Annotated in this window: 33 protein-coding genes, 1 tRNA gene and 1 pseudogene; 21 read left to right on the top strand and 14 right to left on the bottom strand. The window is 36.0% G+C overall.

Features of this window, described 5'->3' with window-relative positions; all coding sequences use genetic code 11:
- Positions 1-285: 285 nt before the first annotated feature.
- The 3 genes from F3G70_RS09040 to F3G70_RS09045 all read right to left on the bottom strand — a co-directional run bounded on the left by F3G70_RS09040 (position 286) and on the right by F3G70_RS09045 (position 1,876).
- Complete coding sequence (locus tag F3G70_RS09040) at positions 286-1,209, bottom strand: hypothetical protein (protein ID WP_149732381.1); 924 nt, start codon at positions 1,207-1,209, stop codon at positions 286-288.
- Positions 1,210-1,289: 80 nt separating this feature from the next.
- A complete protein-coding gene (locus F3G70_RS12110; protein ID WP_188118133.1) occupies positions 1,290-1,457 on the bottom strand; it encodes a hypothetical protein in 168 nt (55 codons plus the stop codon).
- Between the two features lie 239 nt (positions 1,458-1,696).
- Complete coding sequence (locus F3G70_RS09045; RefSeq protein ID WP_149732382.1) at positions 1,697-1,876, bottom strand: 4Fe-4S binding protein; 180 nt, start codon at positions 1,874-1,876, stop codon at positions 1,697-1,699.
- Between the two features lie 176 nt (positions 1,877-2,052).
- Between F3G70_RS09045 and F3G70_RS09050 the strand changes: the two genes are divergently transcribed.
- The 3 genes from F3G70_RS09050 (at position 2,053) to F3G70_RS09060 (ending at position 5,959) form a co-directional block, all read left to right on the top strand.
- Positions 2,053-3,507, top strand: a complete 1,455-nt coding sequence (locus tag F3G70_RS09050) for a DUF2779 domain-containing protein (RefSeq protein WP_188118134.1) — start codon at positions 2,053-2,055, stop codon at positions 3,505-3,507.
- A 336-nt stretch (positions 3,508-3,843) separates the two neighbouring features.
- Complete coding sequence (locus tag F3G70_RS09055; protein WP_149732384.1) at positions 3,844-4,347, top strand: DUF308 domain-containing protein; 504 nt, start codon at positions 3,844-3,846, stop codon at positions 4,345-4,347.
- A gap of 16 nt (positions 4,348-4,363) precedes the next feature.
- A complete protein-coding gene (locus F3G70_RS09060) occupies positions 4,364-5,959 on the top strand; it encodes an ABC1 kinase family protein (protein ID WP_149732385.1) in 1,596 nt (531 codons plus the stop codon).
- 36 nt (positions 5,960-5,995) lie between these two features.
- On the opposite strand, the gene F3G70_RS09065 is transcribed toward F3G70_RS09060, so the two are convergent.
- On the bottom strand, positions 5,996-7,150 hold the full coding sequence (locus tag F3G70_RS09065; RefSeq protein WP_149732386.1) for a TMEM175 family protein: 1,155 nt from the start codon (positions 7,148-7,150) through the stop codon (positions 5,996-5,998).
- Between the two features lie 255 nt (positions 7,151-7,405).
- On the opposite strand from F3G70_RS09065, the gene pyk reads away from it, so the two are divergent.
- The gene (pyk, locus tag F3G70_RS09070) at positions 7,406-8,809 is read left to right on the top strand and encodes a pyruvate kinase (RefSeq protein WP_188118135.1); all 1,404 of its coding nucleotides are present in this window, start codon (positions 7,406-7,408) and stop codon (positions 8,807-8,809) included.
- Between the two features lie 3 nt (positions 8,810-8,812).
- Here pyk and F3G70_RS09075 read toward each other — a convergent pair whose 3' ends face one another.
- Entirely contained in the window at positions 8,813-10,264 is a 1,452-nt protein-coding gene (locus F3G70_RS09075) for a sodium-dependent transporter (protein WP_149732388.1), read from the bottom strand.
- Between the two features lie 475 nt (positions 10,265-10,739).
- Between F3G70_RS09075 and F3G70_RS09080 the strand changes: the two genes are divergently transcribed.
- The gene (locus F3G70_RS09080) at positions 10,740-12,935 is read left to right on the top strand and encodes a CDC48 family AAA ATPase (RefSeq protein WP_149732389.1); all 2,196 of its coding nucleotides are present in this window, start codon (positions 10,740-10,742) and stop codon (positions 12,933-12,935) included.
- A 70-nt stretch (positions 12,936-13,005) separates the two neighbouring features.
- On the opposite strand, the gene F3G70_RS09085 is transcribed toward F3G70_RS09080, so the two are convergent.
- Entirely contained in the window at positions 13,006-13,269 is a 264-nt protein-coding gene (locus tag F3G70_RS09085) for a zinc ribbon domain-containing protein (RefSeq protein WP_149732390.1), read from the bottom strand.
- A 66-nt stretch (positions 13,270-13,335) separates the two neighbouring features.
- Positions 13,336-14,010: a 3'-5' exonuclease gene (locus tag F3G70_RS09090; RefSeq protein WP_149732391.1), complete on the bottom strand. Its 675-nt coding sequence runs from the start codon at positions 14,008-14,010 to the stop codon at positions 13,336-13,338.
- 153 nt (positions 14,011-14,163) lie between these two features.
- Here F3G70_RS09090 and F3G70_RS09095 point away from each other — a divergent pair, with 153 nt between their 5' ends.
- The 5 genes from F3G70_RS09095 (at position 14,164) to F3G70_RS09115 (ending at position 19,420) form a co-directional block, all read left to right on the top strand.
- Positions 14,164-15,045 carry a DMT family transporter gene (locus F3G70_RS09095; RefSeq protein WP_149732392.1) on the top strand — a complete coding sequence of 294 codons (882 nt, stop codon included), beginning with the start codon at positions 14,164-14,166 and terminating at the stop codon, positions 15,043-15,045.
- A 38-nt stretch (positions 15,046-15,083) separates the two neighbouring features.
- On the top strand, positions 15,084-15,932 hold the full coding sequence (locus F3G70_RS09100; protein WP_149732393.1) for a methanogenesis marker 8 protein: 849 nt from the start codon (positions 15,084-15,086) through the stop codon (positions 15,930-15,932).
- A 75-nt stretch (positions 15,933-16,007) separates the two neighbouring features.
- Positions 16,008-17,282: a phosphomethylpyrimidine synthase gene (thiC, locus tag F3G70_RS09105; protein ID WP_149732394.1), complete on the top strand. Its 1,275-nt coding sequence runs from the start codon at positions 16,008-16,010 to the stop codon at positions 17,280-17,282.
- Positions 17,282-18,937 carry an ATP-dependent DNA ligase gene (locus tag F3G70_RS09110; RefSeq protein ID WP_149732395.1) on the top strand — a complete coding sequence of 552 codons (1,656 nt, stop codon included), beginning with the start codon at positions 17,282-17,284 and terminating at the stop codon, positions 18,935-18,937. The genes thiC and F3G70_RS09110 overlap by 1 nt, the downstream gene beginning before the upstream one ends.
- A gap of 9 nt (positions 18,938-18,946) precedes the next feature.
- Positions 18,947-19,420, top strand: coding sequence for a hypothetical protein (locus F3G70_RS09115; protein ID WP_149732396.1), 474 nt, complete (start codon positions 18,947-18,949; stop codon positions 19,418-19,420).
- Positions 19,421-19,504: 84 nt separating this feature from the next.
- On the opposite strand, the gene F3G70_RS09120 is transcribed toward F3G70_RS09115, so the two are convergent.
- Together F3G70_RS09120 and F3G70_RS09125 are read right to left on the bottom strand one after the other, a co-directional pair.
- On the bottom strand, positions 19,505-20,194 hold the full coding sequence (locus F3G70_RS09120) for a metal-dependent hydrolase (RefSeq protein WP_149732397.1): 690 nt from the start codon (positions 20,192-20,194) through the stop codon (positions 19,505-19,507).
- Entirely contained in the window at positions 20,191-20,880 is a 690-nt protein-coding gene (locus F3G70_RS09125) for a DsbA family oxidoreductase (RefSeq protein ID WP_149732398.1), read from the bottom strand. The genes F3G70_RS09120 and F3G70_RS09125 overlap by 4 nt, the downstream gene beginning before the upstream one ends.
- Positions 20,881-20,956: 76 nt before the next feature.
- Between F3G70_RS09125 and F3G70_RS09130 the strand changes: the two genes are divergently transcribed.
- The 8 genes from F3G70_RS09130 to F3G70_RS09160 all read left to right on the top strand — a co-directional run bounded on the left by F3G70_RS09130 (position 20,957) and on the right by F3G70_RS09160 (position 26,673).
- A complete protein-coding gene (locus F3G70_RS09130; RefSeq protein ID WP_149732399.1) occupies positions 20,957-21,334 on the top strand; it encodes a winged helix-turn-helix transcriptional regulator in 378 nt (125 codons plus the stop codon).
- Between the two features lie 50 nt (positions 21,335-21,384).
- A complete protein-coding gene (locus F3G70_RS09135) occupies positions 21,385-22,377 on the top strand; it encodes an oxidoreductase (RefSeq protein ID WP_149732400.1) in 993 nt (330 codons plus the stop codon).
- Positions 22,378-22,484: 107 nt separating this feature from the next.
- A complete protein-coding gene (locus F3G70_RS09140) occupies positions 22,485-23,042 on the top strand; it encodes an oxidoreductase (protein WP_149732401.1) in 558 nt (185 codons plus the stop codon).
- A 1-nt stretch (position 23,043) separates the two neighbouring features.
- The gene (locus F3G70_RS09145; protein WP_262492223.1) at positions 23,044-23,478 is read left to right on the top strand and encodes a HisA/HisF-related TIM barrel protein; all 435 of its coding nucleotides are present in this window, start codon (positions 23,044-23,046) and stop codon (positions 23,476-23,478) included.
- A gap of 414 nt (positions 23,479-23,892) precedes the next feature.
- Positions 23,893-24,612 carry a hypothetical protein gene (locus F3G70_RS09150; RefSeq protein ID WP_149732403.1) on the top strand — a complete coding sequence of 240 codons (720 nt, stop codon included), beginning with the start codon at positions 23,893-23,895 and terminating at the stop codon, positions 24,610-24,612.
- A gap of 227 nt (positions 24,613-24,839) precedes the next feature.
- A complete protein-coding gene (locus F3G70_RS12315; protein WP_223166056.1) occupies positions 24,840-24,980 on the top strand; it encodes a hypothetical protein in 141 nt (46 codons plus the stop codon).
- A 148-nt stretch (positions 24,981-25,128) separates the two neighbouring features.
- Complete coding sequence (locus F3G70_RS09155; protein WP_149732404.1) at positions 25,129-26,316, top strand: AAA family ATPase; 1,188 nt, start codon at positions 25,129-25,131, stop codon at positions 26,314-26,316.
- 273 nt (positions 26,317-26,589) lie between these two features.
- Positions 26,590-26,673, top strand: a tRNA-Leu gene (locus F3G70_RS09160).
- A 455-nt stretch (positions 26,674-27,128) separates the two neighbouring features.
- On the opposite strand, the pseudogene rhuM reads toward F3G70_RS09160, so the two are convergent.
- From rhuM to F3G70_RS09170, 3 genes and pseudogenes are all read right to left on the bottom strand, one after another.
- Positions 27,129-27,592 (bottom strand): annotated as a pseudogene (gene rhuM / locus F3G70_RS12510) (RhuM family protein).
- Positions 27,481-28,080, bottom strand: coding sequence for a virulence RhuM family protein (locus tag F3G70_RS12445; protein ID WP_394349327.1), 600 nt, complete (start codon positions 28,078-28,080; stop codon positions 27,481-27,483). The pseudogene rhuM and the gene F3G70_RS12445 overlap by 112 nt, the downstream one beginning before the upstream one ends.
- Positions 28,081-28,968: 888 nt before the next feature.
- On the bottom strand, positions 28,969-29,649 hold the full coding sequence (locus F3G70_RS09170) for a TIGR00266 family protein (protein WP_149732405.1): 681 nt from the start codon (positions 29,647-29,649) through the stop codon (positions 28,969-28,971).
- 679 nt (positions 29,650-30,328) lie between these two features.
- On the opposite strand from F3G70_RS09170, the gene F3G70_RS09175 reads away from it, so the two are divergent.
- The 3 genes from F3G70_RS09175 to F3G70_RS09185 all read left to right on the top strand — a co-directional run bounded on the left by F3G70_RS09175 (position 30,329) and on the right by F3G70_RS09185 (position 32,739).
- Positions 30,329-31,045: a DUF4013 domain-containing protein gene (locus F3G70_RS09175; protein WP_149732406.1), complete on the top strand. Its 717-nt coding sequence runs from the start codon at positions 30,329-30,331 to the stop codon at positions 31,043-31,045.
- 237 nt (positions 31,046-31,282) lie between these two features.
- Positions 31,283-31,939, top strand: a complete 657-nt coding sequence (locus tag F3G70_RS09180) for a hypothetical protein (RefSeq protein ID WP_149732407.1) — start codon at positions 31,283-31,285, stop codon at positions 31,937-31,939.
- Entirely contained in the window at positions 31,939-32,739 is an 801-nt protein-coding gene (locus F3G70_RS09185) for a hypothetical protein (RefSeq protein WP_149732408.1), read from the top strand. Before F3G70_RS09180 ends, F3G70_RS09185 begins: the two co-directional genes overlap by 1 nt.
- Here F3G70_RS09185 and F3G70_RS09190 read toward each other — a convergent pair whose 3' ends face one another.
- Both F3G70_RS09190 and F3G70_RS09195 read right to left on the bottom strand, forming a co-directional pair.
- Entirely contained in the window at positions 32,740-36,060 is a 3,321-nt protein-coding gene (locus F3G70_RS09190; protein WP_149732409.1) for a C1 family peptidase, read from the bottom strand.
- Positions 36,061-36,175: 115 nt separating this feature from the next.
- Positions 36,176-41,890: C1 family peptidase (locus F3G70_RS09195; RefSeq protein ID WP_188118138.1), on the bottom strand; the 5,715-nt coding region annotated here is incomplete at its 5' end.

The following is a 41,890-nucleotide window of genomic DNA, read 5'->3' on the forward strand; positions in this document are numbered from 1 at the left end:
CCTTAACAATAAAAATCCTTATAAATCTGACCAATTTTATTAATAAAAAAAATATTCCATCAAAAAATAATCAAAAAAAAAATATCGTGATTAATCACTTTCCTACGATTATTTTATATAAACCAACACCAAAAATGAAAAGTTAATTTGTATACTGAATGTTGATTCCTACTCAAATAATTAATCAAAATAATTCATATAATCAAAAACGTATTTAAACCGTTTATTACAAACGTATACCAATACTAACACATTATAAAAAAAACACCCCCCCCATTGTGCAATTCATCCCCAACCTAGAAGAAGTTGGGGTATTCTTGCAATATTATGATAAATACCATGTTTATCATTATTTTTAAATTCACAACGATAAACTGTTAAAAAAGCCAAATCCACATAGATTGCTCCGCCATGTTTTAAATTCTCTTCTTTATTTGTTAATTTATTGTCTTTGAAAAGTGTGTTTGTAATGGTTGCTGCTGTTCCGGACATATAAATTGCCGCACCATCGTAACCAGCACGGTTATCACTAAAAGTAGTTTGCCTTATGGTGCTTATACTGTCTAAAATAACTAAAGCCCCGCCAAAGCCTGAAGAACAGTCTTCAAAGAGTGTTTCATAAATCAGTACATTACCATTATCCTCATATAAGAAACCTCCGGCATCTATGAATACCGCACCACCATTATTTGTGGAAGTTGCATTTATAAATGTTGAGTTCATGATAACAACCTCATCCAATTCTTTTATGGCTACGGCACCAGCGCTTTTTATTGCATGCAAATTCATGAATGTTGAATTGTATATGTATGTTTTTCTATCGTTATATATTGCAGTAGCATATTGTGCAGTCGTATTGGCAAAGGTACAGTAATCTACGAAAATTGTTGATTCAACACCATATATCATACCCTTAAATGGTGTGTTATCTGTCATGAAAGTTGAATCATAAGTTTTCAGCACTGAGTTTTCACAGCAAATTGAACTGCCTGTTCCCGCATAATTATTAATAAAATTAGAATTTTTAACTATAGTGGGGTTTCCAGTGATTAAAGCTCCTCCTGATTGCTTTGCATTATTGCTTATAAAAGTAACGTTATTAAGAGTCAGATTCCAGGCAATATTAAAAATTCCTCCACCATTTACATTAAATCCATTGATTATTTTAAGATTGCTGATAGTTATATTTGAACCATATACCTCAAGCAATCTGGATTGATTTTTTCCATCGAGCGTGTGTCCCTTTCCGTCAATTACAAAATTTGTTTTATTTACAACAACCCCCTCTTCTAAACCATTATCAGTTTGTGAATCAATGCATAATCCTGAGTGAGTATAAGACTGTCAGATTCTTCATTAACTTCCTTCTGGAGTGAAGTGAGATTTCCATCAGCATAAACACAGCCGATTGAAATAAACAGTATTAATAGAATAAGAAATAGTCCAATTTTTTTCAAAATTTATACCTCCAATATTAAGTGATAGTATTAATTTATTGAAAATAATATATAAAATTAGTTAAAAAACAAATTATAATTCAACAGCTGTCCGTAAAATCTAATTTTTTGATTTTTTGCCAAAAAAAGCTTTTGAATTATTTTTTCTCACTTTTAACAAATCATCCTAAAAAAAATCAATAAGTCTGCCAAAAACTAATTTTGGCGGACATCCAAATAAGTAAAAAAGAAATTTAGTTTTAATCGATTGTGATGCATTCATTCGGACAGACGTCAACGCAGGTTTCACAGTAGCTGCATTCGTCCGGATCGTTGATGGTCAGCTTGCCATCTTCAAGAATCAAAACTTCCATAGGGCATACGTCAGTACAGTCCCCGCAATTATCACATTTATCTCTATTTATTGTTATATCAGCCATTTTTTAATCTCCAAATTCATTATTGATTTTAGGACACATTAAATATTAATGCAATCCAATTGAAACCACTATTAATATTTTGAACTTCAAAACATTTAAATTTTTAAATAATTGGAAATCAATAATAATCTAATATGAACAGGGCATTTATATCGAAGTCAAAGTATTGCCAATGCGTGCAGTGCGAAAAGATTTTCTGGCTGAACAAATATAAGGCGGAAAGTGCTGCATCAGAAAACAACGAATCCGTTTTTGAAACCGGAAAAAAGGTAGGCGAGCTTGCAAAAGGATTGTTCGGAGATTATGAGGACATACCCTCAGACGGGACCCTTTTTGAAAGGATTGCAAAAACAAAGATGCTGATGGTTGCTAAAACAAAAATCATCACGGAAGCATCATTTGCCTATAACAACAATTTCTGCAGCGTTGACATCCTTAAAAACGATTCCGACGGAGTGGAAATCTATGAAGTGAAAAGTTCCACAAAAATCGATGACATATATTTGGATGACGCCGCATTCCAGTACATGGTATTGTCCGATTTGGGTTTAAACGTCAAAAAAGTAGCAATTGTCTATTTGAACAACGAATACGTGAGAGGTAGTGAGCTTGACATCACCCAGCTATTCAACATTGAAGACATTACCGATGCCTGTTTGGAAAAGCAGGACGAGATAAGGGCAAACATCGAAATGATTAATGATTACATGGACGTTTACGGCGAATATAACGAGCCAGTTAAAGAGATAGGATTGCACTGCTTCAAGCCATACAAATGCCCTTTCTGGCAGTACTGTACACGGAACCTGCCTAAACCGAATGTATTTGATATTGCAGGCATGCAGAACCGCACAAAATTCAAGAAATATGATGAGGGCAAAATATCATTCGAAGATTTGAAAAACGAGGACATTAACGAGAAATGCCTGGAACAGATTGATTTTGAGCTTAATGACCGCCCGGCAAAGATAGAAAAGGAAGCTGTAATGGAAGTGCTTGATTCGCTTAATTATCCACTTTATTTCATCGATTATGAATCCTGCCAGCATGCAATACCCGAGCTTGAAGGGACAAAGGCCTATCAGCAGATTCCTTTCCAGTATTCACTGCACATCATCAGAGAGGAAGGGGCACCCCTGGAACATAAGGAGTTCCTGGCCGAAGCCGACGATGAAAACGTAATCAGGAACTTTGCCGAAAGCATGATTGAGGACATGAGCGAAAACGGCAGCGTAATCGTCTACAACAAGACCTTTGAAGCGACCAGAAACCGTGAAATCGGCGAGATGTATCCTGACCTGAAGGAGGAAATGGATCGAATCAACTCTAACATCGTTGATTTGATGGTGCCGTTCAGAAACAGAGACTACTATACAAAGGAAATGAAAGGCTCCTATTCAATCAAATACGTTCTGCCGGCATTGTATCCCAACGATCCGGAACTGGATTACGGTGAGCTTTCATTAATTCACAAGGGCGATGAAGCCTCAAACGCATTTTTAACCCTAAAGGACAAGTCTCCAGAAGAACAGGAAGAAATAAGAAAAGCGTTGCTTGAATACTGCAGACTGGACACGTACGCAATGGTCAAGATATGGGAGAAATTCAGAGAAGTTGTGAAAAATGAGTGAAGAGATTTCAAGGGCGAGCTAAGATGAATCCTTGAAGCCATCATCAATTAAATCAAAACTATTTCTTTTCATTTAATTTAATCGAGTGTATGTGCAATTAATGCCAAGAATTTCGAAAACCAAATCTCATTTGAAATGAGGATATATATGAAAGCTTTGCCGAAAGCGGTTTTCCAATGGCTTAGGCCTGAATTAATTTCAACCTATTGCCGAATCCTGAGAGTGAAATATGACATCACCGCAACCACTTTTGATGAAAAACTCCCCCGATTTTTCAGGGCCAAATTAAAATATTATATAATAAATCCTACAAAACTATAAATATTAGGTGATAAAATGGAATTTAGAAAAATACTTGGAATTATTTTTATACTATTAGGTATAATTTTCATAGTTTACCCTATGTATAGTGCGGCAGCAGTATCCCTTATTGCAGGCATATGTCTAATATGCTTCGGATTTGCTTCCATTGTTAAAGGATTTTCTTTTTGGAGCATGATGGCTCACGTTTCAGCGCTTGATATACTGATAGGAATTTGTGCAGTACTCTTCGGATTTTTATTTATATATAAAATCGACGCATTGTCTTTCCTTTCAGCATACCTGTTCTATTTGGTTGCATTCGTGCTGATATTTGTAGGTATCTTCGGAATTTTCTTTGCAATCGATACCACATCAAGACTCATGTCAATATTGATTTTAATATTAGGTTTTATAGCAACTTATCTCGCTGCATTTTCAATTGCACAGCCATTATATGTCGCAATTCTAGTTGGAATCGGTTTAATTTTAGAAGGTTTGAGTTTATTTTTAATCAACCCGGTTATTGATAGAATTTAAATTTTAAGTGATAATTATGGATAAAGAGACAAAGGAACGTTTGGGCGAAATCAGGGCAGCCATGAAAAAATACGGCTTCGACAAGATTTTAGGCCAAACAGCAAAAAGCAAACTACGCCACAAAGAGCTGGATGACGAGGACAATCTTTTGCTGGACGATGAACTCCCCGTAAAACTGAGACTGATGCTTCAGGAACTGGGAACCACATTCATCAAGTTAGGTCAGCTATTGAGTACAAGACCGGATATTGTCGGAGAAAAGGTTGCAGCAGAACTTGCCAATTTGCAAGACGACAATCCTGCAATAACATACGAACAGGTAAAGGAAATAGTTGAAAGGGAACTAGAAGGCAACATTGATGAACTATATGCAGATTTCAAGCATGAGCACTTAGCGACCGCATCAATCGGTCAGGTTCATGAAGCCACATTAATTACCGGCGAACGTGTTGCAGTCAAAATCCAAAAGGAAGGCATTACCGATAAGATTGACCTTGATTTAAGGATAATGAAGTATGTCGCAAATCGTGCAGACAAATTCAACTCCGATTTGAAAAAACTGAACCTGCCGGGAATCATGGAGGAGTTTGACCGTTCCATTCACAAGGAAATCGACTACAACAACGAATTCATGAACATGCAGCGCATTGAAATGAATTTCGTGGACAATCCCCAAATTCACATTCCGGCCACATACGCCGAATACTGTACCTCAAAAGTCCTTACCATGGAATTCATTGAAGGTACAAAACTCAATGACGTTTATGCAAGCACAGGAGACGAATTCGACAAGAAGCTATTGGCAAAAAATGTTCTGGATTCATATCTCCAGCAGCTGTTCATCGACGGATTCTTCCACGGAGATCCTCACCCAGGAAACATCATGATTTTGGAGGACAACGTAGTATGTTATCTCGATTTGGGTATGATGGGATTCTTTGATGAGGAATTCAAGCGCAACCTTTCAGAAGTAATGCTTTTATTCGTAGACCAGGACGTTGACGGACTGATCAACCAATTGATGTACATGGACATCCTTGATTATGACATCGACACGAAAACATTAAGAAGAGACCTCAATGACCTCTTTGGAAGGTATTTCGGCGTACAGCTTAACCGTTTCGACGGAGTGCTGGAAGCGCTTCTCAGCCTCATGCAGGAATATGGAGTAATCATTCCGAATGAAATCGTTACAATGGCAAGAGGACTGTCAATGATTGAAGCCATTGCGCACAATCTCGATCCGCAAATCGATGTATTCGCATCAATCAAGCCTATCGCTACGCAGATTGCCAAAAAAAGAGTCAGCCCTAAAGAATTCATAAAAGGCAAAAAAAGCAACCTGATTCTTTATGACCATATGGTCAGGAACCTTCCTAAACTTCTTACAAGGATGATTCACAAGATTGATAACGAAGAGTTCCGCTTCCACCTGGAAGTTGACATTACCGACAAGGTTTCAATTATCGCACTGGTATCAGCGCTCATAATAGGTTCATCAGTCGTTTCATTTGGACCTAGACTATTCGACATGCCTGCGATTTCCTTAATCGGATATATAATTGCCATAATCCTAAGCGTTATCGGCATAAAGAAATTCGTTTTAAAATAGATTTGGAGGAATTAATTTTCCTCAACACTTATTTTTTTAATTATCGAAATTGATTAATTTAATTTTCTTCATCATGAATATCCATGTCATTGCAATTGAAAGAAGACATGAGAGAATAATAATTGGCGGATAGAAATAGTAACCGATAATTATGAAAATCACCGTAAAGCCAATGTTTATAATGTAGTTATTGTAATTCTGGAACGCCATCTGCAGGAATGAATTTGATTCATCTATCTTTTTCATCTGATATGTTGCGACAATGGAGCATACGTTAATTATAATGAAATCGATACCGTAGACGCACTGAGGCACGAATTCATTGAAATTCATGGCGACATATGTCGTCAAGTAAGGAATCAGTGAAAGGAAGAACAAACCCAGACATATGGCCCAGATTGACTTGTAATTGATCTTGTTGACGATGGAGAACAGGTTATAGGTAAAGTTCCACACATTAAAGCAGACTATGAAACTGATTGCATATGCTATGAATTCAAGTTTCAGTTCCAGTAGGGCGCCTAAGCTGCCGTTTACTGCAGTCGGGATTTCAAGCACGATAATCGTTATAATAATAGCTATAATCGCATCAATAAGAGCTTCAAACCTTTCAGTATCTTCAAATTCCTGGCCCTGCATTCTGTTATAGATTATGCTCAGAACCACTGATATTAAACACATCAGATAAATTCCCGGAACGTATATCGTGTAGGATATGACAAAACCTATCAATATAATGATTAAAGGCCCGATGAAATGAATTTTCTTAATGTGGAGTTCCTTTAATTTCTCATTGGACTTGTTTGCTCCGAACACCACAACCACTGAAATGATATGGGAAATGTTGGCGAAAAGTATAATCAGTCCAAATATCGTCTCGGCAGTTAATGAATACAGGTTCAGGGAAAGCCATGAGGCGAAATACGGGAAGAGCGTAAAGAGAAACATTGAAATCCCATATGAAATGAGAACCTTGTTGTTAATGTCATCGATATGCTGGAACAGCTTCTGATTTGTGTACCAGATATTGATGATAGAGAGAAATACGATGAAATAGGTTGTTATACTAAGCAAATTTGCAAATAGATCCCCCCAGCCGGGACCGAATGGCTGAGGAATCTTTAAAACCAGAATCGTTATAACAATCGCCAGAACCGCATCATAAAATGTTTCAAACCTATTCGTATTCATGGTTTAACATTTGTTTTGAAAGTTAATAAATCTTATTTATTCATAACATTAAATTGAAGCTTTCACCAAAAAAAATGTATTTAAATGAATGACTTTTGCATTAATGCCAGGTATCCGGAAAATCAAAGTGCTTTTTGAATTGGGATGTATATGAAAGAGCTTTCAATTCACAAATTATATAACTTTTACAGTTAATAACTATTAATTAATTGGTAATAATCTTGCCGTTAATTAATGTTAATTGGAGAAGATAACGTGAAAAAAACAAAAGTAATATGCAGCATAGGTCCTGCTTCCGATTCCGTTGAGGTAATGAGCGAAATGGTTAATGCAGGAATGGACTGTGCTCGAATCAATCTCAGCCATGCCACAAAGGAAGGAATAATCAATACGATAGAGGTCATTCGTGAAGTGCGAGAGGCATGCAACGCACATATAGCAATAATGTACGACACCAAAGGACCTGAATTCAGAACGCTTAAATTCGAAAACGGCGGCATAACCCTTAAGGCGGGTGACACCATCAGGATGAGCAAGACCTGCACACTTGGAAACGAAGAGGAATTCGGAGTCAACCACTGCGAAGCGATAGACTTTATCAAAACAGGACACCAAGTGCTGATAGACAATGCCCTTCTTGAACTGGAAGTAATTGAGAAGAAAGAGGATTATGTGGTATTGAAAGCCCTGGAGGACGGAAAGATTAAAGACAACAAGACAATAAATGTTCCGGGCGTCGATTTAAACCTGGAATTCATGAGCGAAATCGACAGACAGGACATTACCTTTGCTGCACAGCATTCATGCGATTATCTTGCATTGTCATTTGTTAATTCAAGAGAGGACGTTATTGAAGCCCGCAAAATTATTGAAGATGCAGGAGGAGACGCACTTATCATCTCAAAAATCGAAAGCAACAAAGGCCTTGAAAACATTGACGAGATAATCGACGAGTCAGACGGCATTATGGTAGCCAGAGGAGATCTGGGAGTGGACGTTCCTTTAGAAGAGCTTCCGATGATTCAAAAAATCATAATCAAAAAATGCCGTCAGAAGGGCAAGTTCGCCATTGTCGCCACGGAAATGCTTGCTTCAATGTATGAAAGCCCAAGGCCTACACGAGCGGAAGTATCAGACGTTGCAAACGCAGTACTTGACGGAACGGACTGCGTGATGCTTTCAGGCGAAACCACAATCGGAAAGTTTCCGGTGCAATCCGTTGTAATAATGAGCCGAATATGCGAATACGTTGAATCAACAATCGACTATACCAAACACGTCGCCTACAAGGGAAACATAGGCATCGGAGATACTATTGCCAAGCTTGTTGTGGACGCCGTTGAATTCAATGATATTAAATTAATAGCTACAACGACAATGTCCGGATTTACGGCCAGAAGCATAAGCAATTTCAGGCCGAATTCAATAATCATGGCCTGCTGTCCGTCAAACCATATTGCAGAAAAGGTTGCTCTGAACTTCGGCGTCAAGCCCGTGGTAACCGACATTTACGAATCAACAGATAAAATGGTTGAAAACGCAAGAAAAACGGCAGAAAAGGAATTCAATTTGAATAAAGGCGATTTGATAGTGGTTACCGGAGGATTTCCATTAGGAAAGGCGAAAAAAACAAATTATCTAAGAATTATGGAAATCTAAAAATCATGCATTTTTAGGCTTCATTTTTGTAAACAATACTGAAAATCCGACCACCACAAGGGTTATGATGATATCAACAATTATTTCAAGCATGTTGGTATCACTAACCAGATCTATAATACCATAAATCCAGATTACAATAAGAAGAATAGGCAATACATATTTGATTGTAAAAACCCATGTCTTTCCAACCTTAACCGTGGAAAATTCATTGAGAATGGGAATTACCTTTTCAACGCCATAGAACCATCCGAAAATTATTGCCTGCACACCAATCAAAATCAGTACTCCAAAGCTGTTTACAAAATTGTCAACAATTTCGACCAGATAACTGCTCAATCCCGTTGAAAAGATAACGGAACAGGCAATTGTTACGATTACAAGAATTGTTACTCCCTTGCGACGGCTCCATGCAAACTTGTCACACAATGATGAAAGCAATGGTTCAAATAGGGCCAGTGCTGAGGTAAATCCTGCAAACAATATGGATAAGAACAATAGAGGACCCATAACCTGACCTACAATACCCATTTCACTAAAAATTTGCGGGAACACTACAAATATCAGTCCCGTTCCTTGGCTAATCAGATTTTCTATTGGCACTGATGACTTTATTGACATGTATCCGAGTATTGAAAAGACCCCTACGGCGATGAAAATTTCATACAACGTGTTTGTAATGACTACAAGCAAGACTTCATCGACAAGTTTTGAATTTTTAGGAAGATACGTTGCATATGTGTAAACCATTGCCTGGCCTATGCTTAAAGTGAAAATTGTCTGACCGAACGCTGCAAGCCAGATGTTAATATTGAAAAGAGCCGACCAGTTCGGCGTAAGCAAGGTTTTCAATCCCAGGACAGAACCTTCCAGCGTGAATGAGTATATAAAAATTAAAATCATGATAATAAAAAGCATCGGAATTAAAACGGATGATATAGTTCCGATTCCTTTCACGTCATGAGTAGACACTATCCAGAAAAGTATCCACAATACTGTTGTACAAAACAGCGTAGGCAAAATCAGCCTTGCTGCATTGGACAAATCACTGCTGCCTCCGACATATGTTGTGAAAAATGAATTGGGATCCGCTCCCCAGCCAAAGGTAAAGCTATTTAGGAAATATGCAAAATCCCATCCCAAAATGACCATATAATAAATTACAACAATAAATACAAATAAAACCAGCATCCAGGCGAAAATCTCAAATTCCGGCCGGATATCATGCATCAGCTTCGAAAAACTCTTTTTTAAACTGAAACCCAAGCCATATTCTAGAATTAAAAAGGGAATTCCCATGACCAAAATTGCTATTAAATAAGGTATGAAAAATGAGCCCCCACCATTGGAATAGAGCACATAGCTGAAACGCCAGATGTTTCCGATTCCTATCGTAAGGCCTATCATGGCCAAAATAAACGTAAATATTGAACTCCACTGTGAATTCTTATTCATTCAATCCCCTTAATATTTTTTAGTAATTGAAATAGGCATATATTATAATTTTTGGATATGATGATAAAAATAATTATTGTTTTAGCAATTATTTTTTGAACAAAAAATTATTTTTTAAAGAATCATATTGGATTTAAACTTTAATCTTATCGTGTTTTCCAAAAAATGTTCGTTTCTATACGAACAAATATTAAAGTAATAAAAAGTAATTAAATTTTAAAATCAAATATAATTAGATAAAATAAATTAATTAATTAAACACAAAAATTTAATTTTTTAAAAATAAAAAATAATTAAATATCAATTAATATTTGCTAAATAAACTTCTTAAAATCTTTATTGAAAAATTTTTTTGACCGAAAGGTTTATATAGTAAGACTTACACAGTATATGTGTCAAAGTTAAAATGACCGGTTGGCGAGAAGACAACCGAAATTTCTTATCATACTAATTTAATCATACGGAGATGATATCCATGACTCAAAATGAAAAAACATTGAAAGTTGCTGAAGCCCTTTCCCAAAGGGAAATCGGCCAAGGCATTGCAAGAGTCGATCCAAACGTAATGTCCGAATTGGAACTTAACGAAAGAGACATAATCGAAATCAACGGTGATAAAAAAACCGCAGCCATTGTGCTACCTTCACAAACCGACATCGGTCTTGGCATAATCAGGATTGACGGACTGGTTCGTAAGAATTCAGGAGCAACCATAGGCGGCGAAGTTACAATCAAAAAGGCCAATGCAGTAGAGGCCAAAAAAGTTGTTTTAGCACCGACTGAAGATAACATCCGTGTACAGGGTGACGTGCGCGGTTTATTCATGGGAAAAGTAATGATGCAAGGAGACATCATCGGATCTCAAATCAGAGCCCCAAGGCCAAATATGGGATTCAACAGCATATTTGACGAATTGCTGGACTTTACCCCTGCAATGAGAGAAATCAGATTCGCAGTATTGTCCACCCAGCCTGGAGGAATCACTGTAGTCGGACAGAACACCGAAGTGGAACTCCACGAATCCCCGGTTGACGTAAGCAAGCTCGAAGGGGTAACCAACCTTGTGGACGTAAGCTACGAAGACGTCGGCGGTCTTAAGGAAGAAGTCAAAAAAGTAAGGGAAATGATTGAAATCCCTCTTAAAAGACCGGAATTATTTGAAAAGTTAGGAATAGCTCCTCCAAAAGGTGTGTTAATGCACGGACCACCTGGAACCGGTAAGACCCTCCTTGCAAAAGCCGTTGCAAGCGAAAGTGACGCCCATTTCATCCTGATTAACGGACCTGAAATCATGAGCAAATACGTCGGAGGATCCGAAGAAAACCTCAGGGAATTCTTTGAAGAAGCTGAAGCCAACTCCCCTTCAATCATATTCATTGATGAACTGGACGCAATCGCTCCTAAAAGGGAAGAAACCAACGGCGAAGTCGAAAGAAGAACCGTTGCACAATTGCTGACATTAATGGACGGCCTTAAATCAAGAGGCCAGGTCGTAGTCATAGGTGCAACCAACAGACCTGATTCCCTTGATCCGGCTTTAAGAAGACCTGGAAGGTTTGACCGTGAAATAGAAATCGGCGTACCTGATGCTGACGAAAGGGAAGAAGTCCTTGAAATCCACACAAGAAACATGCCTATAGCAGAAGACGTCGATTTAAAGCAGATTGCAAGCACGACCCACGGATTTGTAGGAGCAGATCTGGAATCATTATGTAAGGAAGCCGCAATGAGGGTAGTGAGAAGGATTCTGCCTGAAATCAAAAGCGACGATGAAGAGATTCCAGAAGAAGTCCTTAAAAAAATCATAGTAACTAAAGATGACTTCAAATCCGCACAGAAAGAGATTCAGCCTTCAGCACTCAGGGAAGTCCTCGTGCAGGTGCCTGACGTTGGCTGGGACGATATCGGTGGACTTGATGACGCCAAACAGGAACTGCAGGAAGCAGTTGAATGGCCTTTAAAATATCCGGAAACCTTCCAAAGATTAGGCGTAAGGCCTCCAAAAGGAACCCTGCTTTACGGAATCCCTGGAACCGGAAAGACCTTGCTTGCAAAAGCAGTGGCACATGAAAGCGAAGCAAACTTCATTTCAGTCAAAGGCCCTGAATTATTATCAAAATGGGTTGGAGAATCCGAAAAAGGCGTAAGGGAAGTTTTCAGAAAAGCAAAACAGACCGCTCCAACAGTAATATTCTTCGATGAAATCGATTCCATAGCAAGCACAAGAAGCGGAAACGATGGAGATAGTGGTGTGACAAAAAGAGTAGTTAATCAACTGTTAACCGAAATGGACGGATTGGAAGAGCTTGAAGATGTAGCAATCATCGCTGCAACCAACAGGCCGGACATTATCGATCCGGGTTTAATGAGACCTGGAAGGTTCGACAGACACATTAAAGTCGATACGCCATCCGAAGAGGCAAGACTCGCAATCTTTGAAGTCCATACCAAAGGCATGCCATTGGCAAGTGACGTTAACCTTAAAAAATTAGCAAAAAGTACCGACGGATATGTCGGGGCTGATATCGAAGCCGTATGTCGTGAAGCAGCAATGCTCACGTTAAGAAACAATTTAGAAGCTTCTGAAATACCAAACGAATATTTCAAAGAAGCAATCGAAAAAATAAAACCTGCAAATAAGGCAGATGAACAACTAGTCCAATATATGTAAGGAAGAACCCCACTTCCTTACAACCCTCCATTTTTTTCTCCTGCCAAAAAACCATCCCATAAAAAAAAGATTATTCCATCCATCTTTTAAGTTTAGGAAACATTTCCTCCGACATTTTTCTTGCTTCCTCTTCGCTCATGCCTGTGGCTTCAGCGGTTTTTGGAACGCAGAAATCAATCATTTCTTCCATAGTTATGTCGCTTGTAAATTCACCGTTCTGATAGCAGTATTTACAGTAATCTTGGCTTTTGGAACCGTCCTTTTCAGTTCCGAAATCGTCCTCGCCCATAGGCATGGCGCAGGATTGACAAAAAATCATATCTTCAAAATTCATATTTAATCACCAGAGGACTATTTATTTGTGTTAGAATATAAAAGTTTAGAAAGCATCTGATAAGTATTATTTAAACGGCAAAATGTCATCCTCTGATCGCATGCTTCTTGTATAATACTGTGCCTTGTATTCGATGAACGGGAATCTGAAGCCGCTGACTCCATATTTAGGGTTGTATCCGAATATGTTGATGTATTCATTTAAATCATCACGTTCATTTCTCAGCTCGCGAGTTATTTCATAAAGCGCTTTCGTATCATCAATTGCCCTGTGGAAATTAACCTCTTCAACGCCGTAGTAGTGGACTGCATCTATTAACTTATGCGGATACTCCTTTCTGTCCTTGAAAACGGTAACAGTATCCAGCCAGTTCAGATTGGACACGATATCGTCGGCCTCTGATGGAAAGTGCCTTTTCAATAAGAAGTAAATGAATGACAAGTCAAACTGGGCGTTGTGGGCAACCATCAATGTATCCTCGGTCAGCCTCTCCTTTAAATCATTGGCGACTTTTTCCTCGCTGACGCCCTCGTTTTTAAGCATTTCATTGGTTATGCTTGTAATTTCAGTGATTCCCGGATGGATGGGTTCGCCGATATTAATGAACTCATCGTATTCCTCGATGATTTCACCGTCAACAACAGTAAACATTGCAAGCTCGATTATTTTGCAGTTGATACAATCCAAACCGGACGTTTCAGTGTCAAAAAAGATTATTTTAATGAGAATTCCTCCAAAAATAAATTAATAAAAGGTCGATTATTCACTCCTTTAAGTGATAAAGTAATTTTTATAGCAGTAAATATTTAAATATTTAGAAAAAATCAGCTAATTTTTAGATTTGAACCGAATTCTAAAAATTATTTAAGTCTTGGAAAACAAATTCAGAAAGTGATGAAAAAACTCTATTATATTTTCGCTATTCTTTCAGGATTGCTCTTCGGTTCGGGCGGAATATTTGTGAGAACCCTGACCCAAAACGGAATCGATTCAACGACATTACTGTTCCTGAGGTTCTCAATAGCCCTTCCAGTAATATTAATGGTTATTCTAGTAAGTGACAGAAATCTGTTAAAAATACGATTGAAGGATTTAAAATTGTTCATTGTGACGGGACTGAGTATCATTGCCCTTAATTTGTGCTATAATACATCAGTGAACTGCGTCAGCTTATCCTTGGCTGCGATACTTTTAAGTTCCGCACCGGTTTTCGTCATCATATTCGCATATGTGCTTTTTAAGGAGAGGATAACGTCAAAAAAAATCGTTTCAATAGCTCTTGTAATAATGGGCTGCATATTGACAACAGGACTTTTAGAGGGAAACGTTGCCAATGTATCAGCCATGGGAATCCTCGCAGGAGCAGGTTCTGCAATATTCTGGGCAATCTATACCGTTGCATCCAAGAAATGCCTTGAAGAAGGAATAGAAACATATACAATACTTTTTTACTCATTAATTATAATTACGATTGTTCTGCTGCCGGTTACGAGCTTCACCCAGATAAGCACCTTCATTAACCTGAACGTTGGGCCAAATATCGTATTTCTTATTCTGCATTCACTATTCTGCTTTGCAATGCCATATGTCCTTTTAACGCTTTCCCTTAACCACATCGATTCGGGAAGCGCCTCAATTCTGACATCAGGCGCCGAGCCATTATCAGCATTAGTCTACGGCATCATCGTTTACAGTGAAATTCCAACGCCATTAATGTTTTTTGGTATGATTTTGGCAATTATAGCACTTGCAATACTGTCAAAAAGCGAAAGTTAATTACAATTAAAATGAAATATTAGTTTAAAGGTGAGAGTATGGCAAAGGACCGTCATGTTATAGAAGCGGTTGGAAAGACCGAAGTGGTAATTGAAAATGGTGAAATAACCCATATTGGAGAAACGCTTGTCGATTACTGTCCGATTTATGACAAAATCGATAATGCAAAGGAGTTGAATAGAGAATTCATCGAATTCAACATCAACAAGAGAATCCGTGAATTCGGAATGTGCACACCCCAAAGGGTAGTCAGAATGCCTGACGTCTTGAGTTTTGGAATTTCCGAAATCCTTAAAACAAACGTGGAATTGGGCCTTATTGACTGCGTTGTCGGAGTCTGCGACGGTGTTGGAACATTATTAATGACCGAAGGAGACCTTATTCAGGGTGTTGGAGGAAGGGTATCCGGACTTGTAAGCACAACACCAATTCCGGAAGTTATCGAGCAGGTCGGTGTGGAAAATGTTGTAAATCCCGAAACTGCAGAACTGACACCAATTAAAGGGCTTGAAATGGCTGTTGAAAGAGGATTTAAAAACATTGCCATAACAATACTTCCGGGAGAAATAATTAAGGAAATCCGTGAATATCCTGTTCCTGAAGACGTTAACGTTTATATTCTGGTGGCGCACGCAACAAATGCGAGCGAAAAGGATGTCGAATACGTATTTGAATATGCTGACGTTACAACCGCCTGCGCATCCAAAAAAGTCAGGAAATATGCTGAAGAAAGAGAACTTTACTATTCAGGCTCAAAAGTTCCGATTTTTGCAATTACAGAAAAGGGAAGGGAATTTTTAGACAACCGTCTTGAAAAAATTGGAAAACCGTTAACTGACAACAATTATCCTTTAAACCTCGAACAGCACCCAAATCCGTTGGTTTAAAATTCATCAAAAAATGATTAAATACTTTGATAAACATAATATTTCTAATTAAGTTAATTTAAATGAGGGAAGATATTGACTCAAAAAAGCGAAGCAGTAAAAGGCAACATTACTCCCGAAATGGAAGAGGTTGCAAAAAATGAAAATATTGACGTTAATAAACTGGCCAGACTGATAAGTGACGGAAAAGTTGTTATTCCTAAAAACGTTAACAGCCATGCAAAAGCCTGCGGTGTAGGTGAAGGCCTTACAACAAAAATCAATGCAAATATAGGCTCTTCATCAAAAATCGATGATTTGGATTTGGAAATCAATAAGGCAAAGCTGGCCGTTGAATACGGTGCTGACGCCATAATGGATTTGTCAACGGGTTCTGACTTGAAATTATTCAGACAAAAGATAATGGATGCCGTTGACGTCATTATCGGAACCGTGCCTATTTATGAAGCGGGCGTTGTTACACTGGCTAAAAACAAAGAAATAATAGAGATGGATCCCGACGACATGTTCAAGGCCATTGAAAATCAGGCCAAGGAAGGAGTGGACTTCATGACCCTTCACTGCGGAATTACAAAAGACCTGGTTTCAAAACTTGAAAAGCAGAAACGTATGATGGGAATCGTAAGCCGTGGAGGCACATTCCTTGCATCATGGATCAAGCACAACGATTTGGAAAACCCACTATACGAAAATTACGATTATCTTTTGGATTTGGCATTCGAGTATGACATTACCTTGTCATTAGGCGACGGGCTCAGGCCAGGCTGTCTTGCCGATGCAAGTGACATTCCGCAAATCCAGGAACTGGTTAACTTGGGAGGCCTTGTAAAAAGGGCTCAGGATGCTGACGTTCAGGTTATGGTTGAAGGGCCGGGACACATGCCTTTAAATCAGATAAAAGCAAATATGGAACTTCAAAAAACCATATGTTACGGAGCTCCGTTTTACGTTTTGGGACCTTTGGTTACCGATTTGGCACCCGGATACGACCACATTACCTCAGCAATCGGAGGAGCGATAGCAGCAAGCAGTGGAGCCAACTTTTTATGCTACGTTACCCCTGCAGAGCATCTCTCACTTCCTTCACTTGAAGACGTTAAGGAGGGAGTCATAGCTTCCAAAATAGCTGCAGAAGCCGCCGACGTTGCACGTGGACTGCCTCAGGCATGGATAAGGGAGCGCCAGATGGGAATAGCCAGAAGGGAATTCGACTGGGAAACCCAGTTTAACCTGGCCTTTGACAAATCAAAACCAAGGCAGTACAGGGACAAATGCGAACTCGATGACGATGAAATGTGCGCAATGTGCGGAGAATATTGTGCTGTAAAAATAGCAAAAGGCGATTTTTAATGAAATATCAAGAATTAGTGGACGTTTACTCAGCTCTTGAAGCCACCACGAAACGTCTGGAAAAGACTGAAATCATATCCGAATACTTAAAGAAACTGGATGCCGATACAATAGGAAAAGTCGGATTATTGCTCAGAGGAGGAGTCTTTCCGGCATGGAGTTCAGAAGAAATCGGAATCGGCGCCAAATTAGTTGAAAGAGCAGTTGCTGAAGCTGTCGGAACCACACCGGCCAAAGTGGAAGATGCCGTGCGTGACGAAGGAGATATCGGCCTTGCATGCGTTAAATTATACTCCAACAAGTCCCAGATGACCTTTTTCTCACAGCCGCTGACAATCGACTTTGTTTTCGCAAGCCTGCAGAAACTCTCCAAGATAAGCGGATCACGCTCCACTAACCGTAAAATATCAATCTTATTGGAATTATTGTCACAGGCTTCAGCTACGGAAGCCAAATACCTTACACGTACGATTACAGAAGAATTAAGAATCGGCGTTGGCGACGGCGTCGTTCGTGACGGAATCGCACAGGCCTTTGATATCGACAAGGCAATTGTCGAGAGGGCGCAGATGCTTACCAATGACTTTTCGGTCGTTGCAAGAACCGCCCTTCTGGAGGGGGCTGAAGGATTATCCAAACTTAATTTAACCCCTGGAACTCCGGTAAAGCCTATGCTTGCACAGCTTTCACCTCCAATTACTGAAATCATACCGGAAATGGGAACGGCAATCTGTGAAACCAAATATGACGGAATACGCCTGCAGGTTCACAGGAATGGTTCGCAAATCAAGATATTCACCCGAAGGCTTGAAAACATCACCCACGCGCTTCCCGAAATCGTTGAGCTCTTTGACGAGTACCTGCCGCACGAGGACTATATCGTAGAAGGCGAGGTAATAGCTACACGTGACGGCAAGCCTCTGCCTTTCCAGAACATCCTTCATAGAGTACGGAGGAAATACAACGTGGAAGAGGCAATGGAAAACGTTCCGTTAAAATTATACCTCTTTGACGTTTTATACTATAAGGAACCGATGATTGATGAGCCGCTGATGAAAAGAAGAGAGACATTGGAAAACATTGTCGATACGAGCGTTGATGCAATGAACCTGAGCACAATGCTTGTCGGCACGCCTGAAAACATTGATGAAATAGAGGAGCTTTTCAACTCATCAATTGCAGCCCATCACGAAGGAATCATGATTAAGGACGCTTCAGAACCATACATTCCGGGAATCAGAGGAAAGAAAATGCTTAAATACAAGGCGGAGCCTGAAACCCTGGACATGATAATCATAGGAGGAACCTACGGAATCGGAAAACGTGGAGATTTCGTCGGATCTTATCTTGTGGCATTAAGGGACGAAGATGACGAGTTCAAAAGCGTCGCATATGCAGCAACCGGCCTTGACGATGCGACACTGGAATATTTAACCAAAAAAATGAAGGAGCTTGAAATTTCAACGAAAGGCCGTGAAATCGTTGTTGAGCCTAAGATAGTTCTGGAAATCGCATTTTCAGAAATCGTCGAATCACCGGAATATGAAACCGGCTATTCATTAAGGTTCCCTGTCGTTAAAAACATAAGAAAAGATAAAGGTCCTAATGATGTCGATACCGTTGAAAGGCTGCTTTCGATGTATGACGCGCAATGAGGTGATTAAATGGAATGTGTAAACTGCGGCGAAGAGTTTGATGAGGAATTTAATGACGACTGTCCCTACTGCGGATGCTCTGCAGATGCTGTGATATGTCCGGACTGCGGCTCGGCTGTTGACGACGACATAACCTGCAGCGCATGCGGATACATGCTTAATGACCCCTACGAAGACTATTACGCCGAAGACAGTGAAGATGACGATGATTGGGAAGAAGAAGATTTTGACGATGATGAAATCAGATATGGTGGAGAAAATACCTGCGCAGACTGCACATACTGGCAGGCTCACCCTTTAGGTTCAGCCCATGGAATGATTTGTCAAAAGACCGGAGCCATTACCGACCCGGACGATTCCTGCGGCCATTTCGTCAGGATGTTTCACTCTTCAAACTACGGCGACGAAGGCCAGTACAGCTTCACGGACACCGAACAGGAGAAGAAAAGAAAACTAGATATGTGGCGAACGAGAAGATTTTAGGTTTTGTTTTATACGAATTGTTCGTATTTTTTTCTAATTTTAACTTAATTCTATTTGCGCAATGATGTAAGTTAAACACACTCTTTAAAATTCAATGCTTTCCATGACATTTGGAATTAATGTTTTAGAGTTTGGAACCAATTTTTCAAATTCCTCAGGGTTCTGTGCAATTGAAGGAAATGTATTGTAGTGCATTGGAATAACAAATTTGGGTTTAATCCAGCTAGCTGCAATTGATGCTTCTTTGATGTCCATTGTAAAAATGTTTCCAATAGGTAATATTGCAATATCCGGTTTGTAAATTTCTCCAATTACAAATTTCATATCAGAGAAAAGTCCAGTATCTCCAGCATGAAAAACTTTCAAATTGTTGTCGAAAGTCAATAAAAAGCTTCCAGGATTCCCTGCATATTTTGTATCAATTTCAAAGTCAAATGTTGAGCTGTGTCTGGCTTCAAGCATTCTGATTTCAACATCCTCAAATTTAACGGATGCACCATAGTTAATTCCAATGGCATTTACTCCTTTTCTTTGAAGATATATGGAAATTTCATAATTTGTTATAACAATCAAATTTGTATTGTTTCTTGATATTTCAATGACATCTCCGAAGTGGTCTGCATGGCCGTGGGTGATGCAGATAATGTCAGGATGCAAATCGCTAATTTTTAGAGGGCATACAGGATTTGCCTGAATGAATGGGTCGATTAAAATATTTAATCCTCTATTTGAGGTTAATTCAAATGCCGAATGACCTAACCATTTAAGTTTCATATTTTACAGACCCCATCAGCACAACTGTCTGCGTCCTTATCATCATCAACTTCATTTTCTGCAACAATTTGTGACAGGACACTTTTAAAGTCATCATATGATAATGCGCCTGGAATTGAGTATTTATTGTCAAATAAATAAAATGGAACACCATGTATTCCTCCGGATAATGCAATATCCTCGTCTTCTTCAACCTGACTGTTGTATAAATTACTGTTCAGCACGTCATTTATTTGATTTTCATCCAAACCTGCATCTAAAGCGATTTTAAGTAACACTTCCTTATCTGCCAGCTTAAGGTTTTCAACAAAATAAGCATCAAATAGTAATCTGGCCAGTTTTTCCACATTTTCAGGATATTTGTCCTGTGCCAGTTTCATCAGTCTGTGGGCATCACGGGTGTTAGTGTAAAGTGTTGATTCATATTTAAAATCAATGCCCTCATCACGGCCAAGCCCTGAAATTTGTGCAACCTGCTTTCTAGCGTCTTCAATTGATAGGCCATATTTGATGGCAAACCTTTCAACAGTAGTGGATTTGACATCCTTTGGTGCGTTTTGATCAAGCTCAAAAGCACGGATATCAAATTCAACATCCAAATTTAAATCATTGATTGCTCTTTTTAATCTGCTATTGCCAATGTAACAGTATGGACAGGCAAAGTCGCTCCAGTATGTAATTTTCATAATATTCCTCAAAGAAATATTTAAAAAATTTAATTAATAAATAAGTAAGTAACTGTATAATTACTTGGTAGATAATATGATTAGCAATGATATTTGCCCGATTGGAAATACTTTAGATTTGTTTAACAGGAAATGGATTTTTTGTATCATGTCAAATATATTCAGGGGAATGACACATTTCAACGAGTTTAAGGATGCAAATCCCACAATCAGTAATCATGTGTTGGCACAGACTCTGAAGTATATGGAAGAACAGGAACTAATCACCAAGACAGTTGTTGATGAGCACCATAATAAGACAGAATATGCTTTAACTCCTAAAGGCCTTAGGGCTAATAGGATACTATATGAAATCACTGAGTATTATTTTGATGAATTGAATTATTCCAATTCTGATGATGTGGAAATTGAAGAACTTTTGGGTGAATACCGCAAAATTTACAATATCAGGTAAGTTTATAATTACTTATTTCTTTTTATACTATTTTTTACTAATTACTTTTTATGAAATCCATATTTGATAAATGTAAATTCGGTGACTTAATACTTAACAGCAGAATCATCAGAACAGGTTTATGGGAATCCCAACAAGATGATTTAAACGCAATTTATGATAGATATGAAAAAATAGCCTCAAGCGGGGTTGGTCTAATTACTTCTGAGCTGTATTCAATATATCCTAATGATAAGTTTAGTGAACATTCCTTTAAAATGAGCAATCGGAATTTCATGACTGTGGCAAGAAAATTGGCTGAAATTTGCCATAGTTATGGGGTTGCAATTTTAGGGCAAGTTGAATTCATCAAATTCAACCGTGGAATTGACTTGGATATTTCAGTCAATGATTTAACTGTTGAAGATATTCGTAAAATACAGGCAGATATTATTTCTGCAGCTCAACAGTTGCAATTTGCAGGATTTGACGGGATTCAATTGTCAATAGGTAATAATTTTTACCTATCTAAATTCATCAATCCATATTATAATCAAAGGGAAGATAATTATGGTGGAAATTTATTTAATAGGTCACGTTTGGTTTTGGAATTGGTTAAAGTAATGAAAGATAACTTGGATTTACATATTTCCTGCAAAATCAACACTTTTGATGAGAGGAAAAATGGATTTAATTCAACTGAAAGTTTTAAAGCTTGTAAATTACTTGAAAAAGTTGGAGTTGACAGTCTTCAGTTAACACGACCTCTTTCACCTTTGTATTTCACCAACAAAGTATCTGGAGAAGATGAACTAATAGATTATACTTCTAAACTAATAGATTCTGTTGACATTCCTGTCATTGTTGGTGGGGGATTTAATGATATGATTCATATGAATGAATTGCTGAACAGTACTAATATTGAATTCATGTCAATGTACAGGCCTTTTGTTGCGAAGGAAGATTTTTTAAATAATTGGAAAATCAATGGTGAAGGTAAATCCAAATGTTTGAAATGCAATAATTGTTATAGGACAAAGACCAGCACATGTTACCATTATTAGGGTAATTTAAGGAAGCAAAAGTTGAGATTAATTATTGAATCAGTTAATTTTAGGTAATTTGTGAATTACTTTCTCCTTTTTATATTCCTTTTATCTAATATGTAACTATGAAAAGTATATTTGACAACACTAAATTCGGCAGTCTTGAGGTTTCCAGTCGTATAATAAGAAATGGGTTGTGGGAATCCCAAAACGATTCCAGTAAAAATCTGTCTCAGGATGTATTTGACAGATATGAAAAATTATCAAAAAATAATGTTGGCGTAATAGTCTCCGAGTTGATTTCATTATATAGTCATGACAGATTCAGTGATTTTACTGATTATATTAATGCTCCTTCATTCATACGGGACTTTAAAGAGGTTACCAGCATAGCCCATGAAAATAATACTCCAATTCTTGCCCAAATAGGCTTTGTCAACTGTAATGTAAATGGGAAACAGATGATGGAAGTCAATGATTTGACTTTGGAGGATATAAAGACAATTCAGGCGGATTATATTGTTGCAGCAAAAAAGATAATGTTTGCAGGATTTGATGGAATAGAATTATGCATAGGCAATAATTTTTATTTATCACGTGTCATGAATCCTTTTGAAAATACACGCAGTGACAATTATGGTGGAAATACTTACAATCGTGAGAATGGTTTTGGAGATAATTAAATTGATTAAAAAAACAACAGGATTGCATGTTCACTGTAAGGTTAATTTGTATCAGGATGAAGAGGATTCTCTGGAAATTTGCAAAATTCTTGCTGAAAACGGTGCAGATAGCTTACAGATTACTAAATTCTTATCTCCACAATACTTTAGAAAAGGTCAATCAAATCAAGACATGTTAGTGAGCTTTGCGGATAAAGTTGCAAAGAATGTTTCCATCCCCGTTGTTTTAGGTGGGGGAAGGTCAGATATGGATAAAATCATCGAATTGTTAAATAATACTGATATTGACTTTATTTCAATGCAAAGACCCTTTGTAAAAGATCCTACTTTTTTAACTCAATGGAAAATTGATGGATATGGCAAATCTGAATGTAAAACTTGTAACAACTGCTATTGGAAAAAACAGAGTGTTTGTTTGATAGAATATAGTGATTAATCATCATTTTTTTTAAAGATATCTGCAATTAAAATAGTTTCATGAAATTTGGTCTAATGAGAGTATTATCGCATCTAAAAATTATTATGTTGCAAAATGAGAGTGTCGAAACTTTTTTATAAGTTTCATACGAATTGTTCGTAGTTTTTTCAAAATAATTTGTCTAATTAATTAAATTTTGTTGGTAATGTACGGTGTATGCAATGTTTCCAATTATAATTGATTTATGGATTACTTTTGTTATTAATCTTTTATAATTTCGTTTCCTTTTTTTTAGTAATGATTATATGTGCTGAAATAAATATATTTTATCGAAATTCAATTAATAAATGTGATGTGCTTGCTTGAAGAATTAATTAAAAATATTAGTAAGGATTGGTCTACTTTATAGATAAAAATGAATTGAAATCTTATATGATTTCAGGATCTATTTTTTTAGAACTAATTGGACTTGTTATATCCTTAGTGTTATTCTTAATCGTAGATTTACGCACCTCATTTGTAATTAATATTATCATCGGTTTTACAATACTTACATTATTATCAGCAATTATCGTTTATAATCGTGATTATCTTGATGGAAAATATGGATTATTTTATGAAGAATATAAAGGCCTATCTTATCAGGGAGTAGTTTTATTTTTCATTCCTGCAAGTATTGCATTTGCTTTTATTATTTATCCAATTGCTTCACATCAAGGAGGAATCTATTCTGCCATTGGATTTTGTTTAGCAGCATTATACCCTGCATTTTTCATGTTTTTAAGAATTAACGTTTATAAAAATGAGAACAGTCACAAATTAGTAACTGAAGATAAAAATGGAAATATAATAATAGAATATGTTATCGGATATCATCCTGCTATTTATTATATTTTTGGAAGTCTTATAAGTTGCCATCTCATTGGATTTTCATTAATGAAAGTTATATCAGGTATTGCAGAAAGTAACTTAGACATATGTTACTTAATCTACTTTATTTCCTCATTACTAATTGTTTCATTTATATTATCTCCAGACATAGCAAATAAAATTCTACCATTCGAATTAAAAGAAAAGAATGGTTTAACAAAATTTTTAATAATTGGAATAATACTTATGGCAATAATGGGTTCATTATTTGTAAATTGGTAAACTAAAATTTCAGATTAATTATTGATTGGGTATATGATATTCCCATAATATTGTTTCCAATAGTATTCTCTTATTTTTAAAAATTTCTTTTATCAAATTGCTCTACTTTTGTAAAATTGCTTTAACTTTATAATTTTGTATTTATTTAAAACAAAAAGCTTATAAAATTTGTAATTAAATATAATATTGAATTATATTTTTTAAAATAAAAAAATAAATGTTTTAAAATGATTGATTATTCAATTGAAATAATTAATTCCTGTGGTGAATTCTTTGTGCCTGATACTAAACATTTTGGTGTTAAGAATATTCAAAGAATTGGAGATTTTGACTTAATCTTTGAAACATTCTTACACAATCCACAATGAGTATTATCAAACAAGATTTCAATAACATAAAGATTAAATGTAATGAAAAATACATTATATTACAATATATAATGAAAAATTAATTATATAATTAAAACTACATTATGTTACAATACATAATGCAAATTACATTACATGAGGGTTAAACATGGATGAAATTGCAAGCATTACAGATACAAATTTAACTGAAACACAATTCTACAACAGGGCAGATGAAATTAATATGCTGTCAAGTCTATTAGGAACCACGGAATTCAATTCATCCCCCACTATACTATTGACTGGAATTAGGGGAGTAGGAAAGACAGCACTCATCAAAAAAATTAAACATAAATTTGATAAGGAATATCTGGTAGTAGATATTGATCTGTCAAGAAGTAATGCATACCAACAAAAAAAGCTAAGTCGAGGCAGCATAATCAAAATAATCTATGATGCAATAATAAAAGCTTCGAAAGAATTCGGCTTAAGAACACTTGACAAGAAAATAGAAAAATACTTTAAAACAAATAAATTCAAGATAGATAAGATTTTATCTTATGAACACATTCCAGTACCAGTATTTGAAAGTGAGGAGAATTATGCAAGATTAGCTGATTTTGTAATGGAATTGCCCCAAAAAATTTACGAAGACAATAGTGACAAATTAAAAGGAGTATTCATTTTCATTGATGAAATCCAATTGATTAAAGATTTAGACAATGTAGACAAATTTTTATGGTATATGCGTAGTTTCATTCAAAACCAAAAAAATGTTGCATACCTATTTTGTGGAAGTATGAGTTTGAAAGACAGTTTAATCAATGATTTAAATGGAAAGGAAGGTGCATTTGGAGGAAGAATGCTAACAATTGAAATCCATCCATTTTCAAAACAAACAACAAGGGAATACATCGAATCAATTCCAAGAAACATATTGCTGGATGATGGGGGATTTGAAAGATTTTACAAATGCACTCGAGGAATACCTTATTACATCAACATATTTGCAAAAATTCTTCCAGAAAACATAACCTTAACAGAAAATAACATTATTGAGTTATTTAAGGATTCGATTGATTATCTTGCAGTACATTTTATATTCATGTGGTCTAAATTAACATTTCAAGAACAAAAAATAATCATTTCTTTACTTGGAAACCCTAAAAGGAGAATTGAAATAGCAAACACTTTAGAGGTTACTAGCGGATCACTTAATAGGCCATTGAATCGCCTGCTTGATTTTGACTTAATTGAATATGTAAATGACAAATACCAAATTACTGACCCAATACTCACCTACTGGCTTCAAAATAGTCATGAAAAGAATGGAATATATCCATTTAGAAGTATTTAATTAGCATTAGTTTTGGATTTGCTTTCAAAAGTTTTTTAATTATTACAAAATAAAGTATCCTAGAGTTCAGAGGTGTTAAAAGATAAGCATGCGAACTTATCATACGTTTTATAGAAACTAAACTTTTTATTAATTAAAAAAGCGAGTGAAAATTGAGAATATAAGAACGGTTGGTCAAACAATAAATGGGTCAAATATGATTAAATATTTATACTAAAAAATGCATAATAGTTAAAGTCCAATACCTAGATTACTTTTTCAGATATTTCTTTTAGGCGTGTATCCGAGTGGTCAAAGGAGTAAGATTCAGGGTCTTATGCATTAGTTGCTACGTGGGTTCGAATCCCACCGCGCCTATGTTTTCTTATTTAAAGTAAATACAATCATTAAATTAATATTTGCTTAATCATATAGTTTTTTAATTAATTAGAAGCATATAATTCCTAATTTTTAAATCAAAAAAGATATATACAGATTTTTATATGGTACATCTTAATGTACTTTTGAAGTCTTTAAAACTTCATAATTATTGCTATTGCCCAGAGGAGATTTATCCTCTCTCGGTAAATAATATAATAGTGCATTAGATGCTTGAATATGTTATTATACTTTTAACTAATGCAATAAGATTATTGAATGGTTTTTAGTTAACCACCTATTTTACATATACTAAAATATTTCCCTAAATGAAGAGTTTAAGGGAGATTCATTCTCTCTTAATCCACAATACATGTTTATTTATTTTTTACCTTCCAACCGTTTAATGGATTTAATTAGATTATCAAAATCAGATTCATAATTTCTATCTTGTGTTACTCTAAATTCTTTATATTCATTATTGCATGAGTTTTAGCTTCAATAGATGAAACTTTACCCTTTCCTTCCAATAAAGGCAATTGGCTTAATTCAAGATATCCGTTAAGTAATGATTTCCGGTCTTTCATGAATCTTGGTTTTTGAGAATTTGCTCTTGTTTCTGCCAATGTTAAAAAACCATCAACCAGCGTATTCAATGAATCCAATTCCATCTCGTTTAAATAGTTTTTTGAAATTACCACATCTGCTTGTAAAATTTTTCCATGAGGTGCATCCCATGTTGTCAATCCCATGTTAAGTTTATTTTTGTCCTGCGAGATTTTATGATTTCAGCGGCAGTTTGACCGGTTATAGCGAACAGTAACATGTTCTGTACTGCGGCAAAGAAATCTTTTGTTTCATCGGCATCCCCATTGTAATCGGCACTTGTTGCATATAAATCTGTAATTTTTTGATTAATCTTCTCTCTGAAGCACGTATTTCTCGAATTCTGGAAAGCAAATGGTCAAAGTAATCTTTTCCAAATCTGCTGCCTTTTTTCAATAATTCGTCATCCAATGCAAAACCTTTTACAATATATTCTCTAAGCACACTTGTCGCCCATTTACGAAAGTGTGTTGCCTGTTTACTGTTTACGCGATAACCAACTGAGATTATGGCATCCAGATTGTATAATATTGGTTGTGTTTTCGCATCAGGGCTAATAATAACGATTCCACCATTAGTGGAATCGTTCGGATTGAAGGTAACTTCTGATTTTACCAATTCTCCAGACTCAAAAATATTAGTTAAATGTTTACTTATGGTTTTGATATTTTTACCGAATAATTCAGCCATGGTTTTTTGTGTAGTCCACATAATGTCATTTTCCAAATCAATAATTACATTTATGGCTACTGCTCCGTCTTCACTGACATATAATAATGTTTTTACAACATCATTATTCATATTCAAGCTCCCGCATATCTAAAATTGCTATAATAATAAGTAGATTTATAATGTATATAAAAGATTAGAGAGAGCATTTGCAAAGTAATATTTTGCATATCTTAAGCCAGTTCACTACAATTTCATTCTATTTAAAGAAACATGTATCGATATCACTAAAACCTGAAATCCTTGAAAAATTTCAACAAAGTAACTGACTGCCATTCACCAGATCATTAAAGGCATGATACTTCTTGCGACACCGCCGGCAAAGCGCAATTCCATTTTCCAAATCCAGACGAATAGATATAAATGAAACGGATTAGTGATGAAAAATCAATAAGTATTGCAACTATTTCACACGTTTTTCATGAACATTTTTTGAAAAACATGAAAAACATGAATTGAGTATACCCAATAATTCAATTTTTAGATATGATTTTGAAATATTGGCTTGGCCATTTGAGGCTTGGGGCACACATTTACAGCCGAAATTACACTTCGACAATATTTTAAAAAAACAGATATTTTTTTGACTGCATTCTAATTAAAAGAATGGTTGATTATTTTGTGTTTTAGAATATGATTGTTGTTTTTAATTAATTGGTTTTTTGTTTAAATGAAGTATACATTTAATTTTTCATGAATTTTTTGGATGTCATGTAGGTAATGTTTTTATTTTTCAGTTTTTTTCACAACCAATTTCCGATTAGTTTTTGGAAATCACTCGCATTTATCAGCAATCAAAAATTGTGCTTCGTTTAAACGGGATCTTTCAGGATATTTGCAATCAACCTTTATTTTGCACAATAATTAACTTTTTAAACATCATAAAATAAAGAACATATAGTATATTTCAAAAAAAAAAGAAAAAATTATTTAGGGGAAACCCCCATAAACTCATTTTAATTAGTCAGATCGTTCTGGTAAGAATGGAATTATTGATTGAGCCAATTTGGATATCGGCATTGTTTGAATCCATACTTTGCCCGGTCCGGTTAATCTTGAGAAGAACAATCCTTCTCCGAATAATATATTTTTAGCTCCTTTAACTCTTTCAATGTCAAATTCAACGCTTTCTTCCATTGCAGCAATGTGACCCGGATCAACTAATATTTTTTCTCCAGGTGCCAAGTCCTTTTCAATGACCTCTCCATCAATTTCTAAAAATACCATGCCGTTTCCGGTGAATTTTTGAAGAATAAAACCTTCACCACCAAATATTCCGGTTCCAAGCTTATTTCTAAAGTATATGTCAACCTCGACACTTTCTTCAGCTGCTAAAAAGGCATTTTTCTGACCGATAATTGTATTTGATCCATCCAGTCTTATAGGCATGATTTTTCCTGGAGTGCATGATGAAAATCCAATTTGTTCTCCGTCAGATTCTGCAGTAAAGAAATTTAAAAATACTGTATCTCCGGCCAATGCTCTTCCAATTCCTTTCAATAAGCCACCGCCGGTATTGGTATCCATATTCATGCCTGATGTCATGAATGCCATTGCGCCAGTTTCATTTTTCATTGTTTCGCCCTTTCGTAATGTGCAGATTACAATAGGAAAAGAACCTCCACTTATTTCATATTCCATTTTAAATCACCTAAAATATTTCCTTATCAATGACAGTTTCATATAAACATGTTAATTGCCATCAACATTAACAACATTTTTTATTTCTATCATCAGCCATGCTGACTGCTGATACAGGAGAAATAATCTACGGGAATGTTGCAGTCCCAATTATTAACCTTTAATCAAATATTTTTTATATTAAAGACATTAAATATTTATCTCACTTGCTTTTTAAATAATTATTTATTTTTTTTTAATTCATAATGTTAATACTGACCTACCATAGAAAATTAATTAAAGATTAATTTCACTGAAATATTCTGTTGAAACATACATCACATCAGTTAAAGGTTTTTCTTGACAATCCAAAACTGTTATATTGAATTTTAATCCGTATTTACACCTTATAACCAAATCATCCGCATTTAAAGTTGGAAAAAGTGTAATGATATTACTAAACAAAAAAGCAAGAATTTTAGATTAAAAGAGAATTTTATTCACCAAATTTTTATTTGATTCATATCAAAATCTTTTAAAAAAATTCTTTAATAAATCATGCACATAAATCATATATTTTCCACTTTTCAACTAAAATAAATCAAAATTTTATCAAAAGGTTTATATTTAATTAGTAATAAAAGTATTAATACTCAAAAGTTGAGTTTTATTAATATAAATCAAAGAAAGGTGAAATTTTATGAGTATAGGTGAAATTATTGGAGATGCAATAGCATATCCATTTAAAAATATTAAAGCATTAGTATTGTATGTAATTCTAGCTATCATCGCCGCATTCATCGGTGGTGCAGCAGTACTCAGTCTTGCAGCTACATACACCTCAAAAGGTTTAGGTGCATATGCATTTGGTGGACTAAGTATTGTTGGAATCATTGTTTTTGTCCTTGTATTGTTATTGATTGACGGATACGGATTAGACATTGTAAAATATGGTATTGAAAGAAGGGCTGACGGTCCTGGAATAGACATTGGAAGACAAATCTCAAACGCTGTTAAATTAATTGTTGTTAACATTGTTTACTACATTATTCCTGCAATTATCATTTTAGTTTTAGGTCTTTTCCTCAGAGACTGGATACTTACCATAATCAGCATAATCTTAATTATCGTATTTGCTTTAGCTAACTTTATGGCTAAATGTAGATTAGCAAAATCAGACAGTTTAGGTGACGCTTTAGCTATTGGAGAAGCTATGGGAGACATTTCCAGAGTAGGTATCGGTAAAATCATAGGTACTGTTATTGTTATTGCTATTATTTTAATAGTCGTTGCAATTATCATTGCATACTTATATAAACTGAACAGTACTATCGGCAGTGTTTTATTAGGTATTTTCTCAGTTTACTTTATATTCTTCTACAATAGAGCTATTGGTTTATTATACTCTGACGCATAATTAAACCAATTCTTTTTTTCTTTTTTTTATTATCCACAATCCTTTTAAACAAATAATTATTTTTCCTAAAATATTAATAATAATCAATTATATACAATTAATTGGTGAAGATTTGTGGAAATATGGGCTGAAACGTTGATTCAATTTGCTATTATAATTACTGTTTTTTTAGTTTTAACCTTTTTAGGCGGATTTATACATAAAATATTAAAAAATAAATATTTTAATTCCATAAATATGAATGAATTGTTGCCTGAAGATGAAGTTCATAGTTTAAAACAGATTTTTTATTTAATTTTGATGGCCTTGTGTATTGTAGATATTTTCTATTGTTTCGTAGGTTTTGAGATGGAATATAACTTTTATTTCGCGATATTTGATATTGCACTTTCACTATATTTCGCAATCATGTTAGACAAGAGTTCTGCAAAAAACAAGTTCATATTGCTCATATTAATTCCATTCGAGTCCATGTCATATGTGCCATTTGATCTTGGTTTAATACTTTGTTTGGAGATAATTCACATTATAGCTTTAGCATACTTTGCAAAAGTTAATTTCGACAAATTCATGGAATACACCAATTCAAACGGTCTGGGAATAACGATAATATTATTATTTGTAATAATTTTCAGTAGTTTTTTTATAACCCAATATGCAGAAGGCGTCACTGCTTTAGACTCACTTCTGATGATTTCTAATGAATTTACAGGTAACGGATATGGCGTTTTCGGTCATTCCATTTCAGGCAAACTCAATAGCTTATTGTTGGTTTGGGGAGGATATGTGATTTCCGGAGTAGGTGCCGCAACATTAACAGCAACAATTTTAAATAAACGTTTCAATAAGAGATTTGCCGAATTAGAGAAATTGATTGAAGGGGATGATGAATAATGGACGAGGCAATATTATTCTATATTTTACAGTTTTTGGTCGCAATAGCATTTTTTGCCCTTCTTTATTATATTGCCAAACGTATTGCTAATAGCGATAAATTAATGAACGGTTTTAAAAATTCAAGGTTTTTAAATCCTTTAGAATATCTGCCATCTGAAGAAATATCCTCTTTAAAACAAGTTTTTTTCCTGATAATGATATTGATTTTTGTTGTGATAATTCTGTATCTGATATTCGATTGGAATGACGGCCTATACTTCATATCCATTTTGGATACCATTATTTCATTATATCTTGCTGTCACCATGGGCAAGGATCAACTTAAAGATAAAATATTATTATTTTTATTAATTCCGTTTGGTTCCATAAATATAATATTGTTTGGGACTACAATCGGGTGGCACGATATATTGCATATTTTTGCATACTTATATTTCATCAAAGTTTACTATCGCAAATTCGTGCAATATACTGAAAATCACGATTTGGGAATAACGATAATACTGTTATTTTCAATAATATTGGTTAGTTTTTTATTTACTATTCTGGTTGAAGAGGTTTCCCCTATGGATTCAATCACTATAGTTTCAAATGCATTTACAAGCAACAGTTTTGAAGTTTCAGGAAAGACAATGGCTGGGAAACTTGACTCATTATTATTGGCATGGGGAGGATTTATTTTATCCGGTGTCGGTACAGCCACTTTAGCGGTTTCAATGGTAATGAGACGTGCCGATAATCAATTTGATAGACTTGAAGATTTAATTAAAAATAAGAAAAAAGAAAAAAAGGATTAATTAATCCTTTATTGTAATTGTGTTTGAAATTCTTAAGTCATCATACTCTGAAGTGATGATGTACTCGCCGGCCATTAGGTTAATGTTTAACCTTGCTATTCCGTTGGAATCTGTAGTGCGGTTATAGAACACACCATTGATATTGAAAGTTACTGAAACTCCAGCCAACGGATTACCCTGACCATCTAAGACAGTAACATTAAATGTTGAACCATCCTTGTAGGTCATTTCCAAATCCTCAGCTTCCAAAGTTGGCAATACCGTGATGTTGTATGACATCTGAAGGCCCGTTAACGGATCTAAAGCCGTTAGGATGTACTCGCCAGGGTTCAGGTTGATGTTCAAGCGAGCAGTACCGTTTTCGTTGGTCACTCTGGTGTAAAATACGCCGTTGATGTTCATGGTAATGTTCTTGCCAGCCACAGGATTACCTTGACCGTCAATTAATGTAACGTAGAACTGAGAGGCGTTTCTGAAGTATTTAACCAGGTTTTCAGCAATTAACGTAGGCAATACAGTAATAGTATTTTCAACTGTCGTGCCGTTGAAAGTGGTTTTTATCGTGTAGTTGCCCGGATTTAAGTTAATGGCTATTGAAGCAGTTCCGTTTTCATCACTGATTCTGTTATATGTTCCACCATTGATTTCAAACGTAACGGTTTGGTTGGCAACGCCGATATTAGCCTCAAATTTGGAATCGTTTTTATAGATTTTTACCAAATCCTGAGTGTAGATAGGTAAATCCACAGTGTAGACTTTTAAACAAGCCAATATTCCATCATCATATGCATCACCCCAATTTACACCATCAAGAGATATGAAAGAAAGATTTTGAGTATAATGTACTCTCTCATCAGCTATTGCAATGAAAGGAATGGTATTTGAAAGTATTTTAGCTTTGAAAACATCCCCTTTTTTGATTGGTATGTAACTGTCTAATTTGATTGTGTGGTAACCGCAATATGGAGACACACCCTCCTGAGTTAATTTCAATTCGTCGTTTACATAAATTTCAACCGTATAATTGACATTGGCCTTATTGAAGTATGTTCCAACAGCTGCAATCGCATCATTGTCTTGTGCTTCATACTGATTGAAATAACCCCTATTTCCTTCACCCTGCAGAAAAGAGCCTGCCCAGGCAATATCATATTGATAGTTCTTATTATACGGCACAGTATTCTCAAATATTATTGCAGTCGCATATTCAGTTAATGAACCGGATGCAACAAAGGATTTATCATAATATGAAACGTAGAGGTATCCATTGTCTCCCCAGCCAGATCCCCAGCTGTTTTTGATAATCCATGCGCCATCGCCCGGAGGCGTAATCAGGAAGTTTTCTTTCGGATAATTGTCATCCCATCCAACAACTGAAACTTCATGATTTGATGGTGTGGACACATTAACGTACTGTGCATTGGTTTCTGGATTGAAGTAAGGATTTGCCTGGTCAAATGTGGACTGTCCGAAATAACCCACATCCAAAGCGCCATATTTGATTATAGCCTCTTTCATTTGTGTACCGTTAGGGACTTCATTAGGAACGAACATCACATCCTGAACATGAACATCCTGCAAAGTTGAGATATGCGGTGAAATCTTTCCCATTTCATCAAACGGATTTGCATCTTCTATGAATGCACCAAGCCAGCTTACCAGATAAGCTGCAGCAGCTGCATTATATGCTCCCTCATAAAGGTCTTTAGACCCCCAAACTGAATATTTTAGCAGGGCGTTTCGCATGCTGTTTTCTGAAAGATCAGAGAGAATGCCTGTAGCTTTTAATAATGATGATTCTAAAGCACTTGTCATTCCGAATGTCCAGCAGGCACCGATCCATCCTTGATTTTTAACTGGAGACACCCATCCCCAATCACGTAAATCGAATCTGGACGGAAGAGTGTTAACATTAATGCTATTGTTAAGCAATGTCAATTGCAGACCCGGAGTACCCATTATTGTTGCAAAATACGTATTGTTGGTTGAGATATTATCATCATTGATGAAAGTGTTGTTTTCGCTTATATTGGATTCTCCATCGAAAAAGGTGTAGATAGGATTTATATTGTTTTCAAATAGGGAATTCTTAATGTCATATGATGTATCATATGCATAGACTGCGCTTCCTGCACTTGCAGTGTTATTGATAAAGTTAACATGATTAATACTTATTGTACTCATGTCAAAGAATACTGCACCGCCATAGGTCGGATAATCCTGGTCATTCAATTTAACACCATTTGAAGTGAAATTACAATTATTGATTTCAGTGTCTGTGTATGAAAGATATACTGCACCCCCATTGAAGGTGGCGTGACTGTTAATGAACTCGGAATTGCTTAGCAAAAATTTTCCGCCTAACTGGACATATGCTCCGCCAAATCCTGAATATGTGTCCCTAAATACGCTGTCAATTAATGTTACATTGCCATCTGATTCATCTTCCCCGATAATATCTGCAAAAACTGCTCCGCCATTGTTGGTGGAAGTAGTGTTTGTAAATTCACAGTTTTCAATATATAATTCACCACCATTTCTAAGACCTACAGCACCGGCAGTCAAATTGGCGTTTAAATTAATGAATTTGGAATTCCTGATTGTTGCTGATTTAACATTTTTAAAGAATAATGCAGCAGCATAAGAAGAGCTACTATTACTAAAAGTAACGTTTTCAACGTAGATTATGGAATTTTTAAAAGCAACAATTTGTGAATACCTATTGAAGACATTTGAACTTAAATCACTATTGTAAATGTTTAGTTTACCTTTCTCAACAAATATTGATGAACCTGCATCGGCATAATTGTCAATGAAAAGAGAATCATTACAGTTAAGGGTTACATCCCCGTAAAGCCCTACAGCTCCACCTTGTTTAGATGCATAATTGTCAGAGAAAGTAACATTGTTTAATATTAATGATCCGGCAGCATAGATTGCTCCGCCTTTTTCAGCATTACCTCCGGTTAAAACTAAATTGCTTAATGTTACGTTGTTTGCAGTGATGTTGAATATTCTTGATTGGTTTTTTGCGTCAATTGTGCGGCCGTTACCGTTAAGGACAAAATTATCCTTAGCAATAACAATTCCAGTATTGTTGTCAGTTGCATTGTTGAAGGCATAGTCCCTGGTTAAATCCAAAGTCATGCCCGCATTTTCTATTTCATCGGCCAAATCTGTGAATGAAGCTTCATCCACCATATATATGTCTTCCTGAGCATCATTACTTATAATCTCCTCGGAAATGTCGTCTGCTGCACAAACAGCCCCCACCGATATGATTAAAATAAGCATGACGATTATAATCTTTAAGACCTTCATAATTATCACAATATAAATTTATGTAAAAAATCAGTATTTAAGTATTTATATTTGGATTTCAGTGATTAATATGTATTAAATTATTAAAAAAAGAAAAAGAAAGGATTAAAATTAATTAACCCTTGATTGTTATTGTATTTGAAATTTTTAAGTCATCATACTCGGAAGTAATGATGTACTCGCCAGCCATCAGGTTGATGTTTAATCTGGCTATTCCGTTGGAATCTGTTGTACGGTTGTAGAACACACCGTTGATGTTGAAAGTTACTGAAACTCCAGCCAATGGATTGCCTTGACCATCCAGAACGGTTACGTTGAATGTTGAGCCGTCCTTGTAGTTCATTTCCAAATCATCAGCTTCCAATATGGATAAAACCGTGATGTTATAGGACATCTGAAGACCAGTTAAAGGATCAATAGCTGTCAGGATGTACTCGCCAGGGTTCAGGTTGATGTTCAAGCGAGCAGTACCGTTTTCATTGGTCACTCTGGTGTAGAACACACCGTTGATGTTCATGGTAACGTTTTGTCCTGCTACAGGATTACCTTGACCATCAATTAATGTAACGTAGAACTGTGAAGCGTTCCTGAAGTATTTAACCAGATTGTCAGCAATTAATGTAGGCAATACAGTAATGCTATTTTCAACAGTCGTGCCGTTGAATGTAGTTTTTATCGTGTATTCGCCAGGGTTTAAGTTAATAGCTATTCTGGCAGTTCCGTTTTCATCACTGGTTCTGTTATAGGTTCCGCCATTAACCTCAAACGTAACGGTTTGGTTGGCAACACCGATATTAGCCTCAAATTTGGAATCGTTTTTATAGATTTTTACCAGATCTTCAGTGTAGAACGGTATAGCAACAGTGTAGACTTTCAGAGATGCGATATAACCTAAGTCATAAGCGTCTTCCCATGTTTCCCCATCCTTACAGACATATGACATGCCATTAGTGAAATGGACTCTAGTATCATCCAAGAGGATGTATGGCACCCAATTTGAAGTTATTTTTGCTTTGAAGATATCTCCTGCTTTGATTGGAATGTACTCATCCAGTTTGATTGTGTGGTAACCCAGATATGGAGATACTCCTTCCTGAGTTAATTTTAACACATCATTTACATAGATTTCAACGGTATAATTGATACCGCTTCCATTGAAGTATGTTCCGACAGCTGCAATTGCATCGGTTTCCAGTGCTTCAAAGACATTCATATAACTTATAGTTCCATTTCCCGCTTCAGAATTGGAAATCCATACCAAATCATATTGATAATTTTTATTGTACGGAACGGTATTTTCAATTATCGGTACAGCAGCATAGTTTGCAATCATTCCAGGAGTATATGCGAGGAGTGACTGGTCATAATATGAAACATACATGCAACCGTGGTCTCCGAAATCAGGACCCCAGCTGTTTTTAATAATCCATGCGCCATCTCCAGGAGGAGTAACCAGGAATTTTTCTTTTGGGAAATTGTCGTCCCATCCAATAATGGCAACTTCATGGTTTGCACTTTCAGGCACATTTACATATTGTGCATATGTTTCTTCATTATAATAAGGGGATTCCTCATCATATGAGGATTGTCCGAAATAAGACACGTCCAGAGAACCGTATTTCAAAACAGCTTTTTTAATTTCTGTACCGTTAGGGATTTCATTATTAGGTACGAATATGAGGTCTTGAACATGGATGTTTGGACCTGTTAAGTTTACTGCTGTAATTTTACCGAGTTCGTCATAGGTATCTGCATCATATGGGATTGCTCCAAGCCAGCTTAACAGGTAACTTACGGAAGCAAGATTGTATCCTCCTTCAAATACTTCGTAAATACCGTAAGGTGAATATTTCATCACGAGTTTCATGTTATTCATTGAAGTATCATATTTAACATCTGTAGCTTTCAGCAATGCTGATTCCAGGCTACCCGTCATTCCAAATGTCCAGCAAGCATTCATCCATCCCTGGTCTCTGACTGTTGACACCCATCCCCAGTCACGTAAATCAAATTTGGATGGAAGAGCAGCAACATTAATGGTATTGTTATGCAATGTTAATTCAATGCCTTCTCCAACCACTACCGTCAGATAATACGTATTGTTGGTTGAGATGTCGTCATTTACAAGAGTATTGTTTTCTAAACTGCATTCCTTATCGAAAACAGAATAAATGGCATTTGTATTGTTTTCAAATAATGTGTTCTTAATGTTATATGACGTATCGTATGCATATATTGCATTACCGTCGGCTGCGAGGTTATTTATAAATCTGGAATCGGTTATGTTTAATGTACTGATATCACTGTATATTGCTCCACCGTAGGTTGGATAATCATCAATCAATTCAACGCCATCTGAATCGAAAGTACAATTGCTGATTGCGCTGTCTACAAATGAAAGATAAATTGCTCCTCCATAATATTTGGCGTGAGTGTTTATGAATTGGGTATTGTTTAGCCAGAATTTTCCTGCCAATTGGATATATGCTCCACCAAATTCGGAATATGTGTCCTTAAATACGCTGTCAAGTATGGTCACATTACCTTCGGAAAGAGCTGATCCTGCGATGTCCACATAAACGGCTCCCGCATTTTTAGAGGAGGTAGTGTTTATGAATTCACAATTTTCAATATAGAGTTCACCGCCATCCCTAAGGCTCACTGCACCTGCACTCTTATTGGCTTTCAGATTATTAAATTTGGAATTCAATATTCTGGCTTTAGCACCCGTAAGATATACTGCCGGTGAATAGTCTGTAATAATATTTTCAAAAGTAGCATTATCTATATAAACAGATGAACCGGTGTGACCGTAAATTTGACCTGCTTTGGCAAATCTTTGTGAAGTTAAGTATGCATTGTAAAGGTCCAGCTCACCTTTCTGAACAAATATTGCGCCTCTCTCACCGGCATTGTCAATGAATTTTGAATTGTTACAGACAAGAGTTGAATCCCCGTAAAGCCCTATGGCTCCACCGATACTTCCATTATTGTTAATGAAAGTAAAATTGTCAAATATTAATGATGAACCGGTGGCATATATCGCTCCGCCTTTTTGAGCATTACCGTTGATTAAAACCAAATCCTTTAATGTAACGTTGTTTGCTGTAATGTTGAATATTCTTGATAGGTTTTTTGCGTCAAGTATGTGGCCGTTACCGTTAAGGACAAAATTATCCTTGTTGATTAAAACTCCAGTATTATTATCGGTTTCATTGTAGAATGAATAATCGTCGTCCAGAGTCAGATATTGTCCTGCCGCATTAATGAGTCTTTCCAATTCCGTAAATGTATTGTTTTTGTTTGAATCCGCAACAGTGTAGACTTTTAGACATACAATATAACCTGAGTCATAGGTATCTTTCATAGATTCTCCGTCGAAGGATATGAATGAGAGATTTTGAGTGTAATGTGGCCTGACATCAGTTAAGTTAACGGTTGGTGCGACATTTGAAGTTATTGCTGCTTTGAAAACATCACCTTCTTTAATTGGTATGTATTCATTTAACTTGATTGTGTGGTAACCGTAGTATGGTGACACCCCGGTTTGAGTCAGTTTCAATTCGTCGTTTACATAAATTTCAACCGTATAATCGTTGCCTTCCTTATTGAAGTATGTTCCGACAGCCGCAATCAAATCATCGTCCAATGCTTCAAATACATTCATATAACTTACATTTTGATTGCCGGATTTGAACTCTGTTCCCCACATGAGACTATATTGATAGTTTTTATTGTATGGTTCGGTATTTTCAATAATTATTGAAGTGGCATAATTTGACACGTCTTTAGAATTCATTAATGTCTTATCGTAATATGAAACATAGAGGAATCCATTGTCTCCCCATTCTGTACTATAACTGTTTTTTACAATCCATGCGCCGTTGCCCGGAGGCGTGATTAGGAAGTTGCTTGCATTATAATTATCATCCCATCCTACAATTGAAACATCATGATTTGGACCTTCAGGCGTGTCGACATATTGTGCATGGGTTTCTGGATTATAATAAGGATTTACTTCATCATATGTTGATTGACCGAAAAAGGACACATCTATGGAACCGTATTTCATGATTGCCAATTTGAGCTGTGTGCCGTTTGGTATCTCAATGTTCGGTGTAAACATCACATCCTGAACATGGACATCATTCAGGGTTGTGATTACAGGTGAAATTTTTCCAACTTCATCATAGGTATCCGCATCCTGTGTGAATGCTCCAAGCCAGCTTAACAAATAAGCTGTGGAAAGAATGTTGGCTCCAAATTCTCCTGTTCCGCCGCAACCGTAAATTGAATATTGGATCATGGTATTCTGCATGTTATTTTCTGAAAAATCAGTTGTGATGTTTGCAGCTTTCAGTAATGCTGATTCCAAGGTACCAATCATTCCGAATGTCCAGCAGGCACCCATCCAACCCTGATTTTTAACGGATGAAACCCATCCATAATCACGTAAATCAAATTTATCTGGAATGTCAGTGATATTGATGGTATTGTTAAGCAATACCAATTGCATGCCTTGTCCAATTATTATTGTTTCATAATATGTGTTGTTTAGTGAGAGATTACCGTCATTAACATAATCATTGTTTTCTAAAACAGATTCTCCATCGAAAACAGTGTAGATAGGGTTCGTATTGTTTTCAAATGTTGAATTTCTGATGTTGTATGATGTATCGTATGCATATATTGCGCTTCCTGCACTTGCCCCATTATTGAAAAATTTAGAATCATTTATATTTAGTGTGCTCTTATCAGAGAATATTGCACCGCCATATGTCAGATATCCTTCAATAATGCTGACTCCATTTGAATCAAAGGTACAATTATTGATTTCAGTATTTGTATATGAAAGGTAAATCACACCTCCATTATATTCAGCATGAGAGTTTATGAATTCAGTATTCTTTAACACGAAATCTCCGCTCAATTGGACATATGCTCCACCAAATTCAGAATAGGTGTCCTTAAATTTGGTACCGATTATGGTCACATTACCTGCATATTCCTTATCTCCAGCAACATCAGCAAAAATGGCACCTCCATTTTTAGAAGAAGTAACATTTTCGAATTCACAATTTTCAATATATATTTCTCCGCCGGATTTAGTAGCAATTGCACCTGCAGTAATATTGGCTTTCAAATCAATGAATTTGGAATTGACTATTGAAGCTTTTTTAGCATATTTAATATATATCGCCGGTGCATAAGATGCAGTAATATTGGTAAAAGTAGTGTTTTCTATATAAACTTCAGCATGTGAAAAGTCAATTTGGGAACCTTTAGCGGAATTTTTTGAGGTAAAACTTGAATTGTAAAGTTTCACTTCACTACTCTCAGCAACAATGGATGAACCACTTTCGGCAAAATTATCAATAAATATACAATTAGAAATAATAAATGCACCTTCCCTAATTCCTAAAGCTCCCCCCTCTTTGTTTGCATGATTGCTAATGAAGGTAACATTATTTAATGTTAGTGTTCCAACAGCACGTATTCCACCACAATTTGCGGAATTACCGTTGATTAAAATCAAATCATTTAATGTTATGTTATTTCCGTTAATGGTGAATAGTCTTGATTGATTGTTTCCATCTATTGTGCGGCCGTTACCGTTAAGGACAAAATTATCCTTAGCAATAACAATACCATTACTGTCATCAGTCGCATTGTTGAAGGCATAGTCCTTGGTTAAATCCAAAGTCGTGCCAGTATTATTTATTTCATCAGTCAAATCGGTGAATGAAGCTTCATCCACCATATACATGTCTTCCTGACCGTCATCACTTATAATCTCATCGGAAATGTCGTCTGCTGCGCAGACTGCCCC

Source organism: Methanobrevibacter millerae (assembly GCF_900103415.1).
Taxonomy (GTDB): Archaea; Methanobacteriota; Methanobacteria; order Methanobacteriales; family Methanobacteriaceae; genus Methanocatella; species Methanocatella millerae.

What these genes read in the sequence shown, in the direction of transcription:
- F3G70_RS09045 (WP_149732382.1), bottom strand. Translation starts at nt 1,876, where the DNA reads ATGGCTGATATAACAATAAATAGAGATAAATGTGATAATTGCGGGGAC.
- F3G70_RS09055 (WP_149732384.1), top strand. Translation starts at nt 3,844, where the DNA reads ATGGAATTTAGAAAAATACTTGGAATTATTTTTATACTATTAGGTATA.
- F3G70_RS09060 (WP_149732385.1), top strand. Translation starts at nt 4,364, where the DNA reads ATGGATAAAGAGACAAAGGAACGTTTGGGCGAAATCAGGGCAGCCATG.
- F3G70_RS09065 (WP_149732386.1), bottom strand. Translation starts at nt 7,150, where the DNA reads ATGAATACGAATAGGTTTGAAACATTTTATGATGCGGTTCTGGCGATT.
- F3G70_RS09075 (WP_149732388.1), bottom strand. Translation starts at nt 10,264, where the DNA reads ATGAATAAGAATTCACAGTGGAGTTCAATATTTACGTTTATTTTGGCC.
- F3G70_RS09080 (WP_149732389.1), top strand. Translation starts at nt 10,740, where the DNA reads ATGACTCAAAATGAAAAAACATTGAAAGTTGCTGAAGCCCTTTCCCAA.
- F3G70_RS09085 (WP_149732390.1), bottom strand. Translation starts at nt 13,269, where the DNA reads ATGAATTTTGAAGATATGATTTTTTGTCAATCCTGCGCCATGCCTATG.
- F3G70_RS09095 (WP_149732392.1), top strand. Translation starts at nt 14,164, where the DNA reads ATGAAAAAACTCTATTATATTTTCGCTATTCTTTCAGGATTGCTCTTC.
- F3G70_RS09100 (WP_149732393.1), top strand. Translation starts at nt 15,084, where the DNA reads ATGGCAAAGGACCGTCATGTTATAGAAGCGGTTGGAAAGACCGAAGTG.
- F3G70_RS09110 (WP_149732395.1), top strand. Translation starts at nt 17,282, where the DNA reads ATGAAATATCAAGAATTAGTGGACGTTTACTCAGCTCTTGAAGCCACC.
- F3G70_RS09115 (WP_149732396.1), top strand. Translation starts at nt 18,947, where the DNA reads ATGGAATGTGTAAACTGCGGCGAAGAGTTTGATGAGGAATTTAATGAC.
- F3G70_RS09120 (WP_149732397.1), bottom strand. Translation starts at nt 20,194, where the DNA reads ATGAAACTTAAATGGTTAGGTCATTCGGCATTTGAATTAACCTCAAAT.
- F3G70_RS09125 (WP_149732398.1), bottom strand. Translation starts at nt 20,880, where the DNA reads ATGAAAATTACATACTGGAGCGACTTTGCCTGTCCATACTGTTACATT.
- F3G70_RS09130 (WP_149732399.1), top strand. Translation starts at nt 20,957, where the DNA reads ATGATTAGCAATGATATTTGCCCGATTGGAAATACTTTAGATTTGTTT.
- F3G70_RS09135 (WP_149732400.1), top strand. Translation starts at nt 21,385, where the DNA reads ATGAAATCCATATTTGATAAATGTAAATTCGGTGACTTAATACTTAAC.
- F3G70_RS09140 (WP_149732401.1), top strand. Translation starts at nt 22,485, where the DNA reads ATGAAAAGTATATTTGACAACACTAAATTCGGCAGTCTTGAGGTTTCC.
- F3G70_RS09150 (WP_149732403.1), top strand. Translation starts at nt 23,893, where the DNA reads ATGATTTCAGGATCTATTTTTTTAGAACTAATTGGACTTGTTATATCC.
- F3G70_RS12315 (WP_223166056.1), top strand. Translation starts at nt 24,840, where the DNA reads ATGATTGATTATTCAATTGAAATAATTAATTCCTGTGGTGAATTCTTT.
- F3G70_RS09155 (WP_149732404.1), top strand. Translation starts at nt 25,129, where the DNA reads ATGGATGAAATTGCAAGCATTACAGATACAAATTTAACTGAAACACAA.
- F3G70_RS12445 (WP_394349327.1), bottom strand. Translation starts at nt 28,080, where the DNA reads ATGAATAATGATGTTGTAAAAACATTATTATATGTCAGTGAAGACGGA.
- F3G70_RS09170 (WP_149732405.1), bottom strand. Translation starts at nt 29,649, where the DNA reads ATGGAATATGAAATAAGTGGAGGTTCTTTTCCTATTGTAATCTGCACA.
- F3G70_RS09175 (WP_149732406.1), top strand. Translation starts at nt 30,329, where the DNA reads ATGAGTATAGGTGAAATTATTGGAGATGCAATAGCATATCCATTTAAA.
- F3G70_RS09180 (WP_149732407.1), top strand. Translation starts at nt 31,283, where the DNA reads ATGAATGAATTGTTGCCTGAAGATGAAGTTCATAGTTTAAAACAGATT.
- F3G70_RS09185 (WP_149732408.1), top strand. Translation starts at nt 31,939, where the DNA reads ATGGACGAGGCAATATTATTCTATATTTTACAGTTTTTGGTCGCAATA.
- F3G70_RS09190 (WP_149732409.1), bottom strand. Translation starts at nt 36,060, where the DNA reads ATGAAGGTCTTAAAGATTATAATCGTCATGCTTATTTTAATCATATCG.